Here is a 46,557-nt window from a genome sequence, read left to right as displayed (position 1 = left end):
TAGGGTTCTAACATGGTGGCTAGGTTATTTAAAGGGGTTGGGGTTTAAATTTTAAAGGTAAGATAAAGAGACAGCCCCTAGAAAGGTTTTTAATGGTTTGGTTTATAGGACTTATTCTAAAGATGACAGAAAGTCCATTTAATCCATAAATACTATAATTCCATAAAGAGCTTAAATTTTATCCTTATCCTTGGTTTTTAAGCACAAGAATAAACTTAAGGCAGGTGCGTTTCTTACTATGGATAGCACCTTAAAGTCTATATGCCTATGTGATTTAGAACTTTCCGGGTAAGCGGAAAGACGGTGAGATAGAGAGTTAAAGCGAAACTTATCTGCAGTTTATCATTCCGAATTCTGCCGTAGCTTTCATGAAATTTTAAAAAGCTATGAGTAGAAAATTCATAGTATGAGTTTAGAAATGGGAGGTGGATTTGTACGGTTAGTTAGATAGAGCGGGGTTCTTGGAGACGATAAAATAAGAGCGCGTGAGCCACCTATAATCTCTTTTAAAAATTGCTTGCTTCCCCTTCCCATATATTACTTCATCACTACTCCTTCCCTAAGCGCTCATCCTCATTTTAGCGTATTGCTTTCTTTTGGAGCGCTTACCTTTTTTTGATACTCAAGGCGAGTATCTGCGTGGACTATGATCGCGATAGATTATATAAATTCTGAAGCGCTCCCATTCCTTATTAACTCTACACTTTTTATTAGGAATTTCTTGTATATTACGCATATATAGCTTTCCACCTTTCAATACTCGTAATACTCGGCTTGCTAGGTTGCTTTAGTGCTTTTATCGTTTAACTGGACCGCTTGATTACCCTCATAGGTTTGCCATATTGTTTTATTGCCTTCATAGGTTTACTCAGGTTGCTCTATATCGCTTCATTGCCTCCATACTTAGACTTACTAAAAAACAACCTCTGTCTTAAAAAACAACTCACACTATTTTTTTTGTTTTTCAGCTATATTGTTTTCATAAGGTATTTTTTGAAATATCTTATAACGTTTTTACTAAGGAGAAAGAATGTTTTATATATTAAAAAGCCTTTAGGCTTTTTGAAGTAGCCTTTAAAGTTTATATATTACGGTTTTTCGATGGGTTACGTTATCGGTAATGTTTTTATTGATAAGCCCAAGTGCTTATCAAGCATTCTTAATCTTTAGTTCCCCGCTGGCGGTTTGGGGTAATAAGAAAAATCGCAGAGGTGCGTTATAGCTTCGCACATTAATCTAAAAAGCTTCTGTTTTAACTAAATTCTAAAGATGTAACGTCTTTTTGCCCCTAGAGTTTTTTCCCTAGATAGTCTCCTTTTTCGTTTTATTTATTGCCTAAGTGCATTAAATTTAAAAAGGGGGCTATCTGAAAAGCCGCGTGGAGGTAGCACCTCCGTTAAAGGTTACGGGGCTGTCTCGCTCGTCGCTAGCGGAGCATTTGCTCGTCTACTACCGCCGTTGCGATTATTCCTTGTAGGGGTATTATTTTCTAAGTAAGTCTTCCTTCTTATGGTTTTATTTCTTTCAGGAGTATTTTTTGCCTAGTACTATATTATAAACAATATTGATCTTAATATATTTTTATCGCTTGTGGGGATATTATTTGCCAAAGCAGTTCTTTTATCATAAATAGAGCAACCCCTTGGCCTATCCCTTTTAAGGATATTTTATGTGTAGCCTTGCTTTTGATATTTTGGGCTTTGCTCTAATAGAATGCTTGAGCATCGAAAAGATATTGAAGATATTTAGGTATAGAAGAGATATTGAAGTATTAAGGGAGGCAACCGCAACCCATCATTTTTTAATCGCTCCCCCATATTTTAAAAGCCTTTGGATATCTTAATACTATATAAGAAAATAGTATAGCTTCCTTTATACTTTTAAAGAAGCCTCTAAGCCTTTAGACTTTTTATCTGCAAATGAAAGCAAAAGAAGAGATTAATAAATTTGAGCTAAGAAGCTTTTAAGATCTTTCTAATATAATCCCCTTGTTCATAAGGACGAAGAAGGCTTTAAGCTTTTATCTGTTTTTATTTGTTCTCTGCCTTAAAGAACAAACATCTTACAGATAGGCGCTTAAGGCATTTGGCGAAAATGTATTAAGCGGCCTCCTTAAGATTTTAAACCTTGAGCTGCTACAAGGCTTAAGCTAAATTTCTTAGGTTTGAAACTTCTTAACCCATTTTTGCTTATTATTTAAAGTTTCCTTAAGAGACGATAAATATTTTTATATAGTTTTTTAAAAGACTATATACTGATATTCTGTAATCGAGTGTTCGGGGGAATTCTGTGGGTTGTATAAATTCAACGCAGGACACCACTTTTATCACTAATCAAATCGGCAAATTCTATGATTGATCGTTTATATCTAAAAAGCCCAAAATAAGTAAGGATATAAAATGAAATTTTTTCTCATCATACTTAGTATATTTCTTTGTATTTATATTGTTCTTTCGGTGCTAAGTTTTTCACCTTGTGATATTAACGATATGTTGAGGCAAAACTACAGTCGTATGGAGCAAAAATGCAGATTAAAATTGATACGACGGGCTAATAATGGCAACAGTGGGGCGCATAGGCGACTTTTCTATTTTTATGAATCTTATTTTTTAGATAGATATTGTGTAGATCAAAAGGCGCAGCAAGAATTAGACAAAGAAGAGCTAAATTTTATTAAAAAATTTCATTCTGGAAATTTAGATCTATGCACAAATAACGATTTTATAGTTGGTTTATTAAAAAAGTGCGTTTTGAAAGAGGGAAATTTTACATTGTGTACCAAGCGGATCGGAAAGGAAAAAGAGATTAACATGGATGAAGTCATACATCTATATTACACGGATAAAAAACCAAAAGAATAAGAGCTTTCATGAAAAATAAAATTTACTTTATTGCCGCTGCTATAATATTATTTGCGTGGATATTTTATCTATATAAAGAGCAAAGCGCCTCTTGCGATATAAAAGATCTTTTTATGGGCGATACTGAAATAACAAAAGAGTGCAGAATTGCTATAATAAGGTAATTTGACAAGAATGGTAACCCTCGCGCATATAAGCGATTGAGTTTGGTTTATGGAAAAATTTTAAGCGAAAGACCGACAGAAGAGGTTTTAAATGAGCTAGACCGAGAAGAGATAGAATTTTTGAAAAAATTGTATCCCGATTCAGAAATTTTATCTAAAGAGTTGCCAAGCAGAAAATAATCGATTTTTATAAACGAAAATTTGCCATAAAGATGGCTAAATTTAATAAAGAAATGAAAAAAAAGGATAGGTGATTAATGGACTTAGAGCTTTTATACCAAAATTCAACAAATTCTGATAAATTCAGCATCAATTCGTTTGTCGGAAAATTTATATATCAAAAAACTTGGTCGGATTGCGACTATTGGAAGTTGGATAAAGCTTTAATGCAGATTTTGAACTTTTATCATAATAAAACGCTTCCAAGAGAAATTTTCGTCGCAATACTAGCGGTATTTAATGAAGTTATCGGCGTGGAAGATAAATCGGAAATTTATGTAAGCAATATGCTGTGTGCGAAAAACAGCGACGGCGTAGTGCCTAGCATATATGATAGATTTGAAAGATTAAATGTTCTGTGCAATAGCATCGTATTCAAAGAAAAGCTTAGCAATAGCTGTTTTTGGTATGTTCCAAAGGATTAATGCAATGAATCTTGTAAATTTTTATAGAAATACCGCATTTGATGATAGATATGATGCAAATTCGTTCATAGGTATGATTTTAGATAATAATCTATGGTCCGATGATGAATATTGGAAATTAGAAGCCGATTTAAAAAAGATTTTGCAGCATTATAAAAACAAAGAGTTGGACCCAGGAATAATGCAAGGCATTATTTCTATCTCTAATGATATATTTCTAAACGGAAGTTGGCGCGACGTAGATATAGACGCAAAAAGCGAATGTTTTAAAACGTATAAATATCAAGAAGATACAAAGCCGAATATTTTCGATAGATTTCGCCGTATAAAAAGCTTATTATTAGCGGTTGCGTCAGGGGATGAAAATTTTTATAAAATCAAATTTTTCTATGAAAAGTAATATAAATGATCTTTGCTTCGCAAATAAGGTGTATAATTTAGCAAATGCAAAAATTACGGTGGATAAAAATGAAAAAGTTGTTAAATTTGACAAATAGTGGTTTAAGGCTGAGCGATATAAATTTTAGCAGCTTCAGCGCTTCTAAAAACTGGATCGGTTTCTTTGAGATCGAAAGTAGGGGCTGGCTAAGCGGAGTAAGCTTAGCGATAAAATTATTCGATAACTTTTTTAGAAAATATAGCGATGAAGTATTTATCGTAAGTGCTCTAATGCGTGATGATAAAGTATACAAAAGATATAAAGCAATCTCGCAGGTAAAGCCGTTATACGATAAATTTAAAGATCTTGGAATTTTGCAAGAACAAAATGAGTATTTTTCTCTGGCTAGAGATAAAGAATATCCGCTGCCCGCTATGTGCATAAGAATGGACATTCTGAAATGGGACGACATAAAAGAGCTGGCTAAATTTTTAATGTGCTATGATTATTCGATAAACGAATGGTGTTTTATAGTTTTTCCGAGTTTAAATTTAGCCATCTATCCGCATGATAGCAAGGGTTTTGGCTGTATAGGGCTAAACGACGAGATTAAATATGGAATCAATTTTTTAAAATTTTGCGAGAAAAACAGCAAGGCAAAAGTGACGATAGATAAAAAAGAGGTTAATTTGAACAAAGCGGTTTTTCTTCTGCCTAAAAATAATGAAGAGCTATTTTCCAGAGTGCAAGAAGTAAGAGAGATAAAAAGAGGAACTTTGTATGCCGATCCAAATTTAATTAAATTTATTGCCCTTAGCGGCTCAATCAAAGATCTGAAAATATCGCAATTAAAACAGCTATTGCGCGAAGGCTTGATCTATCTTGACACAGGAATATTTTTTATCAAGAATCTTAAAAGGGAAAGAATAGCCACAACAGAGAACATTTTAATTAATTCTTCAATATATCAAGGCTTAAGCGATTTTGAGTGGTCGATCAATCAAGTGGAGATCAAAAATCCAAATTTAAAGGAAGATGATTTTATTAAAGAATGCCTTTTATTTTTGAAATTGGTAAAGGAAAAGATCGAAAATATGGCTATTGAGAACAACAGATTTGCGTTATGTTTGGATTTCTATAATATCGATGGACTGAGCGCAGATTTCGAGCTTTATACTCTAAGAGATAATGAAAAGATCGTAGATTTTTCAGAGGCTAAATTTAATCAAAGCTCGGTGTATGTAATTGTATGAAATTTATTTTCTCGGCATGATTAAAGTATAAAAATTTATAACTATCATCCCAAAGGAAGGTATAAAATGACATATATAAAAACATACCCCGATACGGTAGAGATGAGTGATTTTTTGGATTTTTACCCAGATGAAATAGATAGCGATATTGGAAAATATACGTTCGGAATAAACGGGTTAATATTTACATATTGCATAGTCGAGGGATGGGTGGAAATTACTATAAAAGCAGGCGAGGAGACAGCTGTGGAATTTACCGCCGAATGTATCGAATCCTTAAAAATCAGAAGAAATAAAGATGGCGAATTTATAGAGATAGGACAAAATTTTGCTATGGACAGAATGGTGCAGATAGAACTGTATATAAGACCAAAAATTTTATTAAAATATGCGAGTTTAGAATGCTAGATGAAACTCATATCCCAATAAAAGGAAACCCAAATGCAAATTGATGGAAAACATATATTTCGCAAGGGCGTGCTTCTGTACAAACTATGCGTAATGGCTTCTTTAGAATATCAAGATAGATATCTTGTGCACGCTACAGATGAAGATTGCGAAAATCCTAAGGAGATGGTATATTTTTTATGTGATTCCTGCGCTAATGCCCTATTGGAGGAATTTGAATTTTGCTTCTTGCCATACGAAAGGGATGCGCTAAGAGAGCTTAGGTCTCTTATTCTTAAAAACTTTAAGGACGATAGATCATTATACGTAGATGATTATGAATATTTAGTCTATCACAATAAATCTTGGATAGAGGTCAGAGAGCTAGCTCTAAAAACAATCCAAATTTTCGGATACGATTTAGATGACTTTAGCTATGACTTCAATTAGACTTGATTTGGAAATGCAGTTTTAAATGAATAAAAAGGCGTTTTTAATTATTTTATCGGTAATAATCGAAGATGGCGATTATGTCTCTTTATGGGAAATCGTTTGGGAATTAAATTCTATTAACGTTGCCAATTCGCTTAAAGTGGCGAAAGAAATTTTATTGTTCTTATACGAGCAAGGTTATATAAGATTGTTTAGTTCAAATTGGGGTTATGATACAGAAATGAAAGAGATATGTGATAAATCTGAAATTTTAAATATTTTAAGAGATGATAAAAATTATGAGCCGGTCGGCGTAAATAGCAAATACTTTGGCGTGACCGAAACGCAGCAAGGAAGAGCTTATTATGCAAAACAGGGCTAAAATATGAAAACAATAATTTGGACGGCATAAATGAGAATAAAAGCGCTTGATCTAAATTTAAGCCCGTACGTCTATTTCTTTAGCGAAGCGGAAGATTTTAGGTTTAAGATTTTTAAAGATTTCCAAGCCGCAAGCGGGAAAAGATCGCTGGATTTTTATGAGCTCGAGGCGTTTAGCCTAATGAAAAGCACCGAAGTCCATGAAACTGATTCTATTGCAGGCACATTAATTCATAATTTTAATTTATGCGATGAGAATGTAAGAGATATTTTAATGATGCTATTTGGGCAGTTCTATCTAAATAATTTCATAGATACCGACATAAAATATAAAAATAGCGCCAATATAAATTTAAATATGAGAAAATTTGAAGAATGGAAAATTTTAAGAGATAATTTCTTTTATAATTTAGATAAATTTATAGCCCGCCCATACGAACCTCTAAAAAATTATACTCGCGCAGACGGTGCCTTTTGGGAAGAGCCGAATCGGTGGTGCCACCATAATATGTATATATTTATCGCAGAATATGGCAAAAAATATTATGATGAAATTTTGATTCCGAGTCTCTGCAACAAATACGAACACATAGAGGTTGATACCGACAAAGAAGGAAATGTAACGAAGTAGTACGGAATATAAAATTTAGGAGAATAAAATGGCAATAAGAGAGGAAGAGGGAGAGACAGACAGAGGAAGAGAGGAAGAAAGAGAGGGAAGGAGAGGGAGAATAAAATGGCAATAAAAGAAAGATTATTAAGAGAATTATGCTGCCTTGCTTCATTAAAATGCCAAGAAAAATATATGCTCAACCCCACAAAGGATAAGTATTTATTGTGCATAGATTTAATATAAGATTGTGAGAGTGCTTGTAAAATAGCCCTAGCGGAATCAAACAAAATTTATTTCAGTATAGAGGAACGTAAAGCGATAGCCAAAATGCTAGATAAATTTACGGAGTGTGATTCAAAATTTTGAGAGGAAGAGGAAAAGGCTTCTATGACAGACTATGAAGATTTTATTTACCACAATAGCACCTTTTGCGGATTGCGCGAGTTAGCTCTAAAAACAATCCAAATTTTTGGGTATGATTTGGATAACCTCAACTACGACTAAAAGCTTTGTAAGGAAAGATAGAATATGTACAAGCAAATAAAAGAGCTGCTAGAAAAGAGCGGCATAGAATTGAGCGATGGTTTGAAAGAGAGCGAAATAGACAAAATAGAGCAAATTTATGAGTTTAAATTTCCAAAAAGCCTAAGAGATTTTTTGTCATATACATTGCCTATTTCAGTAGAATTTTATAATTGGAGAGACTTTAGCGATGAAAACATAAAGGAGATAAAGCAGGCTATGAACTACGTCTTTGAGCACTTAAAAAACGATCCTATTGATGAAATTTTTCCAAACGAGGGCTATTGGAATACGCAAAAATGGGGTCCGATACCCGAAGACGGATCTCGCAAGCGAGCCGTTGTACTAGAAGCAGCCAAAATTGCACCTAAGATTATACCTATATATTCTCATAGATATATGCCGTGTCTTAAATTGCCGGATCCGCCGGTCTTATCTATACACTATACCGATGTCATTTATTATGGGAAAAATTTATATGACTACTTTTTGAGGGAATTTGGTAAAAATCCTCTTGAGCCGGTCAGAAAATGCCCGTATGTGCCTTTTTGGTCTGATTTATACTAAAATTTAATAAAGGCGAGTTTGCGTTAATTTACGCTTATTTGATTTTTAGAATTTAAAGAAAATATACGTTAGCATAGTTAAAGCGAGGAAAAATGACGGAAGTAGTGATTGACTTTGATGAGTTGCAAAAAGACAGAAGATATATTGATGAGTGGCATGATTATTGTCCCAAAGAAATAGAGCATAAGTTATACTCATATTTATCCGAAAAGCTGTCTTTACCGCTACGTATCGGCCCTGATGCATTCGCAGATTTCTTTTGGTTTCTGCGATTTAAAGAATGGAAAGACTATAGCGAGGAAGAGTGGGAGCAATATAAAGATAAAGACGAGTGGGAAAGCTATAGCAAATATATCGAGGAAAAAGAGGAAAACTCACGATACGGTTTAAAAAATAAGCAAGGTGTTCGAGACGATTTAAAGCTAATTTTCTTAAATTTTAATGCATTCAAGAAAAAATACAGCGATCTGGCTAGGCAGTTGCTAGACGTGATAAAATTTACGCTCTCGGAGACCGCCAAATACCCAGATCACGATGACTTGCTTGATATTCAAATAGAAATTCGAGGCTAGAAGATTATGAAGTAGCGATGAGAAATAAATTTAAGGAAAGCAGCGAATGAGATACAACGATTTGATATTTTTAAATTTATTCCGTAATTACGAAGATGAATTTGCCGGAGTCGGTCGGCGCGACTTTGTAATTTATTTGGAAGAACTGGTTAAGGCTGGCGAATACGGTATAGCGCTGGAAGATTTTTTGGTTCAAATGTATGAATATAATATAAAAATTTCTTCTAACGACTTAACAATTATAAAAAATTTATGCGAAGGCGTGAATGTTGATAGTAATTTATGGTTGGTTCTAAGTATTAAAGCGGCGGGCGATTAAAAATATACCGAAAGAGGGTCAATGATAGAGGAATATATAAAAATAATAGAGGATTTTTTGCAAAATAGAATCGATGTATTTGAATTCGAAAAGATATATTGGGATAAATTTATGAATGATAAAAATTTTCCCGATGAATATTATGAGCCGCTGAACAGGCTTCTTACCGATATCGATGAATTCGAACCTGACGAAGAGTTGAGGGGTGATGATACGGTAGGTGATTCATTAAGCGAAGAGGATTTAAGGGGGTGTGCAAAAAAGACCTTAAAACAAATTATACTTTTAAAATAGTAGTTTTATAAAATGATAATTTCTGCGAGAATTTTAAAAATATATTACGATATAATGCGGGCAAACCCACATCCCAATAAAAGGAAACCCAAATGCGAATTAACGGAAAAGAGATATTTGAGAAAGGTGCTCTTATGTGTCATCTAAGTCGAATGGCTTCTTTGGAATATCAAGTCAATTATTTAGTGCATGCTACGGCTGAATACTACGAAGACCCGTCAGAAATGGCAGAACTACTATGTGATGAATGCTGGCGAGCCCTTGACGAAAAATCTGAATTCTGCTTCTTACCCTATGAAAGAGAGATCTTAAAAGAGCTTGCAGAACTTATTTATAAATACTTTAAAGATCAAAGCCTGCTGGAAGGAGATACCTACGATTATTTAGTCTATCAGAACAAATCCTGGATAGAGGTTAGAGAATTAGCTTTAAAAACTTTACATATTTTCGGCTACGATTTGGACAACTTCGACTATGATTAAACCCGGATTAGACCTAGCAGAATGAAATTTGTCGTATATATCTTTACTTTGCTACTATGTCTAAGCGCTGGACATTGCTTGGCTTTATGCGGCAAAAATAAAACCGACTCCGCGCAAGCAAATAGTTTCATTTCGGGCGCATTTATGCCGCGCCGTATCATACCTCACGCTGTAACTCAATCTAACGCCGTTCGACCCTATGCTTTGCCGTTACGTCGCGACGCATACTATCGCTGCGCCTCAAACCCTTGTGCCGAAATGCCTAGATCATCTTTCCGACGAGTTTTTCTTTAAATTCTTTATAAATTTCAGGCCCCGCGTGTTTGTATTCGCTCGTCAGCTTATTGTGAAATTCCGCCATATCGCCGCCGCTTTCGCGGTAGAGCTTGATCGCGTTTCGCCTTACAGCGCCGTCTTTTAGGTCGCTATCGTAGGCGATGCTCGCGTATTGCGCTCGCGCGCCGTCCTTGATCTCACGGTAGGCTTCGCAGCCTTTGGCTCTGCCGAGCTTTGCGACGCACGCGGCATAGAGGGCTTGCAGGCTCACGCACTGGGGTATCAGCGCCTCTGCCGCGGCAATGTCCGCTTTGGCGATTTTGGAATTTGCAGCCTTTTGTTCCTGTTGTGCAGCCTTCGGCTCCTGCTTCGCGGTTTTAGGCTCTTGTTTTGCGGTTTTTACCCCTTGTTTTTGGGCCTTTGGCTCCTGCTTTGTAGCTTTCGGCTCCGCTTTTTGGGTTTTTTTCTCTGCCGCGCTACTTGTTTTGCTTTGTTTTGTACCCGCTCCTGCGGCATGCGAGGCTAGGCTGATCTTTTCAAATTTCGGATTTTTGCGGTAGTTTAGATTATTAAAAAATTCTATCACGTCGTCGTAAAATTTGTCGTTGCTGACGATGCCGATCTTGCCCTCCTGCCCGCAGAGTTTGCCCATCAAAAACACGATGATCTTATCGGCGAAGTCCTTTCTTTGCTTGCCGATAGTAAAGACCTCGCCTATGCTAACGCCCATCTTCGATAGGCGCGCAAGGGTCAAGGCGCCGATCTTTTTGGCGGTGTTGGAGACTATATTTAGCTCATCACCCTCTTTGAGATTTACGACGTCGAAGATATTATCTACGTCGATATTTTCGTCGTCAATGATAAAATGGGTCAAAGTTTTTCCTTTAAATTAAATTTCAATGCCCGCGCTTGCGCAAATTTCATCTCTAAAGCACGCGAAAGATCTCATCGCAGGTTGATTTTGCAGATGCTCGCCGATCGGCTTTTGCATCCACGCCATATCGTACCAGCGGCCGAATTTATAGGCGCAGCGCTGAAATCTGCCGACGAAGCGAAAGCCCATGCGCTCGTGAAATCGTACGCTCGCGTCGTTTAGATATTCGTCATCCCCGCAAGCGATGCAAGCGTTCATGTTTGCGATGTTTTGAGCCCTGAGCGCGCGCTGTAGCGCTTCGTAGAGTAGCCTGCCGATACCAAGAGCGCGCACGTTTTGCGATACATAAACCGAGCTCTCCGCCGACCAATCGTATGCCGCGCGCTCTTTGAAAGCCGAAGCGTAGGCGTAGCCGAGGATTTGGCCCGGTTTTAAATTTACGCCGCTTTGTTTTGTCAAGGCGATTAAATTTGCGCTATTTTGTTTTGCCGCACCGCTTGCGCAATTTCGCGCCTCGTCTGCGGGCAAAATTTCATTCCCTGCGCCTGCCGCGCTCGCAGAAATTTTAAAATTTTCATTCCGTTCATCGTCCGCGCATACCGCCTCGTCGCTTACGTAGGCGAGCAGATAGGGGTATCTTTGCAGCGTCTGCTCGATGCGCTCCGCAAATTCCGCAGTGCTGGGCACGTCGTATTCGAAGCTGATCGCCGTTTGCTTTACGTAGGGCGCGTAAATTTCAAGTAGCGCATCCGCATCTTGCGGCGTTGCGAGCCGCAGTTTTATCAGCACCCGATCTCCTTTAAATTTAGCCGTTTTTGCATAATTTCGGTTTTAAACTTATCTAAATTTGCCGCCGCGTTTTGGTTTTTAATTCGGGTTAAAATTTCATCTCGCGCGCAAAACGGCTAAATTTCAGAGGCGTGTTTGAGCGCGTAAATTTTAAAATTTAACCCGCATCTTTTATTCGCCGAAAAGCCTCCAAAACTCGGGCGCAAATTTCGTCGGCGCAAATTCTATGATCTCGTATTTTGCGACGCCGTTTTGAAAGAACGGATCTTGCGCGATGATCTCATCAAGCTCCGCGCGGTCTTTGGCATTGATTAAGATGATACCGCCCGTGCGAGGGACTTTGCGCCCCGAGCAGATAAATTTATCTGCCGCATAAAATCGGTCTAAAAACGCGTTGTGCTCGTTGATGAAGCGATCGACTTCGCTAATTTCTTTAACGTAGGTGAGGTTTGCAATAAACATTTTGATCCTTTATGAGATTTGAAGCGCGATTTTAGCATAAAATTCCAACGGATAAAATTCCTGCTGGAATTTTCGCGCGCTACGTTATAAAAAATATCGGCGAAATTCCGATTATCGCGCAACCAAGCGCTGCGTAGCGAAGCTTTATCGCAGCAAGCGCGCAGATGTTTGCAAGCGCGAAAAGAAGCGGCGGAATTTGCGCCTGAAAGCTCGGCAAAGTAAAATTTAAAAACGCAAGCAGCGGCGTATCGAGCGCGCCGCCGAGTCCGAATAGATGCAAAAAGATGCTCAGCGGATAAAAGATCACGAATACGTATCCCAGCGGCATTACGCTAAGCTGCTGCAGCGAAGCGGTCGGGAAGAAATAATAGACCGCCACGTTCATGCTAAGCCAAACGTAGAGGTTAAAAAGTATGACGTTCTGCCAGAGCTTAAATTTGGGTGCGAAGTGGTGCAGGTAGAGGAAAATATACAGCACGCCCAGGCAGGAGAAATAAAATCCGATTGAAAAGGCTAAGTGCGGGAAAAACGCAAGCAGAAGCGCGATCGTTAGGAAGAGGTTTGTAAATTTAAGTACGTAGAAATTTCGCATCGCGAGGTAAAACCCTACGCAACACATCGCAAGCGAGCGCAGAAAGCTCGGCGTAAAATCGAGCACGAAGAGATACCCGCTCATCAGCACGATCACGAATACGCTAAGATCGCGCCTCGCGCTGCGGTACGGAAAGTAGCGATCTTGAAAATAGCGGTAGATCGGCATTGCAAGCAGAAAGACCGTGCTAAAGATAATGCCCAGATGAAAGCCGCTGATCGAGATGATGTGCGCTATGCCCCAGTTCGTCACGCTAGCGCGCAGCGGTTTTGAAATTTCGGTCGCAAAATACAGCGCGGAGTAAAGATCCGCCGTCATATCATCTTCGTGCTGAGCGCGAACAAAGCTTATCGCGCGCCATTTTGCCCCAGAGGGCGCGGTTTCGGCTGAAATTTTAAAATTTGGCGCGTAAAAGCGCTGCTTTAAAAAATCTAAAAATTTTACGTTTTTCGTTACGATGCCGATATTTACGCGCGCGAAGCGGTGAAATTCCCGCCCGAGCCCGGCGGTCGTGTAGAGGGTAAAATCCGCCGTTTTGAGCTTTAGCACCGTGTAGGTGCGACCGCGTTCGTTCGTTTTGGCGTAGGCGTTTAAAATTTGCGCGTCGTAAAAGGCGTAGTTTTTCGCGCGAAATTCTTTGAATTCATAAAATTTCACGCCTAAGTTTATCGATAAAATTCCAAGCAAAAGCAGCAGAAAGTATAAAATTTCGCGTTTAGAGTAAAAGAGTTGAAGCTTCACGGACGGTATTTAAGTTCGCGCATGCAGTAGAATTTTAAAAACTCTTGCGCGGCGAAATTTTAAAATTCCAAGGCTCTGTAGCCGTGCCGTCTCGTAAAAACCGGGCGGCGCGACATAAAACAAGCCCGTCTTAGCACGAATAATTCGTCGCAAACTCAAACGGCGTAGGGCGCGCCTCGTAAGGCCAAACCTGAGTTTCAAATTTAAAATGCTGATAGGTCTCGATAAAAAGCTCGCTCATTATCGGGCGCAGATACTCGTTATCGCGGATCACTGCCTCTAGACTGCCGCGAAGCGTGTGCGGAAGCTGCTCTATGCCGCGCTCGCGGATTTCGTCAAGGTGCAGCTTGAATAAATTTTCATCCATCGGCCCCACCGGCTCGGTTTTGTTTTTGATACCGTCGATTCCAGCCATCAGCATCGCCGCGAACGCCAAATACGGGCACGCCGTGCTATCAGGAAAGCGCATTTCCGCGCGCACCGAGTGCTCGCCGCTGCCGTAAGGGATGCGGATCGAAGCGGAGCGGTTTTGGCTAGAATAAGTTAGAATGGATGGCGCCTCAAAGCCCGGGATTAGGCGCTTATAGCTGTTGGTACTAGGATTCGTAAACGCCGCGACGCTGCGCGCATGCTTTAGCACGCCGCCGATATACCACCTCGCCGCGTCGCTTAAATTTGCATAGTTGCCCTTTTTGTAAAAGGTGTTTTTGCCCTTTTTCCAGATTGATTGGTGTACATGCATTCCGCTGCCGTTATCGCCGTAGAGCGGCTTTGGCATAAAGGTCGCGGTCTTGCCGTTTAGGTGCGCGACCATCTTTACGACGTATTTGTATTTTTGCACGTTGTCGGCGGCCTCGACGAGAGTGCCGTATTTGACGCCGATCTCGCCTTGTCCTTGCGCTACTTCGTGGTGGCAGATGAAGGTCTCAAGCCCGATCTGTTCTAGCACTTTTAGCATCTCGGCGCGCAGATCGACCATCGAATCGACGGGCTGGACGGGAAAGTAGCCGCCCTTTACGCCCGGGCGGTGGCCGCTATTAAAGCCGTCTTTGTAGTTTTTGCCGCTGTTCCAATGCCCCTCTTCGGTATCTACCTTAAACATCGCGCAGTTCATATCGTCGATGATCTTTACATCGTCGAAAACGAAAAATTCATTCTCCGGCCCGAAATAGCAGGTATCTCCAAGACCCGTGGTTTGTAGAAACTGCTCGGCTTTTTTAGCGATCGAGCGCGGGCATTTTTCGTAAAGCTCGTTTTTGTAGATATCGTAAACGTCGCAGATGACGATGATCGTAACGTCCGCGGTGAACGGATCCAAAAATGCCGTTTGCACGTCGGGCTTTAGCATCATATCGGATTTATCGATTGGCTGCCATGCCGCTACCGAGCTTGCGTCAAATGGAATTCCGTCGGCGAAGTCCTTCGGCAGGCGCTTGTAGTTGTAAGCGACGTGGTGCCAGGTGCCTTTTAGATCGGTAAATCTAAAATCCACGAACTCGACCTCGTTTTCATCGCAAAATTTAAAAAATTCCTTCACGTCATTAACAAATTTTCCCATATTTTTTCCTTTTTCCGCCCGTATTCGGGCTAAATTTAACGGCGGATTTTAACATTATTTAGTTGAAATTCGACTTTATCTGCGCCGTTTTGCGCGCCGCGATTTTTAAAATTTTGCGCCGCCGAAGATTTTGAAATTTTAAAATTTTGCGCCGTCCGCGCCTTTTGAAATTTAAAAGCGGCTGCCGTTAAAATTTACGCTAGCTTTACAAACTCACGCTCGCGATTTTTGAAAACGGCGATCCGCTCGTAGCCGAACTCGCGCGCTTTGGCGTAAATTTTATCGTAGTTTAGCGCTACTTGAGCTACCGAGTGCGCGTCCGAGCTAAGCGTGATCGGCACGTCCGCATCCGCGAGCATCTGCAAAAGCGCGTCGCTTGGATAAATTTCATTCGCGGGCTTGCGGAGCCCCGCGGAGTTTAGCTCCACGACGATGCCGCTTTTTTTGATCGCGTTTATCGCACCGCCTGCTAAAACTCTGATATCTTTTTTTGGAGTAAATTTAAAAATTTTAATCAGATCCATATGCCCTAAAATGTCGAATTTGCCGCTTCTGCACAGCGCGCAGATCAGCGCAAAGTATTCGCGATAAACGTCGTCTATCTCGCGCCCGCTCCATTGATCTAAAAATTCCTCGTTATCAAAGCCCCAGTTGTTTAAAAAATGCACCGAACCGATGAGATAATCTACCTCGCGCGCGAAAATCCGCTCATCCATTAGCTCTTTTTTCGTCATAAAATCGACCTCATATCCCAGCCGCACGTCGATCCGCCCGCTAAACTCATCTCGCAGTTCCCTAATCATCCGCTCGTAAAGCTCCATCTGCTCGAAGCTCATTCGGTATTTTTGATCGAAGTTCATCGGCGCGTGATCCGCAAAGCCGAAAATTTCTATGCCTCGTGCGATCGCCGCTTCCAAATACTGTCGCGGCTCGCCGCTAGCGTGGTTGCAAAGATAGGTGTGGTTGTGTAGATCGGCTCGCATCAACTGCTCCTTAAATAAAATTTTGGCTAAATTGTAGTAAAATCGCGCTTAAAAAATCACTAGGAATGTATTTGAAAAAACCCGAACTCTTAGCTCCTGCGGGGAATTTAACGAAACTAAAAATCGCCCTGGCTTACGGCGCGGATGCCGTGTATGCAAGCACGGGCTCATTTTCGCTACGCCAGCGAAGCGCAAAGGAATTTAGCAAGGAAAGCTTCGCGCAGGGCGTCGCGTACGCGCACGAGCGCGGCAAGAAGCTCTACGCGACCGTGAACGGCTTTGCGACCAACGGCCAGCTAGGAAACATCGAAAGGCATTTGGAATTTCTTCGCGACCTGCGCGTGGATGGAATTTTAATCGCCACTTTAGGCGTCGCAAGCCTCGCGCGAGCCGTAGCTCCAGAAATTCCGATTCACGTCTCTACCCAAGCTAACGTGCTAAACTATCTCGACGCGCAGGTTTGGGCTGAGCTGGGCGCCGTTCGCATCGTCGCAGCGCGGGAGATGACGCTCAAAGACGCCGTGGAGATTAAAGATAAAATTCCGAGCCTCGAGATCGAAATTTTCGTGCACGGCTCGATGTGTTTCGCATACAGCGGGCGCTGTCTTGTTAGCGCGGTGCAAAGCGGGCGCTTCAGCAACCGCGGAAGCTGTGCGAACGACTGCAGATTTAACTACGAGCTTTACGCGAAAAATCCCGAAACCAGCGCGCTTTTCCGCTTGCAAGAGCGCGAAGGGGAGGGCACTTTCGTAATGAACGCGAAGGATCTTAGCCTCATTTCGTACGTGCAAAAGATCATGCAAACGGGCGCGATTGACAGCTTCAAAATCGAAGGGCGCACCAAGAGCGAATACTACGTCGCGTGCGCCACGAATGCTTATCGCGCGGCGATCGACGATGCCGCGAGCGATAAATTTGAGGCCCGTGTTTACGAGCGTGAGATCGCGACGCTTAAAAACCGCGGCTTTAGCGACGGATATTTGATAAAGCGCCCGTACGAGCGAGAGGATACGCAAAATTTAGACCGCAGCATCGAGCTTGGCACGCATCAGGTCTGTGCGATCAGCGAAGACGGCGAGTTTATAAGCGTCAAGGATAAAATTTTGCCAGGCGTTTCGTATGAAATTTTTGCTCCGCGCGGCTTTAAAATTTGCGCTTGCGATAATGAAATTGGCGAAATTTACGAGCTTAGCGGCAAGCCGTATTTAAAATTTAAGAAGCTGCAAAGCCGCAGCGGTAAGGAATTTAGCGAGATTCACAGCGGCAATCTAAATGAGATTAAGTTGCCTGCGAAGCTCGCGGAGTTTTGCTTTTTAAGAAAGGAGATAGAATGAAATTTGTTTCTATAATAATGGGCTCAAAGAGCGATTACGAGGTCGTTTACGAGGCGGCTAAAATTTTAAACGAATTCGGCGTAGCGTACGAGATGATCGTTTCCTCCGCACACCGAAGCCCCGCCCGTACGGCTAAATACGTCGCGGACGCCGAGAAAAAGGGCGCGCAGGTTTTCATCTGCGCGGCGGGTATGGCGGCGCATCTTGCGGGCGCGGTCGCCGCGAATACGACCAAGCCGGTGCTGGGCGTCCCGCTCGGCGGCAGCGCGCTTAGCGGCGTAGATGCGCTGTATTCGACCGTGCAGATGCCTGCGGGCATCCCCGTCGCGACGCTTGCGATCGGAAAGGCGGGCGCGAAAAACGCGGCGTATCTGGCGGTGCAAATTTTGGCTCTAAGCGACGAGGTGCTAAGCTCGAAGCTAAAGGCGGATCGCGCCGCAAAAGCGGAGGCGCTGAAAAAGGACTCCGAGCAGATCGAAGTGCTGCTTGAAGATTAATCTATGAAAATTTTAAAATTGCGCGAAGGCTTTGAAATTTGCGGCTTAAAGACTCGCACGAATAACGCAGATGAGATGAGCGGGCGAGGGGTGATCGCAAATTTGTGGGGTGAGTTTTTAAAATTTAACGCTAGCGGAAGCAGCGCCGAGAAAAATGAAATTTATGCTACGTATTACGACTACGAAAACGGCGCACAGGGCGAATACTCCGTGCTAATAGGCACTTGCTCGAAAGAACAGCACCATAAAGAAAGCCACAACGAAGCTTGCAAATCCGCGAAGCAGTGCTGCAAAAATGAGCGCGATGAAACCGGCGATAAATTACGTATCGAAGCAGGCGATTGCGCGGTTTTTGATTTTGCGAACGAGCCTACGAGAGCTGGCGAATACTGGGCTGAAATTTGGAATTTTTTTGAAAGTTCGAAGCTTTAAAGAGCCTTTAAAACGGACTTTGAAAAGCTCTTTGGAAGATAAAATTTAAATTTACATATCGATAAAAGGACAGAAATGACGTTTTCACAGATTATTTTGACGCTTCAAAACTACTGGCACGAGCAGGGCTGCTTGCTCGTTCAGCCCTACGATATGCCCGCGGGCGCAGGCACCTATCATCAGGCTACCTTTTTGCGCAGTCTAGGAAGCAAACCTTGGCGCGCGGCATACGTCGCCCCCTCGCGCCGCCCCACAGACGGGCGCTATGGCGAAAACCCAAACCGCTTGGGCGCGTATTATCAGTTTCAGGTGATCTTAAAGCCGAGCCCGGATAATATCCAAGAGCTCTATCTAAAAAGCCTAGAGAAGCTGGGGCTAGATCTTAAAAGCCACGATATCCGCTTCGTAGAAGATAACTGGGAGAGCCCGACGCTCGGGGCCTGGGGGCTTGGCTGGGAGGTCTGGCTAGACGGCATGGAGGTGACGCAGTTTACATATTTTCAGCAGCTAGGCGGCATCACGTGCGAGCTAATTAGCGGCGAGATCACCTACGGGCTTGAGCGCTTGGCGATGTATCTGCAAAACAAAGACGACGTTTACGACATCGTCTGGGACGACAAGGCGGGGCTAGTAACCTACGGCGACGTGCATAAAAGGGGCGAGTTCGAGTTTAGCAAATACAACTTCGAGCTTGCGGACACCGCGATGCTTTTTAATCAGTTTGAAAACTGCTTCGGCGAGTGCAAAAGTATCCTAAAGCATGGCCTGGCGCTTCCTGCGTATGATTATTGCATGCTCGCAGCGCACACGTTCAACGTCCTTGACGCACGCGGAGCGATCTCGGTCACGCAGAGGCAGGATTATATTTTAAAGATCCGCGATCTTGCCAAAAACTGCGCGCTTTGCTATGCAGATCCGCAAAAATATGTCGCCGAGCTGGACGCCGTGGCGTGCAGCGATAAAAAAAGCGGCAAAGAAGGTGGCGCGGCAAACGCAAACTCCGCAGGCGCAAATTTAAAAAACGCCCACGGCAAGCAAAATTCCGCAAATAAAACAGATAAAAGCGCAAAGTAAGATTTATGAAAACGGGCGAAATTTATGAAATTTTAAACGCCTCCGCGCCCTTTTGCGACGCGGAGGCGTGGGATAATAGCGGGCTAATGCTCGGAAACTTGGATGATGAAATTTCAAAAATCTATCTAAGCCTCGACGTTACTAGCGAGCTGGTGCGCGAGGCGGAGGCGGGCTCGCTTTTCGTGGTACACCACCCGCTGATTTTTAGCCCGCTAAAATCGCTTGATCCGCGGCTCTATCCTGCAAATTTGATCTATGAGATGATCCGCAAAAACATCTCGCTCATCGCGATGCATACGAACTTTGACAAGCACGTTTTAAACGGGTTCGTAGCGCGCGAAATTTTAAAATTTGAAATTACGGATGAGCGGGAATTTTTGGTTTTCATGCGCGCGGATTTGAGCTTTGATCAGCTGTGTGCGGAGATAAAGCGCAAGCTTGGCATCGAGCATCTACGCGCGGTAAAGACGAAAAATTTTATCCGAAATATTGCGCTTTGCACCGGCAGCGGAAGCGAACTAAATCAAAGCTTGGGCGTGGATTGTTTCATTACGGGCGATATAAAATATCACACGGCGCTTCAAAATTTAGAAAACGGCGTGAGTTTGATCGACATAAATCATTTTGAAAGTGAGCGCTATTTTGGGCGCGCGCTCGCACCTTTCTTGCAAAAAAGCGAAATTGAAGTTATAATAAGCGAGCAAAAAAATCCATTTACGTATTATTAAAGGAAAAAGATGAACAAATATTTAAGCCAATTGGTAGAGCTTTGCGAATTCGATAAGCAGCTGGACGGATTTAAGCCTAAAATCGAGGCCGCACAGGAGAAGCTGAGTAAAAAAAGCACTGAAATAAACGGCGCAAAAGAACAGATCGAAACTCTAAATGCGGAGATCGCTGAGCTAAAATCTCAAATTTTACAAGCAAACGCGCAGCTGAGCGCCTTTTCGTCCAAGCTAAAAAGCACGGGCAAAAAAAGCAGTGCGGCAAAAACCGAAAAGGAGATCAAAGCTCTTAGTGTCGAAGAGGATATCGCAAAAGAGCAGCTCGAAGCCACAAACGAGGAGATCGAAAGGCTAGAAAAGATCGTAGCCGCAAAAGAGGCGCTCGTAAAAGAGCAGAGCGAAAAGCAAGAGGCGTTTGAAGCCGAGCTAAAAAGCTTGCAGGAGCAGGTAAGCGCCGAGATGGGCGAGGTTGAGGTCGCTCGCGGCGCGATCTATGCCAAGCGCGATAAGCTAATGCAGGCGATGAATCCAAAAACCGTCTCATTCTACGAAAAGATCCGCAAGTGGGCGGGCAATACGGCGGTCTCGCCGGTGCGCAAACAGGCCTGCTACGGCTGCTTTATGCGCATAAGCGACAAGACCTATTCTGCGGTCATCAAAAGCGACGACATCGTAACCTGCCCGTATTGCGGCAGAATTTTATATAAAGAAGCCGAGTGATCTACACCGCCTTGGCGTTTTTGGCGTGGCTCGTCGCTGCGCCTTTTATTTTTATCCTAAGCTTTAAAAAAAAATACCGCACGAGCCTGAAGGCGCGATTTTTTCTATACAAAAACCCTAAATTTAGCCCCGCTGCGGTGCACTTTCACGCTTGCAGCCTGGGCGAGGTAAACGCTCTTGTGCCGTTAATTTCTAAATTTGAGAGCGTCGCGCTTAGCACGACCACGCAGACGGGCTTTGATGCGGCGCGCGCGCTCACGTCGAACTCTCGCTACCTGCCGTTTGAAAACTGGCTTCCGTTTTGGCTTACGGGCAGCCGCGTGCTGGTGATCTTTGAAGCGGAGTTGTGGCTAAATTTGATCCGTTCCGCCAAGGCGCGCGGAAGCTACGTGATCCTACTAAATGCGCGCATTAGCGACCGCTCGTACGCGAGTTATCTGCGCTTTAAGTTTTATTATCGCAAGGTGTTTGAAAATATAGATCTGGTGCTTGCGCAAAGCGAGCTTGATGCGGCTCGGCTACGGGAGCTCGGCGCAAAAAATATAAAGGTCGCGGGTAACGTGAAAAGCGCGAATATCGCCGTTGCGACAAAAGACTATTCCGCCGCGTCCGCAAATAGCTTCGTGCTTACGATCTCAAACACTCACGAGGGCGAAGAGGAGCTTGTTTTATCAAATTTAAATGATTTTATAAAATTTCGCAGCTCGCAGAGTGCTCTCGAAAAATACCCGCGCGCAACGGGCTCTCATGGCGATAGGAGCTTGCCTGAGGCTGAGCTTCACGGCGAGGCGGGCTCGCCCGAGATTGTAAATTTAAACGCAGCTTCTTTGGATACGGCGAGCTCAAGCGACGCTTCGTCCGCCGTGCCGAATACGGCGCCTCTAAACGGCGCGTCTTTAAATTCTACCGCACCGAATACAGGGGCCTCGACTGCTGCGCCGCAAAAGCTAAAAATCATCCTGGCGCCCAGACATCCGGAGCGCTTTGAAAAGGTACGTGAAATTTGTGAGATTTGGGCGCGCGAGCATGGGCTTAGCTTCGAACGATTTAGCGACGGCGCGGGGCTTGGGAGCGATTTTATCTTCCTCGATGCCTTCGGGGAGCTAGCGAACTTTTATAAAATTTCAAACGTCGTGATCTTGGGCGGCAGCTTTTTGCGCAATATCGGCGGACATAGCCCGATCGAGGCGGCGAGCTTCGGCGTGCCGATCATCAGCGGACGATTTTTTCATAATCAAAAGGCGCTGTACGCGCTCGTACAAAATATCGCTCTGTGCGGCGCGAACGAAATTCCAAACGCTTTAAAAGAGCCGCTAAAGGGCACGCGGATAGATAAAATTTGCGATCTGCAAGAGATAGAAAATGTAATCAAGGAAAGAATTTAATGCAAGAAAAAGCCTACAAACTGCTGGCGGCGCAGGAAAACATCTCGCACAACGAAGCCAAAGCCCTCATCGACGCGGGGCTTGTAAGCGCGCGCGGCGCAAAGATCGCTCTAGCGCGCGAGATGCTCGGCGAAAATACTAAATTTAGCGTGATGAAGCCCGCAAAACCTACAATCATTTACGAGGATGAGAACGTTTTGGCGGTCAATAAGCCGCCCTTTATGAGCAGCGAAAATTTGGAAAAAATCTATAAATTCGGGCTTCTAAACCGCCTGGATAAGGAGACTAGCGGCGTCGTGATGCTATATAAGAACGAAGAATTTCGCGAAGCGGCGATTGCGGAATTTAAAAATTTGCGCGTGAAAAAAAGCTATATCGCAATCGTTAAAGGGATCGTGAGCGAAGAGATGAAATTTGACGAGCCGATTTTGACGATAAAGACCCGAAGCGGCGCATTTTCTAAAATTTCGCCAAACGGCAAGAGCGCATTTAGCGAGGTTTATCCGCTTATGGTAAGCGGCAAAAAATCGCTCGTAAAAGTGCGGATCGAGACGGGTAGGACGCATCAGATCCGCGTGCATCTGGCAAATGCGGGATTCGGCGTAATAGGCGATGAAAAATACGCCAAAAGCCGCGCGAAGCGGATGTTTCTGCACTCGTATGAGACCGAAATTTTGGGGCTAAAATTTAAAGCTCCGCTTGATAAAAGCTTCAACGAATTCGGCTTTGAAATTCCTAAGGATCTCTGATATTCAATGGCTTTTAAGTTAATTTTAGGTAACATCGCAGGTTTAAAAATTTTATAAGGGATCAAAGTGTTTGAGATCATAAGCGAGTCGTTTAAAAACGCGGTCAATAAATTAAAAACAATCGATGACGAAAAAGCTTTAAAAAACGCCTTGGAAACGCTAAAAAAGGCGCTTTTAAAGGCTGACGTACACCACAAAGTCGTAAAGGATTTTTTGGCGCTTGTCGAAGCCGATCTTCGTATCGGCACGATAGGACAGAAGCCGTTTTTGCAGTCCATCAAGACAAATTTGACTAAAATTTTAACGGTGCCTAGAGGCAGCAGCCAGGGGTTTGTATTTGCTAGCACGCCTCCTACGGTAGCTTTGATGACGGGACTTCAAGGAAGCGGAAAATCCACAAGCACGATAAAACTCGCGAATTATCTGAAACTTCGTAAAAAAAAGGTCTTGGTTGCAGCGTGCGACTTGCAGCGTCTAGCCGCGGTCGAACAGCTCCGCCAGCTGTGCGAAGCAAACGAGATCGAGCTATTTTTCATCGAGGGCGAGAGCGATCCGCTAAAGGTTGCGCAGAAGGCGCTAAGCAAGGCTAAGAGTGGGCTTTATGACGTACTGCTCGTAGATACGGCAGGACGTCTTGCGATAGACGAGGCGCTTATGGAACAGCTTGCGGAGATGAAAAAAGCTCTAAATCCGCATGAAATTTTTTACGTAGCGGATGCTATGAGCGGCCAAGACGGAATTAAAACGGCCGCTAAATTTGATGAAATTTTAGGCCTTACGGGTGTGATCTTAAGCAAATTTGACGCCGATACCAAAGGCGGCGTAGCTCTTGGTATCGCTCAGCAGCTTGGCATCCCGCTTCGCTTTATCGGAACCGGCGAGAAGGTGGCCGATCTGGAGGGCTTTATACCCGATAGAATTACAGGTCGCATTATGGGCGAAGGCGATTTGGCGACGTTAGCCGAGAAAACAAGCGCCGTTTTCGACGAAAGAGAAGCCAAGGCTCTAAACAAAAAGATCAAAAAGGGCGAGTTTAATTTCAACGACTTCGTAAATCAGCTCGAAAGCGTGAAAAAGCTCGGCAATATGAAAAATTTAATCGGCATGATCCCCGGGCTTTCCGGAATGGCGAATAAGATAAAAGATATCGATTTGGAAAACTCCAAAGAGATACTTCATATCAAAGCGATGATCAATTCTATGACGCCGAAAGAGCGCGAAAATCCGGATCTGCTAAATAATTCGCGTAAGCGCAGACTTGCTGCTGGCGCTGGGCTTTCGCAGGTGGAGGTGAACCGCTTTTTGAAGCAGTTCGCGGGCGCTTCGAAGCTTGCGAAGAAATTTTCGGGCAAGGGCGGCATGCAGGGGCTTGCTTCAATTGCTCAAAGGCAAAATTTACCGAGATAGCCTCTCGGTAGAGTTTGCAGATGTTTAAGTTTTAGCCATCTGCAAGTTCTAAAACTTACAAAAATTTAAGGAGAAAAAATGGCAACAGTTGTTAGGCTTACAAGAATCGGAAGAAAGAAGCAGCCTTTTTACCGCATCGTGGTAACGGATAGCAGGAAAAGGCGCGACGGCGGCTTCATCGAGACGATCGGCTTTTATAACCCGTTAAAAGAGAGCGATAATATCAAATTCGACGCGGAGCGTTTGGCATACTGGAAGAGCGTAGGCGCGAAGTTAAGCGATAGAGTCGCTCAAATCACAAGCAAATAAAATGGTAGAAAATTTTATAAAAGAATACGCAAAGTTGATCGCCGACTATCCGCAGTCCGTCTCTACGCAAAAGCGGGTCGGTGAAAACTTTACCGAGATCATCGTCTATGCCGACAAGGCCGACACCGGCAAACTTATCGGCAAGGACGGCAAAATGATAAACGCCATAAAGACCGTCATCATTGGCTATAAAGCAAAGGATCCGATCAATTATAAAATTACCGTCAAAGCCAAAGATGCCTGATGATCTTTTAGAGGTCGCAAAGCTCGGTCGGACTATCGGCCTAAAGGGCGCGGTTAAAATTTTCGATCGCAGTGACTTTCCCTCCCAGTTTAAAAAAGGCGCCAAATTTTATCTACGAAACGGCGAAATTTTAGAAATTCTATCCTTTAGCGGCGCAAATTCTAGCGCTATTTTTAAAAATTATGAAAGCGTAGAAGCGGCGGCAAATTTAACCAACCAAATCCTTTACCGAAGCAAAGAGGACACGCGGAAATTTTGCAAATTGCAAAAGGGCGAGTTCTTTTACTTCGATATTATCGGGCTTGAAATTCATGAAGACGGCACGGTTTTAGGGCGCGTAAGGGACATATCGCAGATCGGAAGTGGCTATCTTTTCGAGGTAGAAACGGATGAAAGCCTAATCTCGCAGGCTTTGCCGAAAGAATTTTTCATCCCCTACGTGGATGCCTATGTGAAAGAAATTTCGCTTAGCGAGCGTAAAATTTTTACGCAAAATGCGCGCGCAATTTTGGAAAACTCATGAATTTTATCTTCATCTCGCTGTTTGAAAATCTCATCGCGCCGTATTTTGAAGACTCGATTTTAAAGCGCGCGGTCGATAAGAAAATAATCTCGACGCATTTTTTTAACCCGCGAAATTTCACGACAAATCGGTATAAAAAGGTAGATGATTATATGATCGGCGGCGGCGCGGGGCTTTTGATCGGCACGGAGCCACTTGCCGGGACGATCGAGCAGGTAAGAGCTAAATTTAAAAACGCCAAGTTTATCTACCTCTCGCCCGCCGGTAAAAAATTTAACCAAAACGACGCCAAGCGCCTAAGCGGCGAAGAGAGCTTATGCTTTATCTGTGGGCGCTACGAGGGGATCGATGAGCGCATAGTTGAAAGATATGTAGATGAAATTTTTTGTATCGGCGATTTCGTCCTTACCGGCGGCGAGCTCGGCGCGCTTTGTATGTGCGATGCGATAAGCCGCAACATAAAGGGCGTTTTGGGCAACGAAAGCTCGCTCGTCGAAGAAAGCTTTGAAGGCGGAATTTTAGAGGCGCCCGCGTTCGCAAAGCCTGATGTTTTTAAAAATTTACCTATAGTTTCAGAGTTTTTAAAGGGTAATCACGCTAAAATGCGCGATTTAAAAAACCAAATGGCGCTATGTAAAACGAGGTTCTTCCGCCCGGATATGTACCGAAAGATCGCCAAAAATAAAGGAAATTTATGAAAAACAAGTATATCCAAGCGTTTGAGGACGCTCAGATCACAAGCAAAAGTGTGCCTGATTTCCGTGCCGGCGACACCTTAAAGGTAGCCATCAGGATCAAAGAGGGTGATAAGAGCAGAATTCAAAATTTTGAAGGCACTTGCATTGCGCGCCGCGGAAACGGCGTCAGCGAGACTTTTATCATCCGCAAGATCGGCGCAAATAGCGTCGGCGTAGAGAGAATTTTCCCGATCTATAGCGAGAGCATAGAAAGCATCGAGGTTCTAAGAAAAGGACGCGTTCGCCGCGCGAAGCTATTTTACTTACGCGACAGACGCGGTAAAGCGGCTAAAATCAAAGAGCTTCGAAAATAATCCTTTAAATTTATGCTTTCCAATTCAAAGGGAAGCTCTTTTTATAATGCGCGAGATTTTAAAAAATTTCGCGTAAAACCTACTCGCATTGAATCTAAAATTTTGTAACTTTTCCATTAAAATTTTTAATTTTAAACTGCCTGAAAATCGTCTTTTTCTATAGAAAAAGATAAAATATATCCTGATTTTATTTGCATTTAAAAATATTACTATAAAATGCAAATTTTAATTTAGAAAGCTCGCGCTAAATTCGAGGATTCGGCCGAGTAAAATTTATTCAGTAAAGAGCGAGATGTGATTTTTTTAGGCATTGACGTAGGATCAACCACTGTTAAAACGGTAGTTTTAAACGAAAAATATGAAATTTTAAGCAAGAGCTACGAGCGGCATTTGGCAAAGCCCAAAGAGCTGGTGCTGGATAAAATTTTGCAAATCCAAAAAACCTACGCAGGCGAGCAATTTAGCGTCGCCATAGCGGGTTCGGCGGGCATGGGTATCGCCAAAAATTGCAAAATTCCGTTCGTCCAGGAGGTTTTCGCTACCTCGCTCGGTGTCAAGCGGATGTTTCCAAAGACCGATGTCGTAATTGAGCTGGGCGGCGAAGATGCTAAAATTTTATTTCTCACGGGCGGACTTGAGGAGCGGATGAATGGCTCGTGTGCGGGCGGCACCGGTGCATTTATCGATCAGATGACCAATCTTTTACATCTTGATATCACGGAGCTTGATCGCCTAAGCTTTGCGGCAAATAAAATTTATCCAATCGCTTCACGCTGCGGTGTGTTTGCTAAAAGCGACATTCAGCCGCTACTAAATCAGGGCGTTAGAAAAGAGGATATTTGCGCTAGTATCTACGCTGCGGTCGTCGAGCAGACGATTTCTGGACTCGCGCAGGGTCGCGAAGTTAAGGGCAATATCCTGTTTCTGGGCGGTCCGTTGTTTTTCCTAAAAGGCCTTCAGGCGCGCTTTAAAGAGGTGCTAAAGCTCACCGACGAAACTGCGACCTTTCCCGACATCGCGCCTTACTTCGTGGCTTACGGCAGCGCGCTGTATGCAAAAGATACGGGCGAGACATTAAATTTAGATGAGACGATCGCGCTTTTAAAAAAGGAGCCCGACAGGACCGCTCTGGAAGCCGAGCCGCCACTTTTTAAAGACAGAGCGGAATTTGATGAGTTCATCGCTCGCCACGCCCGCGCGAGTGTGCCTAAGGTGGATATCCACACCTACAGCGGAGATGCGTATTTGGGCGTGGATTGCGGCAGTACTACGATCAAAGTCGTGCTGATAGGCGAAAACCACGAACTATTGTATAAATTTTACTCCTCCAATAAGGGCGATCCAGTCGATATCCTGCTACCGCGTCTTAAGGAGCTATACGATCTTTGCAAGGGTCACATCAAGATCAAGGGCAGCGGCGTTACCGGATATGGCGAGGATCTCATTAAAACCGCCTTTCGCTTCGATTACGGTATCGTCGAGACGATCGCGCATTATAGCGCCGCGCGCCACTTCAATCCAAAGGTCGATTTCATCATCGACATCGGCGGGCAGGACATCAAGTGTTTCTCTATTAAAGATGGCAATATTGATTCTATCGTGCTAAATGAAGCGTGTAGCTCGGGCTGCGGCTCGTTTTTACAGACCTTTTCAAATTCTTTAGGTTACGACATCAAAGATTTTGCGAATTTAGCCCTTTTTGCGACCCATCCCGCCAAGCTTGGTAGCCGCTGCACGGTCTTTATGAACTCTTCGGTCAAGCAGGCTCAAAAGGACGGCGCTACGATCGAGGATATCAGCGCTGGACTTGCTATTAGCGTCATAAAAAATGCGATTTACAAGGTTATCCGCGTGCGAAATGCCGACGATTTGGGTCAAAACATCGTAGTGCAGGGCGGGACATTTTTAAACAACGCCGTGCTGCGCGCGTTTGAAAAAGAGCTCGGCAAGGACGTGATCCGTCTAGATATAAGCGAGCTTATGGGTGCATACGGCGCGGCACTTTTTGCTAAAAATAACGCAAACGAGCGTACCGATATGATCAGTCGTGCAGAACTTGAAAATTTCACTCATCGCAGCGAATTTAGCGTTTGCAAGCTCTGTACGAACAAATGCCCACTTACGATCAGCTACTTCGGCGATACTAAATTTGTCTCGGGCAATAAATGCGAGCGCGGCGCGGGCAAGGAGATCCGCCACGACATTACGAATTTATTTGAGTTTAAAAACGAGCTTTTGCGAAAATATCGCAAGCCGCCGAAGCAAGACGCACCGCGGGTCGGAATTCCGTTTGTTTTGAATATGTTCGAGATGATCCCGTTTTGGAGCGCATTTTTTGAAAATTTAGGCATGAGCGTCGTGCTATCGCAAAAGCCGCGAAAAGAGACGCTGTTTTTGGCAAGCCAGAGCATCCCGAGCGATACCGTCTGCTACCCGGCCAAAAGCGTGCACGGCCACATCTACGATCTGCTAAATAAGAGCATCGATTTTATCTTTTATCCGTGTATGAGCTACAGCCTCGATGAAAATATCAGCGAGAACTGCTACAACTGCCCCGTAGTCGCATACTATCCCGAGCTGATACGCGCGAACGTAGGCGCGCTGGAGGAGAAAAAATTCCTCTACCCGCACGTGGATCTTAACATGCAAGATTCGTTTTGCAAAACGATGCAAGCTGAGCTCGCGGACGCCGGGTATAAATTTCACTCTGACGCTGTGAAAAACGCCGTCTTGCAGGGCCTTAAGGAGCTGCAAAGCTATAAAAATACCGTTTTAATAAAAGGCGAGGAGACTCTAAAAGAGATACAAAGCAGCGGCACGCCCGCCGTCGTGCTAGCGGGTCGTCCGTATCATATCGACAAGACGATCAACCACGGCATTGATCGCTATCTAAATTCCTTGGGCTTTATAGTGCTTAGCGAGGACGCGCTGCCGCTTAGCAGGGTGCAGACGAAAAGCCTTAATCAATGGACCTACCACGCCAGGCTTTATAGCGCGGCGCGGTTCATCTGTAAATATCCGCGCATGCAGCTGGTGCAGTTAGTCAGCTTCGGCTGCGGGATAGATGCGATCACGGGCGACGAGGTGCGCGACATACTGCGCCAAAACGGTAAAATTTACACTCAACTTAAAATCGACGAGGTTACGAACCTAGGTGCGGTCAAGATCCGCCTGCGTAGCCTAAAAGCGACTATGATAGAGCGCGAAAGGCAAGGCGCGCAACAAGAAGCAAGAAAGGATGCGCGCTAATGTTTGCTAAATTTACGAAAGATATGAAAGAGACCCACACGATATTGATCCCCACGATGATCGATCCGCATTTTCGCTTTATGCAAGGCGTGCTGCGCGACGAGGGCTACAAGAGCGTCTTGCTCGGCGAAAATCGTCAAAATATCGTCGAGGAAGGGCTTCGCAGCGTACATAACGACATGTGCTACCCCGCGCTGCTCGTCATCGGGCAGTTTATCGACGCGCTAAAAAGCGGCGAGTTCGATACGCACAAGGTGGCGCTTCTCATCAGCCAAACGGGCGGCGGCTGCAGAGCGAGCAACTATATAAATTTGCTTCGCAAAGCGCTTGAGGACAGCGGTTTTAGCTACGTCCCCGCGATCTCGTTAAATTTCGGCTCGCTAGATGAGAATGAATTTAGCCTCGGCAAAAAATCGCTTCTAAAGCTTTTCGCCGCAATATTTTACGGCGATTTGATGATGGGGCTGTATAATCAGTGCAAGCCCTACGAAAAGATCAAAAATCAAACGAATGAAATTTACGAACTATGCGCCGAGCGGATCAAAAATTTGACCGATCAAAGATCGTTTTTCAATCTCAAGAAAAATTTCAAATTTATCCTCTCACAGTTCGCTAAAATCGAGCGCGACGATAAGCCGCGAGTAAAAGTAGGCATCGTGGGCGAAATTTATCTCAAATACTCGCCCATCGGCAACAACGGCCTAAACGCCTATCTCATCCGCGAAAACGCCGAGCCCGTAAATACGGGGCTGATGGACTTCGTGCTTACCTGCATCTACGATGCGGTCTACGATAAGCAGCTCTACGGCAAGGGCGGCGTGGCGTATTACGGCTCGCTTGCGGTTGCTAAAGTAGTGGAATTTTTCCAGCGCATGATGATTAAGCAGATGAAGTGCTTCGGCTTTCGCGCGCCGAGCCCATTTAGCGAGGTTCGCGCCGCCGCCGACGGCTACATCGGTCACGGCGTGAAGATGGGCGAGGGCTGGCTACTGACGGCGGAGATGGTTGAGTTTATGCGCCACGGCATACAAAACGTCGTGTGCGCGCAGCCCTTCGGCTGCCTGCCTAACCACATCATCGCGCGCGGAATGATCCGAAAGATCAAGCAGAACTACCCGCAGGCAAACATTGCTGCTATCGACTACGATCCGGGCGCAAGCGCGGTAAATCAAGAAAACCGCATAAAGCTGATGCTTGCCAACGCAAATAGAAAGTAGCGCGCCACATATCAAAAAGGGCTTTGAAATTTAAAATTCCAAAGCCTGCCGTAAAATTTTAAAATTTAAAAGCAAGCTCGCGATGATAGTTAAATTTTGACGTGCAAATGGCTCGCTTCCTTTCGCGAAATTTCCTCGAGATTTTAAAATTTTAAAATCTTGGCAGTGCCATTGCGCTTATTTTGCCTTTTACGTGCGTTCTGGCTTCAATTCTTGCGAAATTTCATCGGAATTTTATGGAAGTCCGCGCGAAATTCTACGCGTCGCCGCCATAGAATTCCGCCGCAGAATTCTATTTTGCCGCACCGTAAAATTCCACTCTCTTAAGGCAAAATTTAATACAATCCGTCTTTAAATTTTACGAAGGAAGTTTATGAAATTTTGGATTTGCGGCGCGGTTTTGGCGCTATGCTGTGGGATTTTTAGCGGATGTGCGAGTAAGAATTTGCCGGGCTACATGCAAGGGCGCGAGCATATCATCGCTATGAGCGCGGAATCCGGCGGTCAGTTGCGTATGAGCGGTGAGATTTACGATTACGTATTTGATGCGAATCTCAGCGCCGTGCGCGCCAAGGTCGCGAGTCTGGCGTCGCTGAATAAAGACGCGATAAGGCGCAACGTAAGCATGCTTACGATCGACAGATATAACGAGGGCAGCGATGCTGCGTATATCCAGCACGAAATCGAGCTCGTAAAATACGATCTGCCGCTATCCGTGCAGGCTAAGCTGATGGATGATCCAGAGCAGCTGGAGCCCGCGTATAGTTCTACGTTTCGTTACTCTTATCTGATCGAAGGCAAATATTTTAAGCGCCTAAAAGATCACGACGAGCTGCGCAGATCGCACCGCCTAGGCGTGCCGATCGAGTACCCTGCACGTATAGCGGTCGATAGCGGTATCAAAAGCGAGCGCGATGCGAAAATGGATACCGACATACAAGGGCTCATTGTAATGCCGCTAATGATGCCAGTGCTACTTTTAGGCAGTATCCTAGACGGCTAAAATCGATTGAATCACGGAAGTGAAATTTTATTGATTTAAATTTTAAAATAGTGGCGGACAGAGAGGGATTTGAACCCTCGAGCCCCGGTTAGAAGCTGCACCCTTAGCAGGGGTGTGGTTTCGGCCACTCACCCATCTGTCCACAAAAAGAAATCGCATTATACATAACTAATCTAATAATGGGCTTAAATTAGCCCAGCTCGCAGAATTTATCGCCGCGCGGATATTTGAGCTGGCGGCACAAAGAACTATAATGAGTCAAAAGACGCTATGAAAAGAATTCATATTTATCATAGTAAAATTTTAAGTATAAAATTCGCTCGCCTTGCAAATTCTAAAATTTTTGAAGCTTAATTCCAAAGTTTACTATAAATTTTACGTTAAAATTCCCTTTAAATTTATGGTGGTCCGGTAAAATCTGGCGTAAATTCTACATATAAATTCCGATCCTTAAATTTTCTACCTCTGTCATCGCACGAAATTTAAGCTAAGATTAATGGGGGGGGGGGTATACTCTTCAAACACATTTTTTAAAAGGATTTACTGTGTCGTCTAACGCTAAAAGGTTGATGGGCATTATTATTGCACTTGTGGCTGCTTTTTTTGGAGCTGGTTTTTATATGAATAGCATCGATACGCTAGCCTCCTTGTTTGGAAATTTTTATAATCCATCTTTTGTTGTAGATTTTCTCGCTTTTGAGAAAGGAGTAGATCAACTTAAAATTACCTACGTAATCGCATTCGTGATTATATTTGTAGTGCTAGCTATTTTGATTGATAAATTTATGATTAACTCGAAAGATTCTAAAAAATAACGTCGCCAAATTTTTAAAGCGGGCGCGACGATGAGGCTAAAATTGTAAACAATCTCGTTACGCTTTAAATTTAATTTTAAAATCTGCGTTTTTTTGCAGTAAATTTTGTATAAATTCCATATTTAGAAAATTTTAAAATATTCAGAATTTTTAAAATTTCAAATTCAAAAATTTCAAAGTATGGGAATTTTTTAGGCTTTTAAATTCCGAAATTCTGCGAGCTTCAAAGCCTTTAAAATCCCAAGAATTCCAAGTACGCGCGATTTATTCGCCTAGAGCTTTATCGATAAGCTTGACGTCTTCGCTTGCGCTGCCGTCGATGACTAGGGCTTGATCGCCGCCACTTACAGCGCTTTTTCCGTTAAATTTTGCTCCCACTTCGATGCCGAAGCTTTGCGATAGCACGTCGCCTACGAGCACACCGCCGCCTAACAGCTCGACGAGCTCGGCTTCGATATTGCCGAAAAATTTGCCGCTGATTACGATATGTTTGGCCCTAATCGAGCCGCGCGCGGTACCGTTTTTACCGATGACGACGGTGTTATCGGAGATCACGTCGCCTTCGACATTACCATCGATATGCAAAATGCACGACAGGTGCAGCTCTCCTTTGATGAGCGTACCTGACGAGATTATTGTTGTTTGAGCGGTGTTTGCATCGCCTTTATTAAAGATTGCCATGGGACATCTTCCTCCTTAGTAAAAATTTCTTTGTAATTTTTTTCGTTCCAGTTGATGAAATTTAGCGGATCTAACGGCAGCTGCAAAAATCTAATCTCGTAGTGCAGATGAGGTCCAGTGCTAAGTCCGGTATTACCGCTAAAAGCGATAAGATCGCCTTTGTTTACAAACTCGCCTACTTTGCGAGTTAAATTTGAATCCAAATGCGCATATCGTGTCGTAAAGCCGTAATTATGGCGGATCTCGACTAGATTGCCATAGCCAGTAGCGCCCGCGCCGCTGTATTGGATGATACCGTCTGCAGGCGCGTAGATAGGCGTTTTAGGCGGCGTACGTAGATCAACGCCCGGGTGAAACTGCTTGCGCTTTAAGATGGGATGGTTGCGCCAGCCGAATTTCTCGCTGAGTTGATGAGTGCGCATGACCCTGCCGTTTGGGATCTGCATAAAAATTTCTTTTATCAGCGCGTCGGAGAATTTTTCGTTGATGATCTTTTGCGCGCGCTCTTTAATCTCTTGTTCGGAAGTAGGCTTGATGTGAGATAGGCGGTCGATCGCGCGCTCATCCTCCTCAGGATCGAGCCCAAACTGATGCTCCAAATCCGAAATTTTACCCTCGATGGCTTCAAATTCCATCTGACTTGCCGCGATACCGTCGCGAAGTTTTTGATTTAGCTCGTTAAGTTCGGTTTTGGTTCGCGAAAGGCTGTCGATTTTAGAGCCCAGATACCTGATATATAGCGCACCTGTGACGAAAACGGTAAAAACAAATAGTACCAAATATAACGCGATCTTTTTGATGATTTGCGAAAGCAAAAAATTCCTAGAGCCGTTAAGGTCGGTTATAGTTATCATAAATTTGTTTTTCATAACGTGGCATTATAATGCAGCATAGCTGAAATTTCAAAAAAATTGTAGATAAATTTAAAAGCCATTTAATTTCAAAATTTCACTAAAAGATAAAATTTATTACTTAGTATAATTATAATTTAAGCAAATCTTGCTATAATTACAGCAATTTTAAATAAAGGAGACGCAATGTCAAAAACAGTAAAACAACTAAACAAACTTCAGGCGGACGCTCATGCGTTCTTTGTTGCATTCCACGATTATCACTGGAATGTTAAGGGCTTACAATTCGCGCAGGTTCACGCTTACACCGAGAAAGCATACGACGAGATGGGCGAGCTTTTCGACGATATGGCTGAACGCGCGCTTCAAATAGGTGGCAAGGCCGTAACTAAGGCTAAGGATCTAATTGAGCTTTCAAAAGACGCTCCGATTAGCGTAAAAGACAGCTATAGCGTATCTGAGGTACTTGAGGATGTTAAAAAAGCCTACGAGTATTTGGTAAAAGAATTTAAAAAGCTTCAAGAGATTGCTGAGGAAGAGGGCGACGATACGACTTCAAATATTGCACAGGATCACTACGGCGATTATGAAAAACGCCTATGGATGCTAAGCTCAATGCTAAGCAAATAATCCTCGCAAATCCTTTCAAAATTTTTAGGGGCATATGCCCCTAAAATCCATTAAAGTTAATATTGAAATTTCAAAAAATTTTAAAATTCTAAGATTATAATTTCACGCTAAAATTTTAAATTATCCTTGAAAACTGAAGCTAAATCGCTCATTCAAAGTAAAATTCATGTATGCTTTAAATTTCATATCATCGAAATTTAACTCATTCGCCATGTAAAAGTATAACTCTTTTTATAAAGCTCGGTTTCATTTAAAATTTTGCCGCGTCGTTAAAATTCCCTTGCCGATTTCAAATTTTATAGCTGTAAAAATTCTAAGAACTAAGGCTTTGCAGCTCAAGAATGGCATTTGCTAAGAGCTCGCTTGTGATAAATTTATATTGCTTTTTAGCGTCTGATGATAAATTTTGGCTTGTAGTTTTACTATTTTGATTATTTTTAAAACCTCGGTGCTTATAAAGGAAGCAGAATTTTAAAAATCTCAGAGAATTTCGCAAATTCCGTAAAATTTTGTAATTTCACGGAATTTTGATTTTAATAGAATTTGAGTTCGAGCCTTAAAAATTCTCTTCGGTATTGCGGTCGCTTACGCGGTCCCACGGTAGCTTCATTCCGCCCAGAATATGAAAGTGCAGATGCATTACTTCTTGACCGCCGTTTTCGCCGCAGTTGCAAACAAGACGGTATCCGCTCTTATCAAGCCCCATTTTGCGAGTTACTTCTTGGATGAAAGCGCTCATTTTACTCATCACTTCGGGTGGCGTTACTTGGAAGTTTTCGTAGCATTTTTTAGGGATCGCCAGGATATGGATCGGCGCTTTTGGGTTGATGTCGTGGAATGCCAAAAATTCATCGTTCTCCAACACTTTGTTGCACGGGATTTCGCCGTTTACGATCTTTTCGAAGACGTTCATTTTAGATCCTTTTATGAGGTTGAAATTTAGCCGCGATTATAGCCAAAAAATCCAAACACGCAAATTTACCTAGCTTTTATCAAATTTTAACTACAATCGCGCCATTAAATTTAACCACAAGGATAGAATTTGCAAGAGATTAAAGCAAGAATCGACGCTGCGGCAAGCCTAAGCGAGCTGGAAGCCGTGCGCTTGGAGCTTTTCGGCAAAAAAGGCATCATAACGGCGCTTTTTTCCGAGCTCAAATCCGCAGCGCCCGAGCAGAAAAAAGAGCTTGCCGTAAGCGCGAATGAAAAGCGCGATTATTTCAGCGAGCTCATCGCCGCAAAAAGGGCTAGCCTGGAAGCGGCGGAGCAAAAAGAGGCGATGAAAAATGAAGCAATCGACGTCACGCTTTTTAACGAAAACGTAAACTGCGGAGCGCTGCATCCGGTGATGGAGACGATGGATAAGATCATAGACTACTTCATCGCGCAAAATTTCAGTGTCGAAAGCGGCCCGCTCATCGAGGACGACTTCCATAATTTCGAGGCGCTAAATTTACCAAAATACCACCCGGCGCGCGACATGCAAGATACGTTTTATCTCGGCGACGGGCGGCTGCTACGCACGCATACCAGCGGCGTTCAGATCCGCACGATGGAGAAATTTAAAGCTCCGCCGGTGCGTATGATCGCCCCGGGCGCGGTCTTTCGCCGCGATATGGATCTAACCCACACGCCGATGTTTCATCAAGTGGAAGGTCTCGTAGTCGAGCAGGGAGACCGCGTGAGCTTTGCGAATTTAAAATACGTTTTGGAGGAATTTTTGCGTTATATGTTCGGTAGCGTGCAGGTGCGCTTCCGTCCGAGCTTCTTTCCGTTTACGGAGCCGAGTACGGAGGTTGATATCAGCTGTATTTTCTGCCACGGCGAGGGATGCCGCGTCTGTAAACAGACGGGCTGGCTCGAGGTGCTAGGCAGCGGTGTGGTCGATCCCAACGTCTTTAAAGCGGTGGGTTGGAAAAACGTCAGCGGATACGCATTCGGGCTCGGCGTGGAGAGATTTGCGATGCTGCTGCACGGTATCCCCGATCTGCGCTCACTATTTGAAGGCGATATTAGATTATTGGAGCAGTTCAAATGATAATAACGAGAAATTGGTTGCAGGAGTGGATTGATATAAGCGAAATTTCAAGCGAAAGGCTGCTTTCTACGCTAAATTCCATCGGTCTTGAGGTTGACGCTCACGATAAAATTTCACTTCCTAAAGGCGTCGTCGTAGGACTCGTAAAAAGCAAGCGTCGTCACGAGAATTCTGATCATCTAAATGTCTGCGAGGTTGATGTCGGTAAGCAGAGTCTGCAGATCGTCTGCGGCGCGAAAAACGTCGAGGCAGGACAATATGTCGCAGTTAGCCTGATCGGTACCATGCTGCCGAGCGGACTTGAGATAAAGCCCGCCAAACTTCGCGGAGTGGAGAGCTTTGGCATGATCTGTTCGGCAACCGAGCTTGGACTTGCTAAGACGAATGACGGCATTATGGTGCTTGATAGCAGCATCGGCGAGCTCGTGCTCGGCAAGGAGCTGCGCGAGTATGAAATTTTTAATGATGATCTTATCGAGATTGAGCTTACCGCTAATCGCGGCGACTGCCTTAGCATCTTAGGTATAGCGCGCGATCTAGGCGCAGCGCTTGATCTGCCGCTAAAGGAAAAGCACGAATTTGAAGATGCCGACGGAGCACCTGGTATCGGTAGAATTTTAAGCGTGCGTGCAAGCGATGAGGTAAGCGCTAAATTTGCTTTTCGAGCTTACGAGATCAAAGGCGAGCTGAAGTTAAATTTAAAGCAGACCTTGCGTCTTGCAAGCGTTGGTATTTTGCAAAGCTGCGCGGTGCAAAATTTCATCAACTACTCTACTCATTCTACCGGAGTATTGCTGCGCGCTTATGATTTTGAAAAGATCGCTTCCACAGATGGCAAGGTAGCGCTTGACATAAAGCCTATGCCAAACGGTGAGTTCGGCGTTTATGCGGGCAAGAGACTGCTTAGCGTAGCAGGGATTTGCCAAGACGCGGAGCTAAAGGCGTGTTGCAGTAGCAAAGTGGTGCTATTAGAGGCAAACTACACCGCGCCACTAATCATTGCTAAAGCAGTAAACGAAAACAAAAGCCTAAAAGGCGACGAGCATGTGTATCGCTCAAGTAGAGGCAGCGAGCCAAAGCTTAGGCTGGGGCTAGATCTGCTATTTAGATTGCTACTTAAAAATAAAGCCGTTAGCCTATATGCGGGCACACAAAAGATTTCAAACGCTTTGGAGCCGCTTATAGTGGGCTTTAGCGAAAAAGAGATAAACTCAATGATCGGCGCGCAAATTCCGCGTGATAAGATCGTAAAAATTTTAAAAAGGCTGGGCTTTGATGTGGGCGTCGAAGCCGATCTCATTACCGCCAAGGTGCCGCCTTTCCGCCACGATATCGTAAATTCCCACGACGTGTGCGAGGAGATCGTGCGTATCGTAGGCATAGATAATATCGCCGCCGCGCCGCTAAGCTTCTACGAAAAAAACCGCCTAAACGATACCTACATAAATTTACAAAACGGGCGCAAGCTTCGCAGCAAGGCGGCAGCAGTGGGATTTTTCGAGTGCGTACATTATGTATTTGACGACGGCAAGGCGCTAGAAAGCTTAGGCTTTGCGCCGTGCAAGGTTAAAATTTTAAATCCGATAAACGGAGAACTGGACGCGCTAAGACCGACGCTGATTAATCATCTGCTGGAATCTGCTGAGCGAAATTTAAAGAATTCTCGCAGAAGCGTCAAGCTTTTTGAGCTAGGAGAGGTGTTTGATGCGGACGGCGCGCAGAGCCTAAGACTGGGCTTTATCGCTAGCGGACTAAAGGCGGAGCCCTCTATCGCGGCCGGCGCAAAACCCACCGCAGTCGATTTTTTGTATTTTGCAAATTTAATCCAAAGCGTCATCGGTAAATTTAAAGTCAGGCTGCCTGGCGAAAATTTGAAATTTTTAAGCGAATTCGAGCAGGCGCAGATTGAGCAAGGCGGCGAAATAGTGGGCTTTATCGGGCGCGTGGATTACGCCGTAGAAGCAGGGCGCGATCTGGATAAAAGCTATCTGTGCGAGATCGATTTTTCCAAGCTTAAATTTAAAAATATCGTAGCGGACGTTTATTCGAAATTCCCTAGCGTATCGCGCGATCTAAGTATTTTGGTGCCGAGCGGAATGCGTTTCGAGCAGATCAAGCAGTGCATAGACGCCCTTAAAATCGAGGCGCTAAAGGAATTTATCCCGAGCGATCTTTATAGCGACGAAAGCCTGGGCGATTCAAAGAGCCTGACGATCAGGCTTGTATTTCAAGACCTTCAAAAAACCCTCTGCGACGAGGAAGTGGCGGGCTTTACCGATAAAATTTTAGCCGCGCTTAGCAGCGAGCTAGGACTTGGACTGCGATGAGAATTTTTGCGCAAGCGGGCCCTTTGCGAGCGGAGATTTCAAACATTGCCGCGGATAAATCGATCTCGCATCGTGCGGCGATCTTTTCGCTGCTAGCGGAGGGGACGAGTAAAATTTCAAACTATCTAGCCGCCGAGGATACGCTAAATACGCTAAAAATAGTGGAGCTTTTGGGTGCTTGCGTGCAGCGCGACGCTAGCGAAATTTTAATCACTCCGCCGGAGGTTATCAAAGAGCCTAACGTCCCGCTTGATTGCGGCAACTCTGGCACTGCAATGCGGCTATTTATGGGCTTTTTGGCGGGACGCGAGGGCTTTTTCGTGCTATGCGGCGATCGGTATCTAAGCGAGCGCCCGATGAGGCGCGTTGCGGACCCGCTTTGCAAAGTAGGCGCTAAAATTTACGGACGAGCAGGCGGCGAAAAGGCGCCTATCGCGGTGCTGGGGCAAAAGCTTGGGTATTTTGAATACGCGAGTAAAATTGCGTCCGCGCAGGTTAAGACTGCTCTTATTTTAGCAGCCTTGAGCGGCAGCGGATGTAAATTTAGCGAGCCCGAGCTTAGCCGCGATCACAGCGAGCGGATGCTAAAAGCGATGGGCGCGCAAATTTCGCGAAACGGACTTGCGATCGAAGTCGCGTCGCTTAGCTCGTCGCTTAAACCGCTTGAAATTTTTATCCCAAACGATCCAAGCTCGGCGTTTTTCTTCGCAGTCGCCGCAGCGATAACCCCGGGCTCGCGCATAGTGCTAAAAAATATGCTGTTAAACAAAACCCGCATAGAGGCGTATGAAATTTTAAAACGTATGGGCGCCGAGGTTAAATTTAATAAAACGAGCGAAATTTACGAGCAGATCGGCGATATAGAGATCGTTTACGCGCCGCTTCACGCCGTGGAGGTTAGCGAAAATATCTCGTGGCTGATAGACGAAGCGCCTGCGCTTGCTATCGCCTTTGCTTGCGCGCAGGGAAGTAGCGTGCTCAAAAATGCCGCCGAGCTGCGCGTGAAGGAGTGCGACCGCATAAAGGTAACCTGCGAAGGGCTTCGTGCCTGCGGTATTAAGGCGCGCGAGCTGCAGGACGGCTGGCAGATCGAAGGTGGCGAGGCGAACGCGGCGATCATCACGCCGTGCGGCGATCACCGTATCGCGATGAGTTTTGCGATTTTGGGTTTAAGATCGGGGATGATCATCGAAGATAGCGATTGTATCGCGACGTCGTTTCCGAATTTTGCCTCGATTTTAAGACAGATCGGAGCCGGCGTTGAAGATTGAGATGGCCAAAAGCTACGGCTTTTGCTTCGGCGTCAAGCGCGCGATCAAGATCGCAGAAAGCGCCGGCGAGGCTGCTACGATAGGCGAACTGATACATAACGCCGAAGAGATTAACCGTTTAAAGCAAAATTTCGGCGTCAAAACCCTGGAGGGCGTTGGCGAGATCACCGATGAGCAAAAGCTCATCATCCGCACCCATGGCATCCAAAAGGACGATCTGCAAAGATTAAAGGCGCAAAATAAGGAGCTCATCGACGCTACCTGCCCCTTCGTGACCAAGCCGCAGCAGATCGTAGAAAAGATGAGCGCGGAGGGTTACGACATCGTGATCTTCGGCGATAAAAATCATCCCGAGGTAAAGGGCGTGAAATCCTACGCAAAATCGCGCGTATTCGTGATTATGGATACGAAGGAACTGCAAGACGTTAAGCTTGGACCTCGCGTCGCGCTCGTTTCGCAGACTACGAAAAAGATAGAAAGCTTTACTAAAATCGCGGATTTTTTGATGCAGCGCGCGAGGGAGCTGAGAATTTTTAATACGATTTGCAATGCGACGCTGGAAAATCAAGAAGCCGTGAAAAGCCTATCACAAAAGGCCGACGTGATGATAATCGTAGGCGGGAAAAATTCCTCCAACACCAAGCAGCTTTTTTTAATTTCGCAAAATTTTTGCAAAGATAGCTATCTCATAGAAAACGAAAGCGAGCTTGAACGCTCGTGGTTTGAAAACAAAAGCCTCTGCGGCATCTCCGCAGGAGCCAGTACGCCCGATTGGATCATCAAAAAAGTAGTAGCGCGAATCGAAAATCTAACGCAGAATTTATAAGCCCTCTTATCAAAATTTACTCTTAGAAATTTATCAAATCGAAAGCAAATTTTAGCTAAAATCGCGTATTTTAGTTCTTTTCAAAAAAAGCACAAATAAATTTAAAGGAAGCATATGGCTGAGGTGAACGAGAAGGTTCAAAACCACGCAGAGGAAGATTTTGCGACATTGTTAGAGGAGTATGACGCCGGGAAGTCTCGCGACGAGGTCGTCACAGGTAAGGTTATCGCCCTTAAGGACGGCGAGGTTTTCATAGACGTAGGCAGGAAGTCGGAGGGTATTTTAGATGCCGCCGAGGTTAGCGACGATCAAGGAAACCCGCAGGTTAATGTAGGAGATGACATCAAAGTCGCTATTATCGGAAGCAGAGGCGGTCGCCCGGTCGTATCGTATAAAAAGGCTCTAAAGAAGGAAAAAGTAAAGGCGTTCATCGACTCCTATGATGAAAACGCAGAGAATGTCTATGACGTTAAAATTCTATCGTTTAATAAGGGCGGTTTCGTTTGTGCTAACTCAGATGATGTGGAATTTTTTATACCGCGCTCGCAAAGCGCGCTTAAAAACCCAAATGGCGCTGTCGGTAAAAATTTCAAGGTAAAGATCATTAAAGTTGATAGAGACGAACAAAGCATCGTAGTATCGCGCAAGAAGCTACTTGATGAGGATCGCAAAGCAAGCAAAGAGGCGATCGAAAAAGTAATCGCCACTGAGGGCATCATCGAAGGCGTCGTCAAAAAAATCACCACCTACGGTATGTTTGTAGACGTAGGCGGCGTGGACGGACTCGTGCACTACAGCGAAATTTCATACAAAGGTCCTGTAAATCCAAGCTCGCTCTACAAAGAGGGCGATAAGGTTCCAGTTAAAGTTATCAAATACGACAACGATAAAAAACATCTCTCTCTTTCGATCAAAGAGGCGATGCCCGATCCTTGGAACGAGATCAAAGATAGCCTGGAAGTGGGCGATACTATCCGCGTAAAAGTAAGTAATATCGAGCCTTATGGCGCGTTTGTCGATCTCGGCAATGACATCGAGGGTTTTTTGCATATTAGTGAAATTTCGTGGGATAAAAATATCAAAAATCCGAAAGATTTCATCAGCGAGGGTGAGGAGCTTGACGTCGAGGTCGTAGAGATCAACCCTAGTGAGCGTAGATTACGCGTGAGCCTTAAAAATTTACTCACCAAGCCTTTTGACGAGTTTGTCGCTAAGCATAAAGTGGGCGACGTGCTAAAAGGCAGCGTCACTACGATTACAAACTTCGGCGCGTTTGTGAGGATCGACGGCGTAGAGGGGCTTTTGCATAACGAAGACGCTTCGTGGGATCGCGGCGAGAAGTGCAAAAATTTATTCAAAGTAGGCGACGAGATCGAGGTTAAGATCATCAAGATCGACAAAGATACTCAAAAAATTTCTCTAAACCACAAAGAGCTCGGCGATAGCCCTATTAGCGATTACGCCAAGAGCCACAATCAAGGCGATGTCGTAAAAGGCAAGATCCGCGATATTAAAGAGTTCGGAATTTTTGTCGAGCTGGGAGGCGGTATCGACGCGCTTATCCGCAAGGAAGATCTTGGCAACGTAAGCGTAGATAGCCTAAAAGTGGGCGACGAGATCGAGGCTGCGATCGCTTTCATCGACGAGAAGAAAAACAGAATTCGCCTAAGCGTGCGTAGGCTGGCTCATCAGAAGGAGCGCGAGGCGCTAAATGAGATCAATAGCAACGACGACGAGAAGCAAAGCCTAGGGGATCTAATCAAAGATCAACTAAATAAATAAAACTCTTTCCGCAAGGCATCCCCGCCTTGCGGACCTACTTCAAAAGGTTAAATTTAATGAAAACTATCATAGTCTGCGACGCAATCCACAAAATCGGTTTTGATCTGCTTAAGCAAGAATCGGATGTTAAAGTAATCGACGCCACGAGCGTGCCCAAGAGCGAGCTTTATGGAATTTTAGGCGATGCGGATGTTGCGATCACCAGAAGCTCTACGGCGGTGGATGAGAAATTCCTTGGCGCAGGCACCAAGCTAAAAGCGATCGTGCGTGCGGGCGTCGGCGTAGATAACTGCGACATCGACGGCTGCTCCAAGCGCGGCATTATTTTGATGAACGTACCTACGGCAAATACCATCGCCGCGGTCGAAATGACTATGTGCCACTTGCTAAATGCGGCGCGCAAATATGTAAATTCCTGCAACGATCTTAAAATTAATAGAATTTGGAAGCGCGAGAAATGGTATGGTACCGAGCTTTATAAAAAGAGCCTCGGCATCATCGGCTTTGGAAATATCGGTTCGCGCGTGGGGGTTCGCGCGCTTGCGTTTGGGATGAACGTCATCGCCTATGATCCCTATATCGAGCCCGAAAAGGCCACGAAGCTCGGAGTAAAATATACGAAAAATTTCGACGAAATTTTATCTTGCGACTTCATCACTATCCATACGCCGAAAAATCAAGAGACGATAAATATGGTAGGCGAGCCGCAAATAGCGAAGATGAAAGATGGCGTGCGCCTAATAAACTGCGCCAGAGGCGGGCTGTATAATGAAAAAGCGCTCGCAAACAATCTACGCAGCGGCAAGATCGCGTATCTCGGCATTGACGTTTTTGATAAAGAGCCTGCGACCGATCACGAGCTTTTGGATATCGAAAATTTAAGCGCGACTCCGCATCTTGGCGCAAATACGCTCGAATCTCAAAGCAATATCGCCCGGGAAGCCGCAGAGCAGGCTATCAGCGCCGCACGCGGCTTAAACTATCCAAACGCTTTAAATTTGCCGCTTAAGCTCGAGGATCTGCCGCGCGGAATTGAGCCGTATATAAATTTGGTCTCCAAAATGGCCTATCTTGCGGCACAGATCAACAAAGGCCCGATCAAATCGATTCGCATCGAGGGTAGCGGCGAGGTGGTGCAGTATCTAAAATCGATGCTCGTTTTTGCCATCGTCGGCGCGCTTCGCGACTCTTTGGGCGACTCGCTAAATTACGTCAATACAAAATTTCTCGCGTATGAAAAGGGCATCGAGACGAGCTTTGGCGAGCTTACAAATAGTATTTATAAAAGCGAGATCGCGGTCAAGGTTACGACCAATAAAGCAATCTCAAACGTCGCGGGTACCGTCTTTGACGGAAGCGAGGAGCGTATCGTAAATATCGGCGGATTTAAGACCGATTTTAAGCCGAAAGGCAAGATGATAATCTTCAAAAACACCGACGTGCCGGGCGTTATCAAATCCATAAGCACGATCCTAGCCGACGAAAACATTAATATCGCGGATTTTCGCCTAGGCAGAGGCGAGGAGGGGGACGCTTTGGCGGTCATTCTGGTCGATTCCGAAGTGCAAAAAAGTACGCTAGATAAGCTGGCGGCGCTTCAAACCTGCCTAATGGTGCGCTACGCGGCGCTTTAATATTTTCCCGCTTAGGGGGCGGAATTTTAAATTTCGCCTCTCTCGAATTCTTTAATAATTTAAATTTACAATCCAGCTTACGATGGTGTTTTATGAGACGATGCAGGAACGCGTGGCGAGGATTTTAGCGGAAATTTTAGTGGAACTTGACAATACGTGCAGAGCCGGCACTTTGTGATTGATACATTGCGACATGCGTTAGGGCAGATACCTTTTAGCGTGCGGCTTTTGCAAACGCCGTGCGCGCTCTAAATTTAACTCTTGTCGCGGACTTACTTTTAAATTTAAATTTCGTCCTTGCGGATCTACTTTTAAATTTCATCATCGCGGGCGCTACCGATTCAATTTGCCGCTATGCGAGTTTGGCGCTCAAAGCATTGTGTCGCGATACAAGGCGCGGTTAAATTTATTTACGAGACACGGGCGCTTTTGCTTTAAATTTATTCGCGGCAGGCGCTTCATCTCTCTAATCGTATCACTCGTTTAAATTTTGAACAGCCGCCGAGCGATTGTGCCGCTGATTAAATTTTATGTTTTTGTCGAAACTACGCTTCGTTAAAAATTCCCCCCGACCTAAATTTAGTTGATACAAAATTTCAGCCGCAATGCGTCCTGCTAATTTGTGGCCCCAGTGTTTCGATTAGGCTTAAAATTTTTCGGATCTGCGTTTGGTATTCGCGCGCGAGTTCTATGCTAGCGAGCCTACCAAAAAGTGTAGTTTCGAAAAGATCGGGTGCACCGTTTAAAAATAGATATAAACGCTCATCCATAAATACCGCGCTCAAGCTAAACTCGCCGCTCGTTTCGCGATTTATTTCGCGCAGGCTCTCCATGAACGCGGGCGTTAGCAAATAGCGCGCTTCTACTTTGTCATCCGCAAACACGCGAAAATCGCGCATAAAATCCACATCGTCCATCATCTCTTTTTCGCCGAAGATCTTGGCGTTTAGCTCCCTGCTTACCACTATCGTTTTACCCGAGGTTTTTTTCGCGAGCTCGCAGATCAGTACGTTGCCGTCAAAGTCCATATAGTTATCGTAGAATACTTTGATCAACATAATCGCCGCTATGAGCGGATTATCCGTTTTCATGTAAAACCTACCATTACTATGTACCTCGCTGAGGCTAAATTTAATCCCACAGTACACACCCGTAATCCGATCCTCGCTTTTGATCCTAGATTTCCTATAAATTTTAAATTTTTGAAATTCCTCTTCTTGCATGCCGGTATATGGATCGTATTTTAAACCGGCATCTATATCGTTTATTACGGCGCGGACGAATATCTCTTTATAAAATTTGTAGTAGCGAATTTCCGCTTCAGTTTCTTGACCGGCACAATGCAGAAGAAATATCCAAAAGATCTGAAGAAAAATTAAGGTACCTAAAATTTCGGCAATTTTTATCAAAGGAGTATCCGCTTTGACGCCGTCTAGATACATTGCTACGAACAGGATCGCAAGAAAAGCGGCTATACTGAGGTAGCGGTATCTATTAAAAACTCTAGCGCACGCTTTTTGTTCGGTTAAAGTCTGCGAAACGACATCTTGCAGAGCAGGCGACATATCTATCCTTGATAAAAATTTCGCCCGTATTGTAGCGAAATTTAGCGGAATTCATAAAGAGCGAATTCCGCCG

Annotated in this window: 48 protein-coding genes, 1 tRNA gene and 1 pseudogene; 39 read left to right on the top strand and 11 right to left on the bottom strand. The window is 44.5% G+C overall.

The genetic code is table 11. The annotated features are described in order from the left end of the window. Window positions 1-2,399: 2,399 nt before the first annotated feature. From Q0460_RS09785 to Q0460_RS09720, 14 genes are all read left to right on the top strand, one after another. Window positions 2,400-2,861 carry a hypothetical protein gene (locus Q0460_RS09785; protein WP_299086549.1) on the top strand — a complete coding sequence of 154 codons (462 nt, stop codon included), beginning with the start codon at window positions 2,400-2,402 and terminating at the stop codon, window positions 2,859-2,861. A gap of 8 nt (window positions 2,862-2,869) precedes the next feature. Next, window positions 2,870-3,025: a hypothetical protein gene (locus Q0460_RS09780; protein ID WP_299086548.1), complete on the top strand. Its 156-nt coding sequence runs from the start codon at window positions 2,870-2,872 to the stop codon at window positions 3,023-3,025. A gap of 257 nt (window positions 3,026-3,282) precedes the next feature. Then, window positions 3,283-3,669 carry an Imm41 family immunity protein gene (locus tag Q0460_RS09775; RefSeq protein WP_299086547.1) on the top strand — a complete coding sequence of 129 codons (387 nt, stop codon included), beginning with the start codon at window positions 3,283-3,285 and terminating at the stop codon, window positions 3,667-3,669. Between the two features lie 4 nt (window positions 3,670-3,673). Beyond that, on the top strand, window positions 3,674-4,069 hold the full coding sequence (locus Q0460_RS09770) for an Imm41 family immunity protein (protein ID WP_299086546.1): 396 nt from the start codon (window positions 3,674-3,676) through the stop codon (window positions 4,067-4,069). A 68-nt stretch (window positions 4,070-4,137) separates the two neighbouring features. Continuing rightward, window positions 4,138-5,301: a hypothetical protein gene (locus Q0460_RS09765; protein WP_299086545.1), complete on the top strand. Its 1,164-nt coding sequence runs from the start codon at window positions 4,138-4,140 to the stop codon at window positions 5,299-5,301. 66 nt (window positions 5,302-5,367) lie between these two features. Continuing rightward, on the top strand, window positions 5,368-5,709 hold the full coding sequence (locus tag Q0460_RS09760) for a hypothetical protein (RefSeq protein ID WP_299086544.1): 342 nt from the start codon (window positions 5,368-5,370) through the stop codon (window positions 5,707-5,709). A 33-nt stretch (window positions 5,710-5,742) separates the two neighbouring features. Further along, window positions 5,743-6,138: a phytanoyl-CoA dioxygenase gene (locus Q0460_RS09755; protein ID WP_299086543.1), complete on the top strand. Its 396-nt coding sequence runs from the start codon at window positions 5,743-5,745 to the stop codon at window positions 6,136-6,138. 25 nt (window positions 6,139-6,163) lie between these two features. Further along, on the top strand, window positions 6,164-6,502 hold the full coding sequence (locus Q0460_RS09750) for a hypothetical protein (protein ID WP_299086542.1): 339 nt from the start codon (window positions 6,164-6,166) through the stop codon (window positions 6,500-6,502). 30 nt (window positions 6,503-6,532) lie between these two features. Then, the gene (locus Q0460_RS09745; protein WP_299086541.1) at window positions 6,533-7,132 is read left to right on the top strand and encodes a hypothetical protein; all 600 of its coding nucleotides are present in this window, start codon (window positions 6,533-6,535) and stop codon (window positions 7,130-7,132) included. A gap of 510 nt (window positions 7,133-7,642) precedes the next feature. Next, the gene (locus tag Q0460_RS09740; protein ID WP_299086540.1) at window positions 7,643-8,203 is read left to right on the top strand and encodes a hypothetical protein; all 561 of its coding nucleotides are present in this window, start codon (window positions 7,643-7,645) and stop codon (window positions 8,201-8,203) included. Window positions 8,204-8,295: 92 nt separating this feature from the next. Continuing rightward, window positions 8,296-8,775: a hypothetical protein gene (locus tag Q0460_RS09735; protein WP_299086539.1), complete on the top strand. Its 480-nt coding sequence runs from the start codon at window positions 8,296-8,298 to the stop codon at window positions 8,773-8,775. Window positions 8,776-8,821: 46 nt separating this feature from the next. Continuing rightward, complete coding sequence (locus Q0460_RS09730; RefSeq protein ID WP_299086538.1) at window positions 8,822-9,094, top strand: hypothetical protein; 273 nt, start codon at window positions 8,822-8,824, stop codon at window positions 9,092-9,094. A 21-nt stretch (window positions 9,095-9,115) separates the two neighbouring features. After that, complete coding sequence (locus Q0460_RS09725; RefSeq protein ID WP_299086537.1) at window positions 9,116-9,388, top strand: colicin immunity domain-containing protein; 273 nt, start codon at window positions 9,116-9,118, stop codon at window positions 9,386-9,388. 92 nt (window positions 9,389-9,480) lie between these two features. After that, the gene (locus tag Q0460_RS09720) at window positions 9,481-9,870 is read left to right on the top strand and encodes a phytanoyl-CoA dioxygenase (RefSeq protein ID WP_299086536.1); all 390 of its coding nucleotides are present in this window, start codon (window positions 9,481-9,483) and stop codon (window positions 9,868-9,870) included. A gap of 262 nt (window positions 9,871-10,132) precedes the next feature. Here the strand turns inward: Q0460_RS09720 and Q0460_RS09715 are convergent, their stop codons facing one another. The 6 genes from Q0460_RS09715 to Q0460_RS09690 all read right to left on the bottom strand — a co-directional run bounded on the left by Q0460_RS09715 (window position 10,133) and on the right by Q0460_RS09690 (window position 16,145). Next, window positions 10,133-11,020: a hypothetical protein gene (locus Q0460_RS09715; protein WP_295153061.1), complete on the bottom strand. Its 888-nt coding sequence runs from the start codon at window positions 11,018-11,020 to the stop codon at window positions 10,133-10,135. Window positions 11,021-11,035: 15 nt separating this feature from the next. Continuing rightward, window positions 11,036-11,809 (bottom strand): GNAT family N-acetyltransferase, encoded by a 774-nt coding sequence (locus Q0460_RS09710; RefSeq protein WP_299086535.1) that lies wholly within the window; start codon window positions 11,807-11,809, stop codon window positions 11,036-11,038. A 171-nt stretch (window positions 11,810-11,980) separates the two neighbouring features. Continuing rightward, window positions 11,981-12,271 carry a YciI family protein gene (locus Q0460_RS09705; RefSeq protein WP_295153063.1) on the bottom strand — a complete coding sequence of 97 codons (291 nt, stop codon included), beginning with the start codon at window positions 12,269-12,271 and terminating at the stop codon, window positions 11,981-11,983. A 79-nt stretch (window positions 12,272-12,350) separates the two neighbouring features. After that, the gene (locus Q0460_RS09700; protein ID WP_299086534.1) at window positions 12,351-13,604 is read right to left on the bottom strand and encodes a ComEC/Rec2 family competence protein; all 1,254 of its coding nucleotides are present in this window, start codon (window positions 13,602-13,604) and stop codon (window positions 12,351-12,353) included. Window positions 13,605-13,734: 130 nt separating this feature from the next. Next, the gene (gene glnA, locus Q0460_RS09695) at window positions 13,735-15,162 is read right to left on the bottom strand and encodes a type I glutamate--ammonia ligase (protein WP_297881244.1); all 1,428 of its coding nucleotides are present in this window, start codon (window positions 15,160-15,162) and stop codon (window positions 13,735-13,737) included. 194 nt (window positions 15,163-15,356) lie between these two features. Beyond that, a complete protein-coding gene (locus Q0460_RS09690; RefSeq protein ID WP_299086533.1) occupies window positions 15,357-16,145 on the bottom strand; it encodes a histidinol-phosphatase in 789 nt (262 codons plus the stop codon). A gap of 71 nt (window positions 16,146-16,216) precedes the next feature. On the opposite strand from Q0460_RS09690, the gene Q0460_RS09685 reads away from it, so the two are divergent. The 17 genes and pseudogenes from Q0460_RS09685 (at window position 16,217) to Q0460_RS09605 (ending at window position 32,064) form a co-directional block, all read left to right on the top strand. Continuing rightward, window positions 16,217-17,479: a peptidase U32 family protein gene (locus Q0460_RS09685; RefSeq protein ID WP_299086532.1), complete on the top strand. Its 1,263-nt coding sequence runs from the start codon at window positions 16,217-16,219 to the stop codon at window positions 17,477-17,479. Continuing rightward, on the top strand, window positions 17,476-17,976 hold the full coding sequence (purE, locus tag Q0460_RS09680; protein WP_298977215.1) for a 5-(carboxyamino)imidazole ribonucleotide mutase: 501 nt from the start codon (window positions 17,476-17,478) through the stop codon (window positions 17,974-17,976). The genes Q0460_RS09685 and purE overlap by 4 nt, the downstream gene beginning before the upstream one ends. A 3-nt stretch (window positions 17,977-17,979) precedes the next feature. Beyond that, window positions 17,980-18,408 (top strand): GyrI-like domain-containing protein, encoded by a 429-nt coding sequence (locus tag Q0460_RS09675; RefSeq protein ID WP_299086531.1) that lies wholly within the window; start codon window positions 17,980-17,982, stop codon window positions 18,406-18,408. Between the two features lie 75 nt (window positions 18,409-18,483). Next, a pseudogene (gene glyQ, locus Q0460_RS09670) lies at window positions 18,484-19,320 on the top strand (glycine--tRNA ligase subunit alpha); the annotation flags it as partial. A 167-nt stretch (window positions 19,321-19,487) separates the two neighbouring features. Next, window positions 19,488-20,210: a Nif3-like dinuclear metal center hexameric protein gene (locus tag Q0460_RS09665; protein WP_299086530.1), complete on the top strand. Its 723-nt coding sequence runs from the start codon at window positions 19,488-19,490 to the stop codon at window positions 20,208-20,210. A gap of 9 nt (window positions 20,211-20,219) precedes the next feature. Beyond that, window positions 20,220-20,927, top strand: a complete 708-nt coding sequence (locus Q0460_RS09660; RefSeq protein ID WP_299086529.1) for a zinc ribbon domain-containing protein — start codon at window positions 20,220-20,222, stop codon at window positions 20,925-20,927. Then, the gene (locus Q0460_RS09655) at window positions 20,924-22,312 is read left to right on the top strand and encodes a 3-deoxy-D-manno-octulosonic acid transferase (RefSeq protein WP_299086528.1); all 1,389 of its coding nucleotides are present in this window, start codon (window positions 20,924-20,926) and stop codon (window positions 22,310-22,312) included. The genes Q0460_RS09660 and Q0460_RS09655 overlap by 4 nt, the downstream gene beginning before the upstream one ends. After that, window positions 22,312-23,061 (top strand): RluA family pseudouridine synthase, encoded by a 750-nt coding sequence (locus Q0460_RS09650; protein ID WP_299086527.1) that lies wholly within the window; start codon window positions 22,312-22,314, stop codon window positions 23,059-23,061. The genes Q0460_RS09655 and Q0460_RS09650 overlap by 1 nt, the downstream gene beginning before the upstream one ends. Before the next feature lie 66 nt (window positions 23,062-23,127). Then, on the top strand, window positions 23,128-24,468 hold the full coding sequence (gene ffh, locus Q0460_RS09645; protein ID WP_299086526.1) for a signal recognition particle protein: 1,341 nt from the start codon (window positions 23,128-23,130) through the stop codon (window positions 24,466-24,468). Window positions 24,469-24,546: 78 nt separating this feature from the next. Continuing rightward, complete coding sequence (gene rpsP, locus Q0460_RS09640) at window positions 24,547-24,777, top strand: 30S ribosomal protein S16 (protein WP_297901685.1); 231 nt, start codon at window positions 24,547-24,549, stop codon at window positions 24,775-24,777. A gap of 1 nt (window position 24,778) precedes the next feature. Next, a complete protein-coding gene (locus tag Q0460_RS09635; RefSeq protein ID WP_005873158.1) occupies window positions 24,779-25,021 on the top strand; it encodes a KH domain-containing protein in 243 nt (80 codons plus the stop codon). Further along, window positions 25,014-25,544 (top strand): ribosome maturation factor RimM, encoded by a 531-nt coding sequence (rimM, locus tag Q0460_RS09630; protein WP_299086525.1) that lies wholly within the window; start codon window positions 25,014-25,016, stop codon window positions 25,542-25,544. The genes Q0460_RS09635 and rimM overlap by 8 nt, the downstream gene beginning before the upstream one ends. Beyond that, entirely contained in the window at window positions 25,541-26,242 is a 702-nt protein-coding gene (trmD, locus tag Q0460_RS09625; RefSeq protein WP_299086524.1) for a tRNA (guanosine(37)-N1)-methyltransferase TrmD, read from the top strand. The genes rimM and trmD overlap by 4 nt, the downstream gene beginning before the upstream one ends. Next, a complete protein-coding gene (gene rplS / locus Q0460_RS09620) occupies window positions 26,239-26,595 on the top strand; it encodes a 50S ribosomal protein L19 (RefSeq protein ID WP_005873155.1) in 357 nt (118 codons plus the stop codon). The genes trmD and rplS overlap by 4 nt, the downstream gene beginning before the upstream one ends. Window positions 26,596-26,889: 294 nt before the next feature. Continuing rightward, window positions 26,890-29,844: an acyl-CoA dehydratase activase gene (locus tag Q0460_RS09615; protein ID WP_299086523.1), complete on the top strand. Its 2,955-nt coding sequence runs from the start codon at window positions 26,890-26,892 to the stop codon at window positions 29,842-29,844. Next, a complete protein-coding gene (locus tag Q0460_RS09610; RefSeq protein WP_299086522.1) occupies window positions 29,844-31,061 on the top strand; it encodes a 2-hydroxyacyl-CoA dehydratase in 1,218 nt (405 codons plus the stop codon). Before Q0460_RS09615 ends, Q0460_RS09610 begins: the two co-directional genes overlap by 1 nt. A 373-nt stretch (window positions 31,062-31,434) precedes the next feature. Continuing rightward, window positions 31,435-32,064, top strand: coding sequence for a hypothetical protein (locus Q0460_RS09605; protein WP_299086521.1), 630 nt, complete (start codon window positions 31,435-31,437; stop codon window positions 32,062-32,064). A gap of 51 nt (window positions 32,065-32,115) precedes the next feature. Here the strand turns inward: Q0460_RS09605 and Q0460_RS09600 are convergent. After that, window positions 32,116-32,206, bottom strand: a tRNA-Ser gene (locus tag Q0460_RS09600). 403 nt (window positions 32,207-32,609) lie between these two features. On the opposite strand from Q0460_RS09600, the gene Q0460_RS09595 reads away from it, so the two are divergent. Then, window positions 32,610-32,879, top strand: coding sequence for a hypothetical protein (locus Q0460_RS09595; RefSeq protein WP_297901721.1), 270 nt, complete (start codon window positions 32,610-32,612; stop codon window positions 32,877-32,879). A gap of 264 nt (window positions 32,880-33,143) precedes the next feature. Here the strand turns inward: Q0460_RS09595 and Q0460_RS09590 are convergent, their stop codons facing one another. Next, window positions 33,144-33,560 carry a polymer-forming cytoskeletal protein gene (locus Q0460_RS09590; protein ID WP_005873147.1) on the bottom strand — a complete coding sequence of 139 codons (417 nt, stop codon included), beginning with the start codon at window positions 33,558-33,560 and terminating at the stop codon, window positions 33,144-33,146. After that, window positions 33,512-34,429 carry a M23 family metallopeptidase gene (locus tag Q0460_RS09585; protein ID WP_295098661.1) on the bottom strand — a complete coding sequence of 306 codons (918 nt, stop codon included), beginning with the start codon at window positions 34,427-34,429 and terminating at the stop codon, window positions 33,512-33,514. The genes Q0460_RS09590 and Q0460_RS09585 overlap by 49 nt, the downstream gene beginning before the upstream one ends. 168 nt (window positions 34,430-34,597) lie before the next feature. Between Q0460_RS09585 and Q0460_RS09580 the strand changes: the two genes are divergently transcribed. After that, window positions 34,598-35,041 carry a DNA starvation/stationary phase protection protein gene (locus Q0460_RS09580; protein ID WP_297902213.1) on the top strand — a complete coding sequence of 148 codons (444 nt, stop codon included), beginning with the start codon at window positions 34,598-34,600 and terminating at the stop codon, window positions 35,039-35,041. 556 nt (window positions 35,042-35,597) lie between these two features. Here Q0460_RS09580 and Q0460_RS09575 read toward each other — a convergent pair. Next, window positions 35,598-35,954 carry a histidine triad nucleotide-binding protein gene (locus Q0460_RS09575; RefSeq protein ID WP_177387424.1) on the bottom strand — a complete coding sequence of 119 codons (357 nt, stop codon included), beginning with the start codon at window positions 35,952-35,954 and terminating at the stop codon, window positions 35,598-35,600. Between the two features lie 129 nt (window positions 35,955-36,083). On the opposite strand from Q0460_RS09575, the gene pheS reads away from it, so the two are divergent. The 6 genes from pheS to serA all read left to right on the top strand — a co-directional run bounded on the left by pheS (window position 36,084) and on the right by serA (window position 44,919). Beyond that, window positions 36,084-37,079: a phenylalanine--tRNA ligase subunit alpha gene (gene pheS / locus Q0460_RS09570; protein ID WP_299086520.1), complete on the top strand. Its 996-nt coding sequence runs from the start codon at window positions 36,084-36,086 to the stop codon at window positions 37,077-37,079. Next, window positions 37,076-39,406, top strand: coding sequence for a phenylalanine--tRNA ligase subunit beta (pheT, locus tag Q0460_RS09565; protein WP_299086519.1), 2,331 nt, complete (start codon window positions 37,076-37,078; stop codon window positions 39,404-39,406). Before pheS ends, pheT begins: the two co-directional genes overlap by 4 nt. Continuing rightward, complete coding sequence (gene aroA / locus Q0460_RS09560) at window positions 39,403-40,677, top strand: 3-phosphoshikimate 1-carboxyvinyltransferase (RefSeq protein WP_299086518.1); 1,275 nt, start codon at window positions 39,403-39,405, stop codon at window positions 40,675-40,677. Before pheT ends, aroA begins: the two co-directional genes overlap by 4 nt. Next, the gene (locus Q0460_RS09555) at window positions 40,667-41,503 is read left to right on the top strand and encodes a 4-hydroxy-3-methylbut-2-enyl diphosphate reductase (protein WP_299086517.1); all 837 of its coding nucleotides are present in this window, start codon (window positions 40,667-40,669) and stop codon (window positions 41,501-41,503) included. Before aroA ends, Q0460_RS09555 begins: the two co-directional genes overlap by 11 nt. 114 nt (window positions 41,504-41,617) lie before the next feature. Further along, a complete protein-coding gene (locus Q0460_RS09550) occupies window positions 41,618-43,285 on the top strand; it encodes a 30S ribosomal protein S1 (protein ID WP_299086516.1) in 1,668 nt (555 codons plus the stop codon). Between the two features lie 56 nt (window positions 43,286-43,341). Then, a complete protein-coding gene (gene serA / locus Q0460_RS09545; protein ID WP_299086515.1) occupies window positions 43,342-44,919 on the top strand; it encodes a phosphoglycerate dehydrogenase in 1,578 nt (525 codons plus the stop codon). Window positions 44,920-45,515: 596 nt separating this feature from the next. Here serA and Q0460_RS09540 read toward each other — a convergent pair. After that, window positions 45,516-46,484, bottom strand: coding sequence for a DUF3137 domain-containing protein (locus tag Q0460_RS09540; RefSeq protein ID WP_299086514.1), 969 nt, complete (start codon window positions 46,482-46,484; stop codon window positions 45,516-45,518). Window positions 46,485-46,557: the final 73 nt, after the last annotated feature.

Source organism: uncultured Campylobacter sp., from assembly GCF_937980635.1.
In the GTDB taxonomy this organism is placed as follows: domain Bacteria; phylum Campylobacterota; class Campylobacteria; order Campylobacterales; family Campylobacteraceae; genus Campylobacter_B.
Note: the sequence above shows the minus strand (reverse complement) of the source record. Positions and strands in the feature narration are given on the sequence as shown.

What these genes read in the sequence shown, in the direction of transcription:
- Q0460_RS09785 (WP_299086549.1), top strand. Translation starts at nt 2,400, where the DNA reads ATGAAATTTTTTCTCATCATACTTAGTATATTTCTTTGTATTTATATT.
- Q0460_RS09780 (WP_299086548.1), top strand. Translation starts at nt 2,870, where the DNA reads ATGAAAAATAAAATTTACTTTATTGCCGCTGCTATAATATTATTTGCG.
- Q0460_RS09775 (WP_299086547.1), top strand. Translation starts at nt 3,283, where the DNA reads ATGGACTTAGAGCTTTTATACCAAAATTCAACAAATTCTGATAAATTC.
- Q0460_RS09770 (WP_299086546.1), top strand. Translation starts at nt 3,674, where the DNA reads ATGAATCTTGTAAATTTTTATAGAAATACCGCATTTGATGATAGATAT.
- Q0460_RS09765 (WP_299086545.1), top strand. Translation starts at nt 4,138, where the DNA reads ATGAAAAAGTTGTTAAATTTGACAAATAGTGGTTTAAGGCTGAGCGAT.
- Q0460_RS09760 (WP_299086544.1), top strand. Translation starts at nt 5,368, where the DNA reads ATGACATATATAAAAACATACCCCGATACGGTAGAGATGAGTGATTTT.
- Q0460_RS09755 (WP_299086543.1), top strand. Translation starts at nt 5,743, where the DNA reads ATGCAAATTGATGGAAAACATATATTTCGCAAGGGCGTGCTTCTGTAC.
- Q0460_RS09750 (WP_299086542.1), top strand. Translation starts at nt 6,164, where the DNA reads ATGAATAAAAAGGCGTTTTTAATTATTTTATCGGTAATAATCGAAGAT.
- Q0460_RS09745 (WP_299086541.1), top strand. Translation starts at nt 6,533, where the DNA reads ATGAGAATAAAAGCGCTTGATCTAAATTTAAGCCCGTACGTCTATTTC.
- Q0460_RS09740 (WP_299086540.1), top strand. Translation starts at nt 7,643, where the DNA reads ATGTACAAGCAAATAAAAGAGCTGCTAGAAAAGAGCGGCATAGAATTG.
- Q0460_RS09735 (WP_299086539.1), top strand. Translation starts at nt 8,296, where the DNA reads ATGACGGAAGTAGTGATTGACTTTGATGAGTTGCAAAAAGACAGAAGA.
- Q0460_RS09730 (WP_299086538.1), top strand. Translation starts at nt 8,822, where the DNA reads ATGAGATACAACGATTTGATATTTTTAAATTTATTCCGTAATTACGAA.
- Q0460_RS09725 (WP_299086537.1), top strand. Translation starts at nt 9,116, where the DNA reads ATGATAGAGGAATATATAAAAATAATAGAGGATTTTTTGCAAAATAGA.
- Q0460_RS09720 (WP_299086536.1), top strand. Translation starts at nt 9,481, where the DNA reads ATGCGAATTAACGGAAAAGAGATATTTGAGAAAGGTGCTCTTATGTGT.
- Q0460_RS09705 (WP_295153063.1), bottom strand. Translation starts at nt 12,271, where the DNA reads ATGTTTATTGCAAACCTCACCTACGTTAAAGAAATTAGCGAAGTCGAT.
- glnA (WP_297881244.1), bottom strand. Translation starts at nt 15,162, where the DNA reads ATGGGAAAATTTGTTAATGACGTGAAGGAATTTTTTAAATTTTGCGAT.
- Q0460_RS09690 (WP_299086533.1), bottom strand. Translation starts at nt 16,145, where the DNA reads ATGCGAGCCGATCTACACAACCACACCTATCTTTGCAACCACGCTAGC.
- purE (WP_298977215.1), top strand. Translation starts at nt 17,476, where the DNA reads ATGAAATTTGTTTCTATAATAATGGGCTCAAAGAGCGATTACGAGGTC.
- Q0460_RS09675 (WP_299086531.1), top strand. Translation starts at nt 17,980, where the DNA reads ATGAAAATTTTAAAATTGCGCGAAGGCTTTGAAATTTGCGGCTTAAAG.
- Q0460_RS09665 (WP_299086530.1), top strand. Translation starts at nt 19,488, where the DNA reads ATGAAAACGGGCGAAATTTATGAAATTTTAAACGCCTCCGCGCCCTTT.
- Q0460_RS09660 (WP_299086529.1), top strand. Translation starts at nt 20,220, where the DNA reads ATGAACAAATATTTAAGCCAATTGGTAGAGCTTTGCGAATTCGATAAG.
- Q0460_RS09650 (WP_299086527.1), top strand. Translation starts at nt 22,312, where the DNA reads ATGCAAGAAAAAGCCTACAAACTGCTGGCGGCGCAGGAAAACATCTCG.
- rpsP (WP_297901685.1), top strand. Translation starts at nt 24,547, where the DNA reads ATGGCAACAGTTGTTAGGCTTACAAGAATCGGAAGAAAGAAGCAGCCT.
- Q0460_RS09635 (WP_005873158.1), top strand. Translation starts at nt 24,779, where the DNA reads ATGGTAGAAAATTTTATAAAAGAATACGCAAAGTTGATCGCCGACTAT.
- rimM (WP_299086525.1), top strand. Translation starts at nt 25,014, where the DNA reads ATGCCTGATGATCTTTTAGAGGTCGCAAAGCTCGGTCGGACTATCGGC.
- trmD (WP_299086524.1), top strand. Translation starts at nt 25,541, where the DNA reads ATGAATTTTATCTTCATCTCGCTGTTTGAAAATCTCATCGCGCCGTAT.
- rplS (WP_005873155.1), top strand. Translation starts at nt 26,239, where the DNA reads ATGAAAAACAAGTATATCCAAGCGTTTGAGGACGCTCAGATCACAAGC.
- Q0460_RS09610 (WP_299086522.1), top strand. Translation starts at nt 29,844, where the DNA reads ATGTTTGCTAAATTTACGAAAGATATGAAAGAGACCCACACGATATTG.
- Q0460_RS09605 (WP_299086521.1), top strand. Translation starts at nt 31,435, where the DNA reads ATGAAATTTTGGATTTGCGGCGCGGTTTTGGCGCTATGCTGTGGGATT.
- Q0460_RS09590 (WP_005873147.1), bottom strand. Translation starts at nt 33,560, where the DNA reads ATGGCAATCTTTAATAAAGGCGATGCAAACACCGCTCAAACAACAATA.
- Q0460_RS09585 (WP_295098661.1), bottom strand. Translation starts at nt 34,429, where the DNA reads ATGAAAAACAAATTTATGATAACTATAACCGACCTTAACGGCTCTAGG.
- Q0460_RS09580 (WP_297902213.1), top strand. Translation starts at nt 34,598, where the DNA reads ATGTCAAAAACAGTAAAACAACTAAACAAACTTCAGGCGGACGCTCAT.
- Q0460_RS09575 (WP_177387424.1), bottom strand. Translation starts at nt 35,954, where the DNA reads ATGAACGTCTTCGAAAAGATCGTAAACGGCGAAATCCCGTGCAACAAA.
- pheT (WP_299086519.1), top strand. Translation starts at nt 37,076, where the DNA reads ATGATAATAACGAGAAATTGGTTGCAGGAGTGGATTGATATAAGCGAA.
- aroA (WP_299086518.1), top strand. Translation starts at nt 39,403, where the DNA reads ATGAGAATTTTTGCGCAAGCGGGCCCTTTGCGAGCGGAGATTTCAAAC.
- Q0460_RS09550 (WP_299086516.1), top strand. Translation starts at nt 41,618, where the DNA reads ATGGCTGAGGTGAACGAGAAGGTTCAAAACCACGCAGAGGAAGATTTT.
- serA (WP_299086515.1), top strand. Translation starts at nt 43,342, where the DNA reads ATGAAAACTATCATAGTCTGCGACGCAATCCACAAAATCGGTTTTGAT.
- Q0460_RS09540 (WP_299086514.1), bottom strand. Translation starts at nt 46,484, where the DNA reads ATGTCGCCTGCTCTGCAAGATGTCGTTTCGCAGACTTTAACCGAACAA.